This window comes from Phycisphaerales bacterium, from assembly GCA_016716475.1.
Lineage (GTDB): Bacteria > Planctomycetota > Phycisphaerae > UBA1845 > Fen-1342 > JADJWG01.
This window is the reverse complement of the sequence record JADJWG010000004.1, coordinates 230,687-288,357: the sequence shown is the minus strand read 5'-3', so window position 1 is coordinate 288,357 and position 57,671 is coordinate 230,687. Positions and strand designations below refer to the sequence as shown.

The 57,671-nt window shown below is 65.4% G+C and carries 49 protein-coding genes (1 of these 49 cut by a window edge); 25 read left to right on the top strand and 24 right to left on the bottom strand.

Annotated elements, in window-relative coordinates:
* The first annotated feature begins 163 nt into the window (after positions 1-163).
* From IPM18_15250 to IPM18_15235, 4 genes are all read left to right on the top strand, one after another.
* Entirely contained in the window at positions 164-895 is a 732-nt protein-coding gene (locus IPM18_15250) for a UMP kinase (protein MBK9120936.1), read from the top strand.
* Entirely contained in the window at positions 892-1,482 is a 591-nt protein-coding gene (locus IPM18_15245; GenBank protein MBK9120935.1) for a dual specificity protein phosphatase family protein, read from the top strand. The genes IPM18_15250 and IPM18_15245 overlap by 4 nt, the downstream gene beginning before the upstream one ends.
* A gap of 88 nt (positions 1,483-1,570) precedes the next feature.
* Positions 1,571-2,203: a cyclase family protein gene (locus tag IPM18_15240; protein ID MBK9120934.1), complete on the top strand. Its 633-nt coding sequence runs from the start codon at positions 1,571-1,573 to the stop codon at positions 2,201-2,203.
* 323 nt (positions 2,204-2,526) lie between these two features.
* Positions 2,527-2,910, top strand: coding sequence for a hypothetical protein (locus tag IPM18_15235; protein MBK9120933.1), 384 nt, complete (start codon positions 2,527-2,529; stop codon positions 2,908-2,910).
* Positions 2,911-2,965: 55 nt separating this feature from the next.
* Here the strand turns inward: IPM18_15235 and IPM18_15230 are convergent, their stop codons facing one another.
* The 3 genes from IPM18_15230 to IPM18_15220 form a co-directional block, all read right to left on the bottom strand.
* Complete coding sequence (locus IPM18_15230; GenBank protein MBK9120932.1) at positions 2,966-4,276, bottom strand: GGDEF domain-containing protein; 1,311 nt, start codon at positions 4,274-4,276, stop codon at positions 2,966-2,968.
* Between the two features lie 173 nt (positions 4,277-4,449).
* Positions 4,450-6,138: a ribulokinase gene (locus tag IPM18_15225; protein ID MBK9120931.1), complete on the bottom strand. Its 1,689-nt coding sequence runs from the start codon at positions 6,136-6,138 to the stop codon at positions 4,450-4,452.
* A gap of 60 nt (positions 6,139-6,198) precedes the next feature.
* Positions 6,199-6,597: a bifunctional nuclease family protein gene (locus IPM18_15220; protein ID MBK9120930.1), complete on the bottom strand. Its 399-nt coding sequence runs from the start codon at positions 6,595-6,597 to the stop codon at positions 6,199-6,201.
* A gap of 128 nt (positions 6,598-6,725) precedes the next feature.
* Between IPM18_15220 and IPM18_15215 the strand changes: the two genes are divergently transcribed.
* On the top strand, positions 6,726-8,441 hold the full coding sequence (locus tag IPM18_15215; protein ID MBK9120929.1) for a peptide ABC transporter substrate-binding protein: 1,716 nt from the start codon (positions 6,726-6,728) through the stop codon (positions 8,439-8,441).
* Positions 8,442-8,459: 18 nt separating this feature from the next.
* On the opposite strand, the gene queC is transcribed toward IPM18_15215, so the two are convergent.
* Together queC and IPM18_15205 are read right to left on the bottom strand one after the other, a co-directional pair.
* Positions 8,460-9,149: a 7-cyano-7-deazaguanine synthase QueC gene (gene queC / locus IPM18_15210; protein MBK9120928.1), complete on the bottom strand. Its 690-nt coding sequence runs from the start codon at positions 9,147-9,149 to the stop codon at positions 8,460-8,462.
* A gap of 144 nt (positions 9,150-9,293) precedes the next feature.
* Entirely contained in the window at positions 9,294-10,409 is a 1,116-nt protein-coding gene (locus tag IPM18_15205; protein ID MBK9120927.1) for an SDR family oxidoreductase, read from the bottom strand.
* Positions 10,410-10,790: 381 nt separating this feature from the next.
* On the opposite strand from IPM18_15205, the gene IPM18_15200 reads away from it, so the two are divergent.
* Positions 10,791-14,135 carry a hypothetical protein gene (locus tag IPM18_15200; GenBank protein ID MBK9120926.1) on the top strand — a complete coding sequence of 1,115 codons (3,345 nt, stop codon included), beginning with the start codon at positions 10,791-10,793 and terminating at the stop codon, positions 14,133-14,135.
* A gap of 93 nt (positions 14,136-14,228) precedes the next feature.
* Here IPM18_15200 and IPM18_15195 read toward each other — a convergent pair whose 3' ends face one another.
* The gene (locus IPM18_15195; protein ID MBK9120925.1) at positions 14,229-14,963 is read right to left on the bottom strand and encodes a CPBP family intramembrane metalloprotease; all 735 of its coding nucleotides are present in this window, start codon (positions 14,961-14,963) and stop codon (positions 14,229-14,231) included.
* A gap of 262 nt (positions 14,964-15,225) precedes the next feature.
* Between IPM18_15195 and IPM18_15190 the strand changes: the two genes are divergently transcribed.
* The 3 genes from IPM18_15190 to sdhB all read left to right on the top strand — a co-directional run bounded on the left by IPM18_15190 (position 15,226) and on the right by sdhB (position 18,840).
* Positions 15,226-15,972 (top strand): succinate dehydrogenase cytochrome b558 subunit, encoded by a 747-nt coding sequence (locus IPM18_15190; GenBank protein MBK9120924.1) that lies wholly within the window; start codon positions 15,226-15,228, stop codon positions 15,970-15,972.
* 87 nt (positions 15,973-16,059) lie between these two features.
* Entirely contained in the window at positions 16,060-18,060 is a 2,001-nt protein-coding gene (gene sdhA, locus IPM18_15185; GenBank protein ID MBK9120923.1) for a succinate dehydrogenase flavoprotein subunit, read from the top strand.
* 24 nt (positions 18,061-18,084) lie between these two features.
* Positions 18,085-18,840 carry a succinate dehydrogenase iron-sulfur subunit gene (gene sdhB, locus IPM18_15180; protein MBK9120922.1) on the top strand — a complete coding sequence of 252 codons (756 nt, stop codon included), beginning with the start codon at positions 18,085-18,087 and terminating at the stop codon, positions 18,838-18,840.
* Positions 18,841-18,955: 115 nt separating this feature from the next.
* On the opposite strand, the gene IPM18_15175 is transcribed toward sdhB, so the two are convergent.
* The 4 genes from IPM18_15175 to IPM18_15160 all read right to left on the bottom strand — a co-directional run bounded on the left by IPM18_15175 (position 18,956) and on the right by IPM18_15160 (position 24,678).
* Positions 18,956-19,753 carry a class I SAM-dependent methyltransferase gene (locus IPM18_15175; GenBank protein MBK9120921.1) on the bottom strand — a complete coding sequence of 266 codons (798 nt, stop codon included), beginning with the start codon at positions 19,751-19,753 and terminating at the stop codon, positions 18,956-18,958.
* 104 nt (positions 19,754-19,857) lie between these two features.
* Positions 19,858-21,612: an RNA polymerase sigma factor RpoD gene (gene rpoD / locus IPM18_15170; GenBank protein MBK9120920.1), complete on the bottom strand. Its 1,755-nt coding sequence runs from the start codon at positions 21,610-21,612 to the stop codon at positions 19,858-19,860.
* A 190-nt stretch (positions 21,613-21,802) separates the two neighbouring features.
* Positions 21,803-23,680 carry a DNA primase gene (locus IPM18_15165; protein MBK9120919.1) on the bottom strand — a complete coding sequence of 626 codons (1,878 nt, stop codon included), beginning with the start codon at positions 23,678-23,680 and terminating at the stop codon, positions 21,803-21,805.
* Positions 23,681-23,937: 257 nt separating this feature from the next.
* Positions 23,938-24,678 carry an NAD-dependent deacylase gene (locus tag IPM18_15160; GenBank protein ID MBK9120918.1) on the bottom strand — a complete coding sequence of 247 codons (741 nt, stop codon included), beginning with the start codon at positions 24,676-24,678 and terminating at the stop codon, positions 23,938-23,940.
* Positions 24,679-24,780: 102 nt separating this feature from the next.
* Between IPM18_15160 and IPM18_15155 the strand changes: the two genes are divergently transcribed.
* On the top strand, positions 24,781-25,509 hold the full coding sequence (locus IPM18_15155) for a phytanoyl-CoA dioxygenase family protein (protein MBK9120917.1): 729 nt from the start codon (positions 24,781-24,783) through the stop codon (positions 25,507-25,509).
* A 116-nt stretch (positions 25,510-25,625) separates the two neighbouring features.
* On the opposite strand, the gene IPM18_15150 is transcribed toward IPM18_15155, so the two are convergent.
* Positions 25,626-25,940 (bottom strand): Fe(2+)-trafficking protein, encoded by a 315-nt coding sequence (locus tag IPM18_15150; protein ID MBK9120916.1) that lies wholly within the window; start codon positions 25,938-25,940, stop codon positions 25,626-25,628.
* Positions 25,941-26,319: 379 nt separating this feature from the next.
* Here IPM18_15150 and IPM18_15145 point away from each other — a divergent pair, with 379 nt between their 5' ends.
* The 3 genes from IPM18_15145 to IPM18_15135 all read left to right on the top strand — a co-directional run bounded on the left by IPM18_15145 (position 26,320) and on the right by IPM18_15135 (position 29,112).
* Complete coding sequence (locus tag IPM18_15145; protein MBK9120915.1) at positions 26,320-26,805, top strand: glutathione peroxidase; 486 nt, start codon at positions 26,320-26,322, stop codon at positions 26,803-26,805.
* Positions 26,806-26,986: 181 nt separating this feature from the next.
* Entirely contained in the window at positions 26,987-27,883 is an 897-nt protein-coding gene (locus IPM18_15140) for an MTAP family purine nucleoside phosphorylase (protein ID MBK9120914.1), read from the top strand.
* Positions 27,880-29,112 (top strand): amidohydrolase family protein, encoded by a 1,233-nt coding sequence (locus IPM18_15135; GenBank protein ID MBK9120913.1) that lies wholly within the window; start codon positions 27,880-27,882, stop codon positions 29,110-29,112. The genes IPM18_15140 and IPM18_15135 overlap by 4 nt, the downstream gene beginning before the upstream one ends.
* 623 nt (positions 29,113-29,735) lie before the next feature.
* Here IPM18_15135 and IPM18_15130 read toward each other — a convergent pair.
* Positions 29,736-30,458, bottom strand: a complete 723-nt coding sequence (locus IPM18_15130; protein MBK9120912.1) for a transposase — start codon at positions 30,456-30,458, stop codon at positions 29,736-29,738.
* Between the two features lie 53 nt (positions 30,459-30,511).
* Positions 30,512-30,736: a transposase gene (locus IPM18_15125; GenBank protein ID MBK9120911.1), complete on the bottom strand. Its 225-nt coding sequence runs from the start codon at positions 30,734-30,736 to the stop codon at positions 30,512-30,514.
* Between the two features lie 1,178 nt (positions 30,737-31,914).
* Between IPM18_15125 and IPM18_15120 the strand changes: the two genes are divergently transcribed.
* Complete coding sequence (locus IPM18_15120; GenBank protein ID MBK9120910.1) at positions 31,915-32,181, top strand: hypothetical protein; 267 nt, start codon at positions 31,915-31,917, stop codon at positions 32,179-32,181.
* Positions 32,182-32,571: 390 nt separating this feature from the next.
* Here the strand turns inward: IPM18_15120 and IPM18_15115 are convergent, their stop codons facing one another.
* Entirely contained in the window at positions 32,572-32,997 is a 426-nt protein-coding gene (locus IPM18_15115; GenBank protein ID MBK9120909.1) for a ferritin-like domain-containing protein, read from the bottom strand.
* Positions 32,994-33,548: a metal-dependent transcriptional regulator gene (locus IPM18_15110; GenBank protein ID MBK9120908.1), complete on the bottom strand. Its 555-nt coding sequence runs from the start codon at positions 33,546-33,548 to the stop codon at positions 32,994-32,996. The genes IPM18_15115 and IPM18_15110 overlap by 4 nt, the downstream gene beginning before the upstream one ends.
* Positions 33,549-33,729: 181 nt before the next feature.
* Here IPM18_15110 and IPM18_15105 point away from each other — a divergent pair, with 181 nt between their 5' ends.
* The 9 genes from IPM18_15105 to IPM18_15065 all read left to right on the top strand — a co-directional run bounded on the left by IPM18_15105 (position 33,730) and on the right by IPM18_15065 (position 45,674).
* The gene (locus IPM18_15105) at positions 33,730-34,851 is read left to right on the top strand and encodes a site-specific DNA-methyltransferase (GenBank protein ID MBK9120907.1); all 1,122 of its coding nucleotides are present in this window, start codon (positions 33,730-33,732) and stop codon (positions 34,849-34,851) included.
* Between the two features lie 65 nt (positions 34,852-34,916).
* The gene (locus tag IPM18_15100) at positions 34,917-36,026 is read left to right on the top strand and encodes a tetratricopeptide repeat protein (protein MBK9120906.1); all 1,110 of its coding nucleotides are present in this window, start codon (positions 34,917-34,919) and stop codon (positions 36,024-36,026) included.
* Between the two features lie 271 nt (positions 36,027-36,297).
* Positions 36,298-37,326, top strand: coding sequence for an NAD-dependent epimerase/dehydratase family protein (locus IPM18_15095; GenBank protein ID MBK9120905.1), 1,029 nt, complete (start codon positions 36,298-36,300; stop codon positions 37,324-37,326).
* A 272-nt stretch (positions 37,327-37,598) separates the two neighbouring features.
* Entirely contained in the window at positions 37,599-38,684 is a 1,086-nt protein-coding gene (locus IPM18_15090) for a hypothetical protein (protein ID MBK9120904.1), read from the top strand.
* A 167-nt stretch (positions 38,685-38,851) separates the two neighbouring features.
* Positions 38,852-39,382 (top strand): hypothetical protein, encoded by a 531-nt coding sequence (locus tag IPM18_15085; GenBank protein ID MBK9120903.1) that lies wholly within the window; start codon positions 38,852-38,854, stop codon positions 39,380-39,382.
* A gap of 354 nt (positions 39,383-39,736) precedes the next feature.
* A complete protein-coding gene (waaF, locus tag IPM18_15080) occupies positions 39,737-40,951 on the top strand; it encodes a lipopolysaccharide heptosyltransferase II (GenBank protein ID MBK9120902.1) in 1,215 nt (404 codons plus the stop codon).
* A 207-nt stretch (positions 40,952-41,158) separates the two neighbouring features.
* Positions 41,159-42,703, top strand: a complete 1,545-nt coding sequence (locus IPM18_15075) for a VCBS repeat-containing protein (protein MBK9120901.1) — start codon at positions 41,159-41,161, stop codon at positions 42,701-42,703.
* Positions 42,704-42,834: 131 nt separating this feature from the next.
* Complete coding sequence (locus IPM18_15070; GenBank protein MBK9120900.1) at positions 42,835-44,436, top strand: DUF3466 family protein; 1,602 nt, start codon at positions 42,835-42,837, stop codon at positions 44,434-44,436.
* Between the two features lie 326 nt (positions 44,437-44,762).
* The gene (locus tag IPM18_15065) at positions 44,763-45,674 is read left to right on the top strand and encodes a hypothetical protein (GenBank protein MBK9120899.1); all 912 of its coding nucleotides are present in this window, start codon (positions 44,763-44,765) and stop codon (positions 45,672-45,674) included.
* 57 nt (positions 45,675-45,731) lie between these two features.
* Here IPM18_15065 and IPM18_15060 read toward each other — a convergent pair whose 3' ends face one another.
* From IPM18_15060 to IPM18_15020, 9 genes are all read right to left on the bottom strand, one after another.
* Positions 45,732-46,346, bottom strand: coding sequence for a DUF4230 domain-containing protein (locus tag IPM18_15060; protein MBK9120898.1), 615 nt, complete (start codon positions 46,344-46,346; stop codon positions 45,732-45,734).
* Positions 46,343-46,510: a hypothetical protein gene (locus tag IPM18_15055; protein MBK9120897.1), complete on the bottom strand. Its 168-nt coding sequence runs from the start codon at positions 46,508-46,510 to the stop codon at positions 46,343-46,345. Before IPM18_15055 ends, IPM18_15060 begins: the two co-directional genes overlap by 4 nt.
* Before the next feature lie 130 nt (positions 46,511-46,640).
* Positions 46,641-47,627, bottom strand: a complete 987-nt coding sequence (locus IPM18_15050) for a tetratricopeptide repeat protein (GenBank protein ID MBK9120896.1) — start codon at positions 47,625-47,627, stop codon at positions 46,641-46,643.
* Between the two features lie 226 nt (positions 47,628-47,853).
* The gene (locus IPM18_15045; GenBank protein ID MBK9120895.1) at positions 47,854-48,747 is read right to left on the bottom strand and encodes an ABC transporter permease; all 894 of its coding nucleotides are present in this window, start codon (positions 48,745-48,747) and stop codon (positions 47,854-47,856) included.
* On the bottom strand, positions 48,744-49,733 hold the full coding sequence (locus IPM18_15040; protein ID MBK9120894.1) for an ABC transporter permease: 990 nt from the start codon (positions 49,731-49,733) through the stop codon (positions 48,744-48,746). The genes IPM18_15045 and IPM18_15040 overlap by 4 nt, the downstream gene beginning before the upstream one ends.
* Before the next feature lie 102 nt (positions 49,734-49,835).
* On the bottom strand, positions 49,836-51,920 hold the full coding sequence (locus IPM18_15035) for a (Fe-S)-binding protein (GenBank protein MBK9120893.1): 2,085 nt from the start codon (positions 51,918-51,920) through the stop codon (positions 49,836-49,838).
* Between the two features lie 217 nt (positions 51,921-52,137).
* Positions 52,138-52,479, bottom strand: coding sequence for a PilZ domain-containing protein (locus IPM18_15030; GenBank protein ID MBK9120892.1), 342 nt, complete (start codon positions 52,477-52,479; stop codon positions 52,138-52,140).
* A 305-nt stretch (positions 52,480-52,784) separates the two neighbouring features.
* Positions 52,785-53,576 (bottom strand): 4-hydroxy-tetrahydrodipicolinate reductase, encoded by a 792-nt coding sequence (locus IPM18_15025; protein ID MBK9120891.1) that lies wholly within the window; start codon positions 53,574-53,576, stop codon positions 52,785-52,787.
* A 505-nt stretch (positions 53,577-54,081) separates the two neighbouring features.
* Positions 54,082-54,951 carry a hypothetical protein gene (locus tag IPM18_15020; protein MBK9120890.1) on the bottom strand — a complete coding sequence of 290 codons (870 nt, stop codon included), beginning with the start codon at positions 54,949-54,951 and terminating at the stop codon, positions 54,082-54,084.
* A 242-nt stretch (positions 54,952-55,193) separates the two neighbouring features.
* Here IPM18_15020 and IPM18_15015 point away from each other — a divergent pair, with 242 nt between their 5' ends.
* Both IPM18_15015 and queA read left to right on the top strand, forming a co-directional pair.
* Positions 55,194-56,657 (top strand): fucose isomerase, encoded by a 1,464-nt coding sequence (locus IPM18_15015; protein ID MBK9120889.1) that lies wholly within the window; start codon positions 55,194-55,196, stop codon positions 56,655-56,657.
* 126 nt (positions 56,658-56,783) lie between these two features.
* Positions 56,784-57,671, top strand: the 5' portion of a protein-coding gene (gene queA / locus IPM18_15010; protein MBK9120888.1) for a tRNA preQ1(34) S-adenosylmethionine ribosyltransferase-isomerase QueA. Its footprint extends 186 nt past the window's final position; 888 of the gene's 1,074 nt are visible here — the first part of the coding sequence; it begins with the start codon at positions 56,784-56,786; the stop codon falls past the right edge of the window.

Sequence of the window (57,671 nt, the reverse complement as noted above, 5' to 3'; positions counted from 1 at the left end):
CGTCTTACCCGAAAACGGGCCCGGCCTCCAGCACAGTCGGAGGGCGGACCTGGGAACTACGTTTGAGCAAAGTGCCACGGCGCATGCGGCCGACGATTGCCGAAATCCGGTGCCGCCCCTTATTATGCCGCCCGCCCTACACCCCTAGGAGGTTGGACCCCCGATGAGTACCCCGCAGCCGCAATACCACCGTATTGTTCTCAAGATCAGCGGGGAGGGGTTTTGCCCGCCCGGGGGCTTCGGTCTCCACCGCGAGCCGCTCGACCGGGTGGCCGCCGAAATCGCCGACGTCGCAAAACTCGGCGTGCAGGTCGGCGTCGTCTGCGGCGGCGGTAATTTCCTCCGCGGCGCCCGCTTCGCCGACGAGCTCGGCATCGACCGCGCCACGGCTGATTACATGGGCATGCTCGGAACCGTCTTGAATGCGCTCGCGCTGCAGGAGGCCCTGGAACGCTTCGGCCAGCCCGCGCGTGTTCAGAGCGCCCTTGCGATCGCGCGTGTCGGCGAGCCGTTTGACCGGCAACGGTGCCTCCGTCACCTGGAATCCGGGCGTGTCGTACTGCTCGCCGCGGGGACCGGCAATCCGCACGTGACGACGGATTCCTGTGCGGCGATGCGGGCCATCGAGCTGCGGGCGGATATCCTGCTGAAAGGGACCAAAGTGGACGGTGTGTACACGGCCGACCCACACCGTGACGCAAATGCTAAACTATACGAATACGTAACTTATGATGAAGTGATCCATGGACGCCTCCGCGTGATGGACATCAGCGCCACCGACCTCTGCGAGCAATACAACCTCCCCGCCATCGTCTTCAACCTGTTCGACCACGGGGCACTGCGGCGGGTCGTGCTCGGCGAGACGCTCGGCACGCGCATGGGGCCCCCGCGATGACGGCCGCAGCCGCCCGCCGGTCGGGACTGCGCGACCCGCACCAGTGGTATCTCTGGCTGACGGGGTTGATCGGGAGCCGTTACGACGGCCTGCGGAACTTCCATGTGGTGACCCCTGGCGTGCTGCTGCGCGCCGGCCAGCCGCACGTACGTGATCTGGACCAAATACGTGCCGAGCATGGGCTGCGTACGATCGTGTGCGCGCGGGGTGGAACGCGGCACCCTCTGCGGGGGCGCTGGTTTGGCAAGGAACGGGCGTGGTGCGCGCGGCATGGGGTCCGGTTCGAGCACATGCCGTTTTCCGACGCGGATGTCCCACCGGCGGTCGTTTTCGATCAGTTTCTTGACCTACTCGCCCAACCGGAATCCCGCCCGGTGCTCGTGCACTGTGAGCAGGGGTTCCATCGGACCGGCATCCTCTGCGCGGCGCACCGGATTCGGAATGAGGGTTGGGAGCTCGATCGGGCGCTGGCGGAGCTACAATTCCTTGGTTTCGAAATTGAACGCCCCAAGCGCAGACTGTTGCTGGATGCGCTTCTGAAGTGGGCTGGTGGTGGAGAAGGCAGCCATGTCCGTCGACCGTTGTGATTCCGAAAGCGGAGAACTCCGGGGTAGATGCCCCTGTTCCGGAAACCCGGACCACTGTTTCTCGCGCGGAATGGATTATGCCCGACGACTGGGTCGCTATTACGACATCTCACCACCAATCAGTTCGGACCTCGCCACCTGGCCGGGAGACGTACCGTTCCACAGCGACGTGCAGCGGCAAGACACCGCCGGGGTACAGATAACGACCTCGACGCTGCATCTGACGGCGCACCTCGGGGCGCACGCGGACGCGCCGAGCCACTACGATGCCGAGGGGCTGGACATCGACGAGTGCGATCTCGATGCCTATCTCGGTCCGTGCCAGGTGATTCACGTCGAAGTGCCGCGCGGGGCCTTGGTGACTCCTGCGATGATCCTCGAGCCCGTGCTCGTGCCGCGCGTGCTCATCGGCACCGCCACGCATCCGACGACGGAGCGTTTCAACGAGGATTTCGCGGGCTTGTCGGTCGAATTGATCGACGGTCTACGCGCAGCCGGGGTAACGCTGATCGGGGTGGACACGCCGAGTGTGGATCGCTTCCAGGACGCGGATTTACCCGCGCATCGGCGCATTGCGGCGCAGGACATGCGGATACTCGAAGGCCTGGTACTGAGCGCGGTCCCCGCCGGCGTATACGAGCTGATCGCGTTGCCGCTGAAGCTGGTGGGATGCGACGGCAGCCCGGTACGGGCGATCCTGCGAACGATCGAACTGGAGTGACCGCGCAGGTACGCCCGGCATACCCGCCCCGGAAGACATCGACACCTCACCGACACCCCTATGTCTCTCTGCAGGCCTGGCGCTGTCGGAAGTACCACAAGTCTCACGGCATCTAACTACCCCTCCAGCCGACCAAGCCGTTGTTTTGATTGAAAGGGGTGCAGGAAAACCACCGGCGGGGGCTCGCGATCGCGGGGGATGCCCTTGCAACCCTTCCCGGTTAGAGTGCTTGCAATCGTGCGGCGTGCATTGAACAGCAGCGGGCTACGTGTCGCGAGACGCAAGCGGTGTGCGCCGACGAGAACATCTCATCGGAGAATCCCATGCGGACTTACTTCGCTACTGCCGTGCTCCTGCTCATCTGGATAGGTACCGGCTGCGCCAGCAACTCGATCGTCGGTCATGCCGGCCAGCACAAGGGGCGTTTTAACGGGGACGTGGGCATCAGCGGCAACGGGAACACCGTCATCATCGAAAAAGGTTCCAACGTACCGAAGCTCTCCGTCGTCGGCGACGCAAGCACCGTGTTCGTCGAAGATGGCGCCGTGGTGTGGAAGATTGAGTTCTTCGGCAACGGGAACACCGTCTCGATCGTCGAGGATCTCGACGTGTCCGTGGCCGCCCTGGGGACCAACAAGGTGGTCCGTCGTCCACCGGGAGTAGCCGCGCCGACTCCACCGCTCGGCCCGGACGGCACACCCGAGTAGCGGCCCCTCTACCACGAAGAGGAACGTACAGTCGCGCCGGTCCGCGCCACCCCGCTTAGGTTCGCTGCACCTGCGCCGCCCGCACCTCGGACGCCGTGGCCACCGCCGTGCCATGCTTCTTCGCGAAGTACATGGCCACATCGGCCAGCTTCAGCAGGTCCGACCACTCGGCCGCCTTGTCCTGCTGCCGCTCGGCGACCCCCAGAGAAAGTGCGGCCGCGGGCTGCGGGCCGCGCAGCGCCCGCACGTGCTGCGCGAACAGGGCCGCCAACCGGCGGGCCAAGTCAGCCGCCACGGGTGCGGCCGTATCCGGCAGCAGCGCCACGAACTCGTCCCCACCATATCGAAACGTGCGACATGGCACGGTGTGGAGCGTCGCGCGGATCAGATTGCCCAGGAAAGTCAGCAGGCGATCTCCGGCAACATGGCCGAGCGCATCGTTGTGCTGCTTGAAATGGTCCACGTCGATGAGAATCAGCGCCAGGCGCCGATCCGCGATCCGGGCTTGCTCAAACAACGGCGGCACTTCTCGCTCGAATGCGGCCCGGCTCTCAACCCCTGTCAGCACGTCCGTACCAGCATCGCGCTCCGCTTTCTGCTGCGCACGCTGCGCGGCACGCGTCCGCGCTGCGACCTGGCCATCCACGGTCTCACGCAATTCATCGGCCTCACGCCGGAACTGCCGTACTTCGCGCTGCAACTGGCTCACCGTTTGAACCACGCCGGTCAGCTCTTCTGGCGTAGATGCTCCCAGCGCGCGCAGGTCCGCCGTCAGCCCGCCGGCCTGCCGGGAGAGCACCTGCAACGGACGTTCTATCGCCCAGCGGAGCCACGCGAACGCCAAAACCAGACCCAGGACGCCAATTCCCGCGGCGACCGCCTGGAGGAGGCGCCTTGGATCGGAGCCGGAAGCGCGCGATGCGCCCGCCGCTTGCCCGTGATCGACGACGAGTGCGAGGACGGTACCCGCGGGCTGTGGCCAGGTGCAGAGTTCAAAGCGTTGTGAGGCCATGCCATCGAGGCGCAGGGCTCTGCGGGTTGGGACCGTAGCGGTGCGATCAATTTGCCCGTGGAGCACCGCTGTAGGCACCGCGAGTCGACGCCGAAACTCGTAGCCCTGGCCATCCGGTCCAAGTACGGCCGCCCAGCGCAAGGTGTCTGCTTGGGCCAGGACGGGGCTGAGCCAGTCTTCGGTAAGCGTTTCGGCGGGGGCTGTTCCCAGTCGCTCGGCGAGCAACGTGACCAGCGCGGCCGTGGCAATCGAATCCTGCGCGGGTGGTGAGGGCGAACCGCGCGCCAGCAGCCATACGGGTAAGCCCACGGCCACGCCAACGAGCACGATCAGAATGAGGCCGCGTGCCCCCATGCTGCGCGGTGGTCGCCAACGGAATGTACGCTCGGCCCTGGGCACATCGGGGGTATCGGTTACCGGGGTGGTAGGCGTGAACCCACAGAGTTACGGCCGATAAAGGACGGACGCGGTGCGGTGGTATAGCGGACATCCTGACTGGTGAAAGCCCGGGACCGGTCGGGGCAACGTCAAACACGCTGTCGTACGCAGTCGCGAATGACGAGTAGCTCCTTCATCAGGTCACCCACCGGCTGTGCGTGGTCTGTATTGCCGAAAGCGTCGTAGAGTCGGCGGTACAGGCCATACAGCTCGTTGTAGACGGTGTGGGCACGGCGTTCGGGCCGGTAGACCGTCGGTCGCGTCCCAGTGAGCTTCTTCTGGGCCTGCGCAAAGGAAGCGAAGCCACCGCGGCGTTTACCCGCTGCCACCGCCCCGCAGATGGCCGCCCCCAGCGCGCAGGCCTGGGAAGAGCGCGCGATCTTCATCGGCCGGCCAGTCACATCCGCATAGATTTGCATGATCAGCGGATTTTTGTCGGCAATGCCGCCGCAATTCACGACCTCACGGACTTGCACGCCGTATTCCTCTAAGCGTTCCATGATCGCGCGCGCACCAAAGGCCGTGGCCTCGATCAGCGCGCGATAGGTCTCCGCAGGCGTCGTGTGCAGGGTTTGACCGACCAGCAGACCTGTCAGACGCACATCAACGAGCGTGCAGCGATTACCGTTATTCCAGTCCAGCGCGAGCAGGCCGGACTCCCCGGGGCGAAGCGTGGCCGCCTCTCTGGAGAGGGCTGCGTGACCGTCGCGCCGACGATCAAAATGGTGCACGAACCAGTGAAACAAGTCCCCGACGGCCGACTGCCCGGCCTCGATCCCCCAGTAGGCCGGCACGATCGAACCATCCGCGTAGCCGCACAGGCCCGGGATTTCAGGCGTACGTCCGCCTTGCTCGGTGATCATCATGTCGCACGAACTGGTGCCGATAATCTTCACGAGTGTGCCGGGGCGAATGCCTGCCCCGACGGCGCCGAGATGTGCGTCGATGGCTCCCACTGCGATCGGAATCCCCGCCGGTAACCCGAGTCGGCGGGCCCAGTCGGGCGCGAGGGTGCCGGCAACCTGGTCAGCGGTGAACGCCTGGTTGTAAAGCCGTGTGCGGAGGTCTGCCAGACGCGGATCAAGCCGCCCCAGGAGCTCCGCCGGCGGCAGGCCGAGCTTAGGGTGGAACATGGCCTTATGACCGGCGGCACAGATGCTGCGGGGCAACTTGCGCACATCGTCGCAACCCGTCAGCAGGGCGGGGATGTAGTCACACTGTTCGAGCCACGATGCGGCCGCGGCGAAGACCCGCGGGGCCGTGCGCAGGCAGTGCAGAATCTTGGACCAGAACCACTCGCTGCTGTATGCGCCGCCGCAGAGCAACAGGTATTCCGGCGCTTCGAGCCGCAGCAGCTCGGTAATCTCCTCGGCTTCAGCGTGGCTGGTGTGGTCCTTCCACAGCCACGCCGCGGCGTGCAGGTTCTTCGCGAATTCCGGCCGCAGGGCCAGCGCCCGACTGGTCGCATCCACCGGCAGCGGAGTGCTCCCCGTCGTGTCGATGCCGATGCCGATGATGCCCTCCGGCCGAAATGCCTTGTGCCGGTTGCCCATGCGGACGGCGGCCCGCACGGCGCGGGTGAGCGCCGCCGCCCAGTCGGCGGGACTCTGGCGTGCGAGCAGCGGATCGCGGGGGTCGAGCAGGACGCCCTGCGTGCCGCTTGGGTAGGGTGCTACCGCGGAGGCGACTTCCTCCCCGGAGCGCAAATCCACAAGCAGCGCGCGGGCGGAATTGGTTCCGAAATCGAGCCCGAGCGAGAACGTGGGCGTCGCGGGCATTGGGGGGGCTCCTCCGCAGCGCCACGCCGGCGGACCCGCCGCGGCGCTTCACCGGTCGCGCTACTGGGTCGCGGCTTCGTTCAACACGTGGTCTTCGACGTACAGCGGAACTTCGTCGGCAACGCCCAGCGCGATCGCATCCGACGGCCGGGCGTCCACTTCGACCAGCTCGCCGTGATGACGAATGACGAGCTTGGCGTAGAAAGTATGCTGCTGCAGGTCGTTGATGACGATTTTCTCGATTTCGCCGGAGAGCAACTCGATCGTGTTCGCGAGCAGGTCGTGGGTCATCGGTCGCTGCAACTGCACCCCGTTCACGCGCCGATCGATCGCGAGCGCTTCCGACAGACCGATGACGATCTGGAGCAGGCGGTTGCCATTCCGTTCCCGCAGCACGATCACCTGGTGATCATGCGACTCCGAGATACGGATCTGCGCGAGATCCATGCGAACTTCCATGACCATCGTCTCCGTGGCGCCCGGGCGAAGCTAGTCGGCGCTGTACGGGGTGTCAAGCTGGGGGCGCTTGGCGGTATTGTACGCATAGCGTGGGAATAACTGCGCGGCCACAGAACCGGAGCGTTCTGATGATCCCCAAGCTCGCACTCCTGATCCTCGTACCGACAACGGCGGTCCTCGTCACCCTCGCTCTGGGTGAACGCAGCCAGCGCGCCGATTTCGTGGTGGTCACGCTTGAACCGCGCACCCTCGACCCGCAGCGCCTCAGTTGGCTGCACGAAATCCAACTCGCCGCCGCCCTCTTCGAAGGACTCACCCGCTTGAATGCGGCAACGTTCGTGCCCGAGGCGGCCGTTGCCGAACAGTGGGAAGTCAGCCCCGACCGCCGTGAATTTACATTCCACCTGCGGCCCACCGCCCGCTGGTCCAACGGCGAACCCGTCACGGCCGAACATTTCCGCTTCGCCTGGTTGCGCGCCCTCGATCCGAAAGCCGAGGCAGCGTATGCCAATCTTTTCTTCGTGATCGACGGCGCGGAGGCCTATTACCGTTCACGCCTCGAGGATGCCACGACTTCCGCTCTCCCGGCCGAGACCGTCGGCATCGCGGTACTCGGCCCCCACACCCTGCGGATCACGCTGACGGCGCCGTGCGCGTACTTCCTTGACCTGACCTCCTTTATCGCCTTCGTACCGCTGCATCCGCCAACGCTCGAACGTTGGGCCTATCGTGACGGTCAGGTATTGCGCGGAACGCAACATCTCTGGCTGCGGCCGGAAAACATCGTCTGCAACGGGGCATTCGTGCTGCACGATTGGGCCTTCAAGGAGCGTGTCTGGCTGGAACGTAATCCGCACTACTGGGATACGGACACGATCGCCGTCGATACGATCGAAGGGACGATCATGGGAGACATGAATGCGGCCCTGATCGCCTACCGCACCGGCCGGGTAGATTTCGTGCGCGGTGTTGAACGGACAGTGGCACAAGCGCTGCTGGCGGAGCAGGCGGCCGGGCGTCGCAGCGACTTTCGCACCGGTGAACGTTTTGCGAGTTTCTTCTTTCGGGTAAACACAAAACGGCCACCATTCGACAATGTGGAACTGCGAAAGGCGTTGTCGCTGGCACTGGACCGCGACGCGATCTGCGCACACGTCATGGGCTTGGGGGAGCAGCCGGCGTACTCATTCGTACCGCGGGCGGCGATTCCGCTGATGGAGCGGAGTGGACCCGACGGTGGCGTGATCCACTACACCCCGCCGGAAGGTCTCGGGGCGGGCCTGACGCAGGCCGAGCGGGAAGTTCTGGCACGCGAGCACCTGGCCCGCAGCGGCTTGGGGATGGCGGTGGCGCGCCGGCCGATCGAACTGGCCTTCGCCGGCGGTGACGCGGAGCAGCGCCTGATCGCCGAGGCGGTGCAGTCCATGTGGGAGCGCGTGCTGGGGGTGCGCGTGAGTCTGCTGCAGATGGAAGGCAAGGTACTGACCACGAAGCTCCGTAACCTCGACTACGACGTCGCCCGGGCCACCTGGTTCGGGGACTACATGGACCCGAGTACGTTTCTCGAGCTCTTCACGACCCACAACGGTACAAATCTCACGGGGTGGAGTTTCGTCGCGTACGACGAACTGATCGCCGCGGCGGCCGTCGAGGGCGACAATCTGGAGCGGTTCCGGCTGCTGGCCGCAGCGGAGCGCATCCTCGTCGAAGACGCCCTGCCGATCCTGCCGCTGTTCTTTCGACAGGGAAACTATTTGCTTCAGCCACGGTTTGAGGGGGTCAACGACAACGTGCGGGATCTGCTGCAGATCCATCGCGTGCGCCCGGTCACACGGGAAGATTGAACCGCCGTGTGCAGGCCGTCAATCGTCCATGTATGGCGCCGGATCCTCTCGGCCCAACTCCGCGAACGCCGCGCGCCGCAGTCGGCAACTGTCGCAATGGCCACAGCCGCGGCCGGCCGCGTCCGGGTCATAGCAACTCCGCGTGAGGCCGTAATCGACGCTCAACGCGAGTCCGCACCGGATGATGTCACTCTTGCGCAGCGCGATCAGCGGGGTGTGGATGCGAACGTGTTGCCCCTCGACCCCGGCACGCGTAGCGAGATTGGCCATGTGCTCGAACGCTGTGATGTATTCCGGCCGACAGTCCGGGTAACCGCTGTAGTCGACGGCGTTCACACCGATGAAGATGTCGACCGCCTGGCGCACTTCGGCGAGTGCCAGGGCATAGGCGAGGAAGATCGTGTTGCGCGCCGGTACGTACGTGATGGGAATGTCTGTAGCGGCGAGGTCGCGGTCTTTCGGGACTGCGATCGGCGCCGTGAGAGCTGAACCGCCGAAGACGCGCAGGTCCATCTCCACGACCAGATGCTCCGTGTTGCCCTGAGCCACGGCCACCGCGCGGGCCGCAGCGATCTCGCCGGCGTGGCGCTGCCCGTAGCGGAAGCTCAGCGCGAGCGGTGTGAAGCCCTCCTGACGCGCCATCGCGAGCGTAGTAGCACTGTCGAGGCCACCGGAGAGAAGCACGATCGCGGGACGGCTTGAGGACATGCTTGCAGGAGAACTGCCGGGCGGTTCCACGGAAAGGGATCATGCGGCTCAAGGAATCGTGTGGCAGACCAAGCTCTCCCCCAGCGCACACCGCCCGAACTACAGGCACCACTCTGTAAACAGCGGACTCTGTTGCGCTGCCAACTACGCCCGGTTCGCGAGTCGCATCATCCGCGCCGTCGCGGGATCATCCGACATCAGCCGCAGCAACTCAAACAGGTACGACGTGAGCGGCGGCAGCGCGGGGAAACGCTCGCCGAGTTCCGCCCGCAGCCGGCTGTTATCGTACGCCACGTTCATATTCAGGAACGGCAGGTAGTTCCGCAGCGAGGCGAACAGCCGGCGGCGTTTTGGAGTACCGACATACTGCCGGTGGAGTTCGCGATTCCATTGCTTCGGCGAGATCAGTCGCAACGGCTGGGGCCGCTGGTAGAAACGATCCAGCACGCGGGCCATCTCCGCGTAGTTGGATGTCCCGACGTTGCCGGCCGAAATGTGGTAACAGTCATACTTCCGCGCACGCAACTGCAGCAGCCGGACAATACTGTCCACCACGTACTGCACGGGCACGGCATCCGGCCGCGCCACCGGGTCGATCGGCACGGCTTCGAATTCGGCCAGCAGCGGTACGAACTGGAGAATCGCGCGCGCGAAGCCCGAATCCGGCACACCCGCGCTGAGGACAACCGACGGCCGCACCGTCAGAACCGGCAGGCCGCTTGTGTTGAACAGCTCCTCCGCCACTGCCTTGGAGCGGGTGTACTCGTTGTGATGGTCGCTCGCCGACGCCTCTTCTTCCGAGAGGCAGGCATCGGCGACCACGCCGCTGACGTACGCCGTGCTGATGCAGACCAGCAGTGGTTCACGCTGGCACGTGCGCGTGAAATCGATAATGTTCCGCGCACCAGCGATGTTCGTCTTGCGGCAGGCCGCAGCGCGAATGAAGGACGTCTCGGCCGCGCTGTGGATGATGATGTCCGCTTCGCGGCAGATCTCCTCATAAGCACTGTCGGAGAGGCCCAACCGTTCGATCGTAATATCCCCTGCCACCGCCCGTACGCCCAGATTAGCCGCGGCTGCCGGGTCGACACCCGACCGCCGCAGACGCTCACCCAGGCGCAGAGCTGGCCCGGCCTCCGGCGTCGGGCGCGCGAGCGCCCACACCTTCCCCACCGGTTGTGTGATCAACGTCCGCACCAGTTCACCGCCGATGAGACCGGTGGCGCCGGTGATGAGGACGTTCGACCCAGCTTCAAGCACTCGCGACTCCTACTGGAACATTCCGCTCCGACCGCGCCAAGCCCTTATAACGCGAATGGGACCAAGACCGCAAGAGAGGGCCCGGCCAGCACCCCCCGGGCCGCCCAAATTCTAACGGCTCTGGGACTTTTTGACGCCCCCTCGCCGCAGGAAATTGGGTTGTTTCGATCACGCAGCGCCAAGCTACGATCTTAAACACCCCCGATTAAGCTCCATTGTATCACGGCGAGGTGTGACAGTCTAGGTCGCTACCAGCAGGGCTCTCACGACCCCACCGCCACATGCTACACTGCTCGACCGCCGGCGTCAGAATGCGCCGGGCATGGGCGGGCGAGGATTCAGCGGCGCCATCGAATACTCCCACCACTCTCGGGATTCCTCATGCAGCGACGAATATGCGATCTGACCGGACAGGGCTGGCGACTCTGGCTCGATCCCACTGCCCCATGGCAAGACGACAAGCTCTACCTGCCCCCCGTAGACGTGTGTGTCCTCCCGGCCCGACCACCCACAGGGGGTTGGCATGTGCTCGAGAGCGGCCGATCCATAAGTGTTCCGGGAACGGTTGAGGAACATGTGTGGGACGAGCTGGTTGGGGATTATTGCGGGGTTTCGTGGTGGGTGCGCGACTTTGAAATACCTACGGACTGGGTCCATCATCACCTCCACCTTTGCTTCGAAGCGGTGCGGATGCGGGCCGAAGTTTTTCTGAATGAGAAGCTGGTCGGCTACGACCTTGTCGGACAGACTCCGTTCGAAGTCGATATCACGGATCGGGTTCGCCCGGGCATCAATCGACTCGCAGTTCGCGTAACCGATCCCGGAGGAAATTTCTCCTGGGAAGATTTCGATACGTTCGCTTGGGGTGGATACCGGGTCCCTGCCAGCCACGGATTTGGTGGCGTCACCGGGGGTGTGCAGCTACTCGCATTGCCAGCCATTCATGTTGCCGACGTATTCGTTCGTAACACCGCCGCAGTAACAACCGTTACACTCGCGATCACACTTCGAAATACCTCCGCGGAGGCCGCCCTGGTCCGACCGATCGTGAGAATCACTCCCGTGGCCGGGGGGGACCCCGTAACGGTGGCGGAACTGACCGCCATTGCTGTGCCGCCCGGTGAGCATGGGATTATTCATTCCTTGAGTGTTCCGGCTGCCCGCCCCTGGTCGCCGGCCGATCCGGCACTTTACCACTGCGACGTTACCCTGCACTCCGGCTCTACCGCCGCGACACCGCCCGTCGACACCCATCGCACACGCTTTGGTTTCCGATGGTTTACGCCTGAAGGCATCGGAAAACATGCCACGTTGCGTCTTAACGGTCGTAGAATCGTGCTCCGCAGCGCGATCAGTTGGAGCTTCTGGCCGCGCACCGGCAGTGTTCCCACGCCCCAGCATATCGAGCGTCACCTGTGCGCCGCCCGCACGCTCGGGCTCAACATGTTGAACTTCCACCGTGCCATCGGTGACCCGCGGATTCTCGACCGCGCCGACGAGCTGGGCCTCCTGTACTACGCCGAACCGGGTGGCTACTGGTGCCGCGGGGGGGACGCGTTCAGCTTCCGCTGGGCCCGGGAGCAACTCCTCCGCATGATCCGGCGGGATCGCAACCATCCCGCACTGGTGATCTACAACCTGATCAACGAACAGGAATGGGCGCCGCACGAGCGGCACGATTTCGACCTGACACTGGCGCAGGCCGCCGACCCCACACGCATCATCACCTACACTTCCGGCTGGAACACTCCGGGGGATGATCCGAAGAAGCTCCATGTGCGTCCCGGCGATCCACGGCCCTACCTTTACGGCTGGACCGACGAGCACCATGCCGCCGGCCCCGGCGTGCAGTGTGATGAGTTCTACCGCGCTCCCGACGACTACCGGTTGCGCACGACGAACGCCGGGGAAATTGTGTTCTGGGGCGAAGATGGAGCGATCGCGACACCGCCCCAACTCGAGCGGATCCGGGCGGAGCTCGAGCACGGCACCAACGGGTGGGACGGCGCCGCATACCGCGCGTGGCACGCGGGTTGGGCTGCCGCTTTCGCCGAACAGCGCTGGGACGAAGCATTCCCCACGCTCGACGACCTCGCCCGCGCCTGCGGTAACGTCGCGTATCACTACCAGGGCCGCACCATCGAGAACGTACGCCTCGGAAACCTGACAGACGGTTACGTCGTGAACGGCTGGGAGTCGCAGCCGCGCGAGAACCACTCCGGTATTGTCGATGAATTCCGCCACTTCAAGGGCGATCCCGCCATCCTGGCCCATTACAACCAGCCGCTCTATCTCGCCGTGAAACTGCGTCAGCGTGTCGGACATGCTCCGCTCAGTGCAATTGTGGACGTACACCTCATCAACGAGATCGATCTGCGCGGCCCGGCGCGGTTACGTGTTGTCATCACAGATTCCCACGGCCGGACCACGTCGGTACTCACTCGCGAGGTCACCGTACGCGGCGGCGACACCTTCGGCGAACCGCTCGCACTGGGAATCGCACTCCCCCCCGCGACGGTACCCGGTACACATCGGGTAGAGGCCTGGCTCGCACAAGATGGTCAGGACCGTGCCACCGGATTCGACGAATTGTTTGTGGTCGATTGGCGCAGCCAGCCGATCTCACGTCGCGGCGCAGTCTTGGGCACAGGGCTCACGATTACCACCTTCCTCCAGCAGGCCCGGCAAGTCGAACTGCCTCTGCTGGCGCAGGCGGCCTCTGCGCAGGACGGATTGGATTACCTGGTCATCGAGGGCTGCGACCCGTTGCCGCGCGCCGTCGTGCCGACGCTGTGCCTGCACCCCCGCAGCGGAGCACGTACCGGCCTGACCGGCGAGTACTTCCGCGGCCGCAACTTCGACACGCCGATTTTTCGCCGCGTCGACCCGACGATCGACTTTCTCTGGCCCCAGGGACCCGATCCGGCCATCGGACCCGTCGATTTCAGCATCTGTTGGCAGGGTCGGCTGCGGGCCCCGACGACCGGGACTTACATCCTGCACCTCTCACACGACGACGGTGCGCGGCTCTGGCTCGATGGCGAATTGTTGATCGACGAATGGACGCCTTACGAAACCTGGTCCGTGCCGCGCAAGCTGACGAGTTCAACCCGGGCGCTCGAACTGGTGGCCGGTCGGGACTACGAACTACAGATCGACTTCTACCAGCAACCACTGCCGTGGCGCGCCCTGATCAAGCTGGAGTGGACGACCCCAGACCTCGTCGCCGGCGCCGCTCCGGCAGTCCGCGAGGTGCTGCGGCGCGTACACGATGAGGGTGTGACAGCCCTGATCTTCAGCCACGCCCCCGAGTGGGCCCAGGTGCTCGCATCGGCGGGTGCGCTCGTCTATGAGGACTGGCTCCAGGGCGGCCTGTATTGGCTCGGCAGTAACTTCGTCGTTCGGGATCATCCCGTGCTGGCGGGCCTGCCGGTGAATACAGCGATGAACTGGGAGTACCAGGAATTCGCCCGTTACGAATCGCAGCGGACCGGCCTGGTGGTGCATCCCAAAGGTAACAAGGAGAACATGACCACGCTGGTCGGCATGGTGACAGGACACCAGCCCACGCTAGCCGGAGCGCTCACGGTCGTTCGGCACGGTGCGGGGTGCTTCGTGTTGTCGACGCTCGATTTCGCGCGGTGCCTGCTGGAGGATCGCGGACCCGCTGAGGTCCCGCGGAAGCTGCTGTGCAATCTGCTGACGTGGGCGACACGGCAAATGTAGCGGCATTCACCGCGCAGCGTGCCGGACACCGTCCGGAGTCGCCCACCACACTTCGGGGGAACGGGGGGGAACGGAATAGATCGGTCGTCGATCTTACCAGTGACCCCAGTCTCCGACGCGCGCCACGATGAAGTACAAGACCAGATTCGTCATGCCGTGCATCAGAACAAGGCAGAGCAGACTGCGCGTCCAGTAGAAGAACAGGTTGAACGCCATCCAGCACAGGATGCTCACGGCCCAGTTGTCGGGATGCTGCAGAGTCGACAGCAGCGCAGTGCCCAGGAACGAGAACCAGGTGAACTTCCCAAACGGGATTTTCTCAAACCCGTTCCAGTCCACCAGTGCCCGCAGCAGGAAGCCGCGCCAGAAGATCTCCTCCACCACCGGTACGGTGATCACCGCCACCAGCAGTCGCAGCGCCCACGTCGTATTGAAGAACTTGTCCGCCCCCAGAACCAGCCGCGGGTCCACGATCTCCTTCTCGCCCGGCATCAAGGGCAGCCGCCCTCCGAGCCCCAGGTCATCAAACAGCGTCTGTCCGGCCACCCACCCCCACGCCAACACCGCCCCACCCACAATCGCGATCGGCCAATGCGGGCGACCCCAGGGCGGCAGGAACGCTCGCAGCCGCCAAACCAGCACCAGCGGTAAAACTCCTCGCAGGGCGATCACCCACGGCACCCACTCCCGCGGGACCATCGGCACCAGCCCGAGGAGCAGGATATAAAGCATCAGTGGGGCGATCAGGACGAGGTCCGGCCGTCCGGCCGCCAAGGCATCGAACCGTGCGTCCCAACCTCCCGCCGTCTTCACCGCCGGTCCGGCCATCGTGATCTCCGTCCCAAACTTCGGGCTTCCGACGGGGCACTATAACCGCGACTGCGGGGGCGCGGCACGGGCCGTCGCAACGACACCGACCGACCCACGCGGGTGGCGGCGGGCATGGTGTGAAAACCGTGAAACGCGGTCAGCCCGCCCGGCGGGCTCGATACTTGGGTGAGGCCTGTGGAGCCCGCCCGGTGGCTTGCTGGCCGCCCGGGCTTCGCGTAGATTCGCAACGCATATGGGGGGGCGATCGAAAGGACCACACGTGCCAGAGGACAGTGCGGGATTCCTGCGACAGCACCATTTTCTACTGCGGCGGCTGCACTCACTGACCGGTCTCGTCCCGGTCGGCATCTTCCTGATCAACCACCTGCTCACGAATTCCACCGCCTTCTTGGGCGCGCAGCATTTTGACGAGCACGTCGCGTGGATTCACGCGATGCCGTGGCTGCTGGCCATCGAGATCTTTGGAATCTTTCTCCCGCTCGCGTTCCACGCGGGCTACGGCGTGGTCATCGCGCTGCAAGGCCGGCCGAACACGCGACAGTATCCCTACATGGACAACTGGCGCTACACGTTGCAGCGGCTGACCGCCTGGATCACGCTGGTCTTCATCATCGTGCATCTCGTGCATTTCCGGTTCGCCCACTGGTTCGGCGCGGCGGACTACAAGGATGCGATCCCACATTTCTTTACGCACACCCAGGCGGGCTTCCTCGACCTGTGGTTGCCGCTGTGGGCCTGGATCGTGATTTACGTGATCGGCCTCGTGGCAGCCGTCTTTCACTTCTGCAATGGACTCGTCACGCTCTGCATTACGTGGGGCATCACGGTCGGCGATGCCGCCCGCAGGAAAGTCGGCGTCGGCGCAGCCGGACTGGGTGTGCTGCTGATCGTGTGGGGCGTCCTCGCGCTCATCGCGCTGGCCCGGCCGGCGGTAGCGCCGCAGGGTTCGGGCGGGGAGAGTCCGGCCCCGGTGGCGACGGCCGCACCGGCACCGGACGGAGCATGAGGGCCGCGCTGAAAGACCCGGAAACGGCCACCGTGGTGGTTGTTTTCCTAGGATGAGACAGAATCCACTCGAACAGGGACAGGTGCGATGGCTCGGCAACGCGTCGTAATCATCGGTGGCGGTCTAGCGGGTCTGGCGGCCGCAATGCAGCTCGCCGAAGACGATGTGCAGGTGGACCTCATCAGCATGGTGCCGGTGAAGCGCAGTCACAGTGTTTGTGCGCAGGGGGGCATCAACTGCGTGAACAAGTTCACGCGCGCCCAGGGCGACACGGAGTGGAATCATTTCGACGACTCCGTGTACGGCGGCGAGTTCCTGAACAATCAACCGCCCGTCAAGGAGATGTGCGACTGGGCGCCGCGCATCGTCGATCTCTCTGACCGCCTCGGTGTGCCTTTCAACCGCTCCGGCGAGGGCAATCTGGCCGTCCGCCGATTCGGCGGCACGCTCTTCAAGCGCACCGTTTACGCGGGCGCATCCACGGGCCAGCAATTGCTGTACGCCCTCGATGAGCAGGTGCGCCGCTGGGAGGTCGAGGGTCGCATTCAGAAATACGAATTCTGGGAGTTCCTGGGTCCGATCCTAGATGACCAGGGGGTCTGCCGCGGCTGCGTGGCGCAGGACATGTTTTCGTTGGAGGTGCGCGCTTTTCCGGGTGACGCGCTGATTCTTGCGACCGGTGGATGCGGATTGGTCTACGGCAAGTCCACGATGTCGATGGTCTGCACCGGCGGCGCGAACGCCCGGGCCTACAAGGCCGGTGTGAGCTATGCCAATGGTGAGTTCGTGCAGGTGCATCCGACGGCGATTCCGGGCGCCGACAAGCTGCGTCTCATCAGCGAAGCGGCCCGGGGTGAGTCCGGTCGCGTCTGGGTGCCGCGGAACAAGGGTGACCACCGTCCGCCCAACCAGATTGCCGAGCACGAGCGTTACTATTTCCTCGAAGAGCGCTATCCCACCTACGGCAACCTTGTGCCGCGGGACATCGCAACGCGCGAGATTTTCGCGATCTGCAAGGAAGGGTACAGCGTCAACCCAAGTACGTTCGCGGTCTACCTCGACCTGACGGAGCGGGCGACGGGCATCAAGGCCCACGTCCTCCGCAAGAAGCTCGGCAACATCCTGGAGATCTACGAGAAGTTCCGCGGGGTCGATCCGCTCATGGAGCCGATGCAGATTTTCCCCGCGGTGCACTACAGCATGGGCGGCCTCTGGGTCGATTTCGAGAAGCATTCCCAGACGGGCGGGCTCCGGTTGGAGTCACCGCGGAACCAGCAGACCAACGTGCCCGGTCTGTTTGCCATCGGCGAGGCGGATTATCAGTATCACGGCGCCAACCGGCTGGGGGCCAACTCGCTGCTGAGTTGCGTATTCGCTGGCCTGATCATGGGACCGGCTCTGCGGTCCTTCCTGGGTAATTTGCCGGGTGGCAGCGTGGACCAGGTGCCGGGCCGGCTGTTCGAGCAGGAGACGGCGCGACACAAGCAGGAGTTCGAAGGGTTGCTCAAGAAGGACGGCCCGGAGAACGCCTACGAGATACATCGCGAGCTGGGCGAACTGATGACGCGCAACGTCACGGTCGTGCGGCGGAATGATGAACTGCGTCAGACGCTCGACGAGCTCGCCAAACTCCGTGAGCGCTTCGGGCGCTGTGGCTTATCCGATCACGGCACGTGGACCAATCAGACGCTTAGCTTCACGCGTGCTCTCGGCGACATGCTGTTGCTGGCCCGGGTCATCACGACCGGTGCGCTGCTGCGGGACGAGTGTCGCGGTGCCCACTACAAGCCCGAGTGCGCCATCCCGGCGCCGACGGCCGAGTCCTCCGACGAGTTGCGGAAGCAGGCCCGCACCTGGTGCGAGAAGTACCAGCGCCAGAACCAGGAATGGCTCAAAACCACCCTGGCGCGCTACACGCCGGGTAGCGACGACCCGCAAATCACGTACGAACCTGTGGACACCACCCTGATTCCCCCGCGGCCGCGGACGTATGGACTGAAAGGCGCCGGCATTATCGACCAGGTGTGGAAGGAATCGTTCACCACGCCGGCCGGCCAGCCGGCGTCTCCCGGGGCGGCGGCTTCATAGCGCGGCGGCGCTGAGGATGTACACATGCGTGAGCAGTTTTCGGTTCGAATCCAGCGGCAGGATGGCCCGGAAGGCCGGCCTTACAGCCAGACATTCCAGGTGCAGCGCCAGCCGGATATGAACGTCATCTCAGTGCTGCAGGCGATCGCGGCGCAGCCGGTCACCCAGAGTGGCGAGCGTACGACACCGGTGGCCTGGGACTGTAGTTGCCTCGAAGAAGTCTGCGGGGCGTGCTCCATGCTCGTCAACGGGCGTGTGCGCCAGGCGTGCAGTGCGCTGGTCGAGGAATTGTTGCGCGAAAGCAGCACAATCGATCTGCGACCGATGAGCAAGTTCCCCGTCGTCCGCGACCTGTTCGTGAACCGCACGCGGATGTTTGAAGCGCTGAAGAAAGTTCGGGCGTGGATACCGGTCGACACGTACGGGAACCTCGGGGAAGGGCCGACCGTCTCACCCGAGGAGCAGGAGGTCATGTACCCGATCTCGCGGTGCATGACGTGCGGCTGCTGCCTGGAAGTCTGCCCGCAGGTGAACGACGCCAGCGAGTTCGCCGGTCCGCAGGCCATCGCACAGGCCGTGCTGTTCAACATGCACCCCACCGGTAAGATGACCGCGGGAGAGCGGCTGCAGGCCCTCATGGAGCCGGGCGGCGTCGCCGACTGCGGCAACGCGCAGAACTGCGTGAAAGTCTGTCCCAAGGAAGTCCCCCTCACTTGGGCGATCGGCAAGGCCGGCCGCGACACGACCGTACATGCCGTCAAGAAGTGGCTGCTGAAGTAGACGGAGTGCCGGTCACCGTGCCCCCCGACATGCGGTGTTTTGCCCGGAGATTCTGACGTTCGCACGCGTAGCGCTGCGCCGCGTGGCACTGTGCCTATCGGGTTGCCACTTCCGCCTATTCTCCGTCCGGCTTTCGGTAGACCGCGAGTTGCGTGCCGCGTACATGCCGCAGCGGCAGGTGCCCGGCCAGCTCATGCAGATAGCGTACAACACCCGCGCAACCCGGCCGATAGTCATGCCAGAAGACCGCCCCTCCCGGCCGCACCAGCGGTAGAATCCGCTCGGTGTCAGCCCGTACCTGATCGTAACTGTGGCCACCGTCGATGTAGGCGAGGTCGAGCGCGTCGAAATGGTCGGTGTAGTTCACGCGCGCCGAATCCGCGATAACCTGTACGATACGGTCCGCCCACGGTGTACCGCGGTACAACCGCCCGATCCGGTCACGGGGCTTCTGGGTGAGACGCACGTCGGAGCCGGCCGGTGGCGCAAGTGCCGCCGAAACCTCCTCCGGGTCGATATCCACCGTCACGATGCGCCCGTCCGTCGGCAGATTGGCCGCGAGCTGCACGGTCATCGCGCCCTCGAACGTGCCGATCTCGACAACCCGGCGCGCATTCAGTGCGCGCGCCGCACCGCACAGGATGGGGGTTTCGATGCTCCAGGCGATCCCCACGGTCACCCAGGCGAGCGAGCGCAGCTCCGGAAACACAGCGTGAATGCTCTCTGTCGGCAGTCGCCGACCCGCGCCGCGGAAGAAATCCTGTTCCAGCACAGCGGCGAAGAAACGTCGGGTCGCACGGCGATCTGTCCACGGCAGCAGCAGGTGATAGCGGCACTGCGCAGCGACATAACGCCCTACCAGGGCCAGCAGATGCCCTGCGCGCCCCCAGCGGTTATCGAAGCGACCCGGCATGCGGGTATGGTATCATGAGGCCGAACGCGCGGTAGCCCCCCCGTAAACTCACCCGGCGCTCGGCCACACCCACGCCCCCCCGCCCTATCAGAGCCCGAGCGCGCTCAATCCAGGTCGTCAACGATCGCGGTCAGGGGGTCGACATCCCCTTCGGCATCGTCCAGCTTCGGACGCCCGGACAACTCGTCCTCCAGCTTGCCGCCCTGTTTCGATCCGTCGAGGAAGCCCTCCAGCTTTCGCGCCCGGACCGGGTGTTGCAGCTTGCGAATCGCCTTCGCCTCCACCTGCCGCACGCGCTCGCGCGTGACCTTGAAGATCTTGCCGACCTCCTCGAGCGTGTACGTGTACCCGTCCCCGATACCGTACCGCAACTTGACGATCTCACGCTCGCGGTACGTCAGTGTCTTCAACACCGCCTCGATGCGATCCTTCAGCATGTCGCTGCTGGCGCTGCTGACCGGCGACTCGGCTTTCTCGTCCTCGATGAAATCGCCGAAATACGAATCCTCGCTTTCGCCCACCGGCCGATCGAGCGAAATCGGGTGGCGGCTGATCTTCATCACACGGCGGGCCTCGGCCACCGGCATCTTCGCGTCGCGGGCGATTTCTTCGATGGTCGGCTCGCGCTTCAGGTCCTGGAGCAGCTTCTTGCTGATGTTTCGCAGCTTGCTCATGGTTTCGATCATGTGGACGGGGATGCGAATGGTGCGGGCGTGGTCGGCAATGGCACGCGTGATGGCCTGGCGAATCCACCATGTCGCGTACGTGCTGAACTTGTACCCGCGCCGGTATTCGTACTTGTCCACAGCGCGCATCAACCCGGTGTTGCCCTCTTGAATGATGTCGAGAAAGCTCAACCCGCGGTTGCGGTATTTCTTCGCGATCGACACGACCAGCCGGAGGTTTCCGCCCGCCAGCTTACGCTTCGCTTCTTCGTATTCGGCAAACACCTTCTGACCGTTATCCACCCGGCTGCGCAGATCCTCCTGGCCCTCCATCAGCAGGTCGATCAGGCCGCCCAACTCCTCCTTCATCGCCTCGACTTCGTCGGCCGGGAGAGTCTTCCCATGCTCCTTCAGCTCCCGCTGCAACTCTTCGATCTTCCCGCACATGGCCGCCATCTTTTTCATCAGCGGCGTGATCCGGCTCGTGCGCAGGGAGAGCTCCTCCAGCAGCGTCACCGCCCGCCGGCGCCGCTGGTTGATGCGATCCTGCGCCGCCTTGCGCAACGCAGCCGCAGTACGGTTGTCACGCACCAGCGCCCAGTCCCCGCGATTCAGTTCGAGCAGCTTTTGCACCGTGGCGAGGTTTGCCGGTAGCCGCTTGATGATCGTGCCCTTGGCCATGCTCTCCGTGGTGGAGATCTTCATCGTGCGGTCGAACGGCATGCGGCCATCGGCCACGGCCTGCATGATCTCAACCGCCTGCTGCATACAGAAGTCGTTCTCCAGCACGCGGCGCCGAAACACCATGCGGGTCAGTTCGATCTTCTTGGCGAGCGAGATTTCCTGATCACGCGTCAGCAGCGGAATCTCACCCATCTGGGTGAGGTACATGCGGACCGGGTCGTCAACCCGGCGGGCGTTGGTATCGGTCAGGTCGACCTCCGTCACCTCGTCGAGACTGTCACCGCCTTCGAGCGCGCTGACCCGCTTCCGCTCCGCATCCCGCAGCCGATCGGCCTCGATCTCGTCGATCATCGTGATGCCGCTCTGTTCGATCCGGTTGAGCACGCTCTCGAGCTTCTCCGGCGAGATGGCCTCGTCCGGCAACTGCTCGTTCAGCTCCTCCCAGGTCAGATACTTGCGGCGCTTCCCCCGCTCGATCAGTTCGTTGACGCACTGCTCGATCGGATCGATGTCCGGTTGTACGATTGCTGCCATCGGCGAACTCCCATCACCCGGGTGGCCGGCGTCCTCGAACCGACCTCTCCGGCATCCATGCTGGTGCCTGACTCTTACGCCCCCCGCCCGCGAGAACCGCGCGCTACCGTGACTAGGCACCGGGGTGCGAACAACTCCGTGATTCTTGCCGGCCCAAGCCGGATTTCTACGCGACCCTCTCACTTTCACTGCCGGCGGAGCCACTCCGCTCCGACCCAGTAGTCCGCGAACGCTCTCCATCTACGCGCACCGCCTGACGCTGCCGACCCACCGAAAGTGTGCCGGAGTGCCCGCGCGTGGCTTCCCGCAGCCGTCGAAAGGCCACCGCGTCGTCTCCGCCCGCCGCGCGCAGGGCATCCTGCAACGTGCCGGCTTCCTCGACCGCCAGTTCATGCGCCAATCGCGCTACCGCAGTGACGAACTCCTCTTCCAGCGATGTGTAGCCGGCGGTGCGGCTGGTCGCCGCGCCGACCAATTCGCAAAGCGCTGTTTCCTCGCAGCGGACGAGCACGTCGCCCACAGAGTATTCGCCGACCTCTTCGCGGACATCAAGCAGACGGTGATAAAGTCCGTCCCAAGTCACCGAAATCCCCATCGCACGGCCAACGGTATCATCCACATGTCGCCAGCAACCCGGGGCACGCAGCAGCAGTCCGAGAACTGTTTCCGCGGCCGTAACCAGTCCGCCGGACAAGCCGCGCACGGCCGTCTCATACTCGGACTCAAGGGGCGCCGACGGATCGCCGCCCGCAGATGTCTCTGGCCTATAACGGCTGCGTCGAAACTGGTTGAGCCGCTCGAACACTTCCTCGGAGGGAATACCCAGCAGCTCGCTGACTCGCCCGATGAGAAGATCTTGTTGCAGCGGATCGACACGTCCACCTGAACTGGCCCCCGCTAGAAAACTCAGGAAGCTTTCCACGGCGCGCCGGCGACCGCGGGCATCACCGTCATCAAACGACCTAAGTGTTTGCCGCCACTTGAATTCTAGCGCACCGAGGGCGTCGGACAACTGGGCACGGAAACCGTCGGCGCCGTGGGCAAGCAGAGCGTCGGCGGGATCTTTGCCGTCCGATAACACGACAACGCGCACGTCGGCCTGCGCCGACAACATCACCTCGATCCCACGTTCCGCAGCCCGTACGCCAGCCGCATCGCTGTCAAAACAAAGGTAGATCGAGGTCGCATGGCGACAAAGCAATTGTCCGTGGGTGTCGGTCAACGCCGTTCCGAGCGTGGCGACCACGTTGTCGAAGCCGTACTGGGCGAGCATGACCGTGTCCATGTACCCTTCGACGACGATCGCGGAGCGCGTGGTCTCGATCGGCCGACGAGCGAGATCCAAGCCGTACAGGATACGAGACTTGGAAAACAAAACCGTTTCAGGCGAATTCAAATATTTGGCGCGGTCATCCCCCAACGCCCGCCCACCAAACGCCACCACGCGTCCCAGTGCATCATGAATTGGAAAAATGAGTCGATTGCGGAAGCGATCATATAACCGACCGTTCTCGGACGTTCCTACCAGGCCGGCCTGCTGCAGCACCTCCGCCGACAACCCGGCACGCCGTCCCGCGCCCACCAAGTCGTCATGGCTATCAGCCGCCAGTCCCAGCCCGAACCGCTCGATCGACTGGTCCGTCAAGCCGCGCTGCAGGGCGTATTGTTTGGCACGCTCCCCGCCGGGTGTCGTCTGCAAATTGCGAATGAAATGCTCGCGTGCCCACCGAACGGCCGCGAGAATCTGCTCCCGCAGTTGCGCCGCGCGCGCGTCTGCCACAGTATTCGCCGTCAGCGGAATGCCCGCACGTTGCGCGAGCAACTGCAGAACTTCGCGAAACCCGAGGTTGTCCAGGCGACGGAGAAACGTAATCGCATCGCCACCGGCACCGCACGACCAGCACCGGAAAATCTGTTTGGACGGGCTCACGCTCATCGATGGGTTGTGATCCGCATGAAACGGGCACAAACCGACGAACTCGCGCCCCTTGCGGGTCAGTTGGACACGCTCACCGACCACCGCGACGATATCGGTGGCGGCCAAGACCTGGTCTTTGAGTGAAGAATCCATTGATACCAAGTAGGTGAGCCGCGGTTCTGCGCGGGGTGCATGCGCACCTCCAGCGCCGCGTAGGCCTGCACTCGCTCAGGCCGAGATCGGCAATCTCGTAATTATAACCCAACTTTCATGAAACGGCAAAAAACGCGGTGTTTCCCGGCATTTCACAACCTCACATGCCGCCCCGCGCACAGCGCGGTTTCTTGCGCACTCGCTGTGCGGAATCGCGCACGAGCACGCCGCTACTGCCCATATCGCAGCCAAAGCTCATCGATCGCCACCAGTGCAGCGCGTGAACCCGCGCGTATCTGCACATCCGCCAAGAGCGAGACCTCGCTCGGATTCGGGTTAATTTCGATGATCGTCGCACCGCGCGACTTCGCCACATCCGCCAGCGACGCCGCCGGCTGCACGACACCGCTCGTACCAATCACCACAAAGACATCGCAGGCCGCGGCCGCCTCGAATCCGGCCTCCAACACCCCTTGGGGCAGCAGTTCGCCAAACCAGACCACTCCGGGTCGGAGCTGCGCCCCGCACTCCGGACAGCGTGGGTCAGCTCCCAAGTCGTCCAGTGTCCGCGTTTCGTAGTTGCAACGCGTGCATCGGACCTCGTCAAGCCGGCCATGCAGTTCGAGCACGTTCCGCGACCCGGCCCGATGGTGCAGACCGTCGATGTTCTGCGTGACGATCGTGCAGGCCGCTACCCGATCCTCCCAGGCCGCCAGCACCCGGTGGCCAGCATGAGGAGCAACCGTCGCCAATTTCTGCCGCCGCCAGCGGTACCACGCCCAAACTTTCAGGGGATCGCGCTCGAAGGCCTCGGGAGTGGCCATTTCCTCGATGCGCACCTTGGACCACAGGCCGTCCTCACCGCGGAAGGTGTCGAGTCCGGACTCGACCGACATGCCTGCGCCGGTGGAGATACAAAGCCGCTCGGCGGTCAGCAGACACTGGGCAGCGGCGGTGAGGGCCTCAGGCATAGGAGCAGTGTAGCGGCTGGGGGTTCGCTTTCAGCAGGGGGCGCGGTATCATCTCGGGTCGGGCCCTATGTACCGTTTCAACCTGGCAGGAATCATACTGCGATGAGCATGACTGACCCACTGCGCCTGTCCCAGCAGCAGGTCGCCCAGTATCACCGCGACGGCTACCTTGCTCTGGACCGCATTACCGACACCGAGGACCTCCAGTTCCTGGAGGGCCTGCTCATGGGCCTGTTTGCACGGCATAGTGAGTTGCCGCCGGAACTCGCATATGAACTCGGCGCCGATAAGGCCACGAAAAACGCCAACGTCATTCCCCAGGTCATCAGCCCCCACAAGGTCGAACCGCGCCTGCTTGAGTCACGCTACTTCCGGAACGCTCGGATGATGGCCCAGCAACTACTCGGCGAGGACTGCAATTTCCTTGGCGACCACACCATCTACAAGCCGCCTCACAACAACAAGGAAACCCCCTGGCACCAGGACCAGGCCTACTGGGCCAAGGGCACCACTGCCTTCACCGTCAATTTCTGGATGCCGCTCCGGAATGCCCCCGTCGAGACCGGCTGCATGTGGTTCGTGCCCCGCAGCCACCTCGGTGACCTGTTGCCGCATCATCCGGCTGGCAATAACCCCAACATGCATACACTCGAAACCGACCAGGTCGATCCGAGCAAGGCAATCGCATGCCCGCTACCAGCCGGCGGAGCTACACTGCACGCGCTGAAGACGCTGCACTACACCGGCCCGAATATCTCCGACCATCCGCGACTGGCATACATCCTCACGTTCGGCTACGAGTGGCTGCCTGAAGGGTATCAGAAGCCCTGACCGCAAAATAACGTCAGTACCGCGCGTAGCGCATGGACACCCCCGCCCTGGACGACGCGTGTCGGGTTACGGTGACGCGGCGGAATCAGGCCCTCATCCGAACCGAGCGGCGCAGGTCAGCCCTGCTCCGGCGGAACGTATCCGCCCACGTGCCCGCCACCGCCAAACAGGAATTGAACTAGAGCGTTCGCCAGTACCGCATTCGCTTCGTCCGAAGTCGCGTCGAGGCGATATTCGTTGATGACCATGCGCATATGCTCACGCCACGCCGCCCACGCTTCGGCCGAGACGTGCTCCTGCACCTGCTTCTTCAGGTCCGCCCCCCCCAACAGCAGAGCCATCCGCAGGGCCTGTGAACCCTCCGGCGTGGTGGGATCGAGTCCGGGAAGCTCTTTGCCGAGGCGAGCGCATTTCACGGTCGGTGCGGCCATGGTCACTCCTTCATCACTGACCTTGTTGCAGGAAGGATAGGCGCTCGGCGGCCGGCTGTCCCGCGCCCCGACCGGCGCTATGATCCCGTCCACGGAGGACGCTCCGGCAGGCGGTTTCCGGCCGGGTACCGGGTCGGCGTCCACCCGTCGTGCAAACCCCGTACGCTGTCCCCAACCGCGAGGAGCGCTACGTATGAAGCGATGGAAGCAACGTTGGGTCTGGATCACACTGGGGGTCGGACTGCCGTGGTGGGCTGCCTGTCGTCAACCTGTGGCTACCAACGAATCCCAACCGCCCGCGGCCGATCCGACCGCGGTACAGAACACGAAGGACGTCGAGATGAGCGCCGCCACTGCCACCAGTCCGCTGGACTTCACGATGCTCGATATCGAGGGCCTGCCGGTCTCCCTGTCGCAGTACAAGGGGCAGGTTGTGATGTTCGTGAACGTGGCGTCGAAGTGCGGCCTCACACCGCAATACGAGCAGCTCCAGGCGCTGCACACGCGTTACGAACCACAGGGTCTGCGCATCCTCGGCTTCCCGGCCAACAATTTCATGGGCCAGGAGCCCGGTACGAACGAGCAGATCCTCGAGTTCTGCTCGACGCGCTTCGGCGTCACCTTCCCGATGTTCGCGAAGATCTCGGTCAAGGGGCGTGATCAGCACGAGCTCTACAAGTGGCTGACCTCCGAGACGACGAACCCCGGCTTCGCTGGGGAGATCGACTGGAACTTCGCGAAGTTTCTGGTCGGTCGCGATGGTCGAGTCATCGCCCGGTTTACAGCGCGGACCAAGCCGGACGATGCGAAGGTCATTGCCGCGATCGAGGAAGCCCTGAAAGCCCCCGCCCCACAACGCTCCTAAGCGTGTGCAGGCGACCTGCGGGCGCCACGGCCTGGCTCCCCGTTCCCCCGGTAGTGCCCGCGCGTTTATACTGCGGACGCAGCCGCCAGCCGGACCGCGGGTGCGCTACAACTTACGGGGCAGCGCCAGACGCCTCGAGCGCCGCCGCACACGCCCGGGCGTCGCGGCGCGGGAGCCCAGCATGTCGATCACACTCGCTTGTATCGGTGGTCGCTCCGCGTACGACCTGATCGAGGCCGGAGCCCTGCTCGCGGAGCGCATCGGTCCCCAATCCACCCCGTTCGGCGCCTCGCAGCCGATCTACCGCTGTCATTCACGGCACGGAGACTTCTACTTCCTCTCACGGCACGGCGAGAGTGGCTACGAGCGCACGGCGAGTTTCATCAACTACCGCGCCAACATCTACGCGCTCAAGGATCTCGGCACGCGCGCCATCGTTTCCTGGAGCGAAGCCCGGGCGATCAGTCACAATTTCAAGATCGGGCAGTACGCGGTGATCGACGACCTCGTCGATGAAACCCGAACGCGCACGCAGACCTTCTTCGAGGAGCAGGGCTTCGGTCATCTGCGGCAGTGGCCTGTTTTCTGCCCCAGTTTGCGGCAGGCGCTGCTCGACACGCTCGCGGCCGAGAACTGTGAGTACGCTGCGCGCGGCGTCTATGTCTGCGTGGAAGGGCCGCGGCACGAAACACCGGCCGAGTCGCGCAAGTACGCGATCTACGGCGGCGAACTGCTGGGGCAGGCCCTGGTGCCGGAGGTGTTCCTCGCAAAAGAGCTGCAGATGTGCTATGCAAACCTGTGCTATGTCGGGCGATTCGCCGAGGACGGCACGAACTATCGCCCGTTCGAAGACGGCCGCGTGCTGGGCGAGAATGTCGAACAGAATCGCGCCCGGGCGGCGGTGGAGCGCATGCCGCGCCTGCTGGAACGTTTCTGCGCGCTGCTTTCGCAGACACCCTCCATCTGCAGTTGTGAATCCGCGATGACGCCCTACATGACCAGCGGCCAACTCGGCCTCGACTGGCGCACGTGGCTCTCCCCGCGACACCGCCCGCCCAACGGTACGGAGTCGCGATGATTCTGCGCGCCGCCTGGGTCGCTCCGGTCGCCGCCCCCCCCCTGCCCGACGGCGCTATACGGGTGCTGGATGGGACCATCGCCGCCGTCGGTCCGGCCCAGGCACTCACGCCGGCTCCGGGCGAAGTCGTTCGCGAGCTCGGCGATGTGCTGCTCACTCCCGGTCTCGTGAATCCCCACACGCACCTGGAACTGACCTGCTACGCCGGCCAACTGGCGCCGGCAGCCCTGTGGGACTGGCTGCCGGCCCTCGTGCAACTGCGCCGGGCACCGGGTCAATTGGAGCGTGAGCGCGCGGCCGTGCGAATCGGAGCGCTCCAGTCACTGGCCGCCGGCGTCACGTGCGTCGGTGACATCTCGCGGTGCGGCTGGCACGCCGAGGTGCTGCGACCCCTGCCGATCCGCAAGGTCTGTTATTTCGAATTGCTGGCGCTGGCCGACCATCCGCCGCGGACGGTTGCCGAGTTGCGCGCGGGGGTGGCCGGTGTGCCGCAGGATGAGCGGCTGCGCGTGGGGGTATCGCCGCACGCGCCGTATACCGTCTCGGCGGGCGACATCCGGCGCGCCCTGGAGTTGGCGGCCGAGTTCGGCCTGCCGTGGTGTATGCACTGGGCCGAGACAACCGAGGAGGTGGCCTTCGTGGCGGGCGCGCCGGACGCACTGCCGCCGTGGCTCGCCGACCTGGTGCGGAAGCAGGGGTGGTCGAGTCCGCGGCGGCCGGGGTGTGATTTACTGGAGGAGGTGGCGACAGGTTTGCCGGCGGGGCTGCTGGCACACTGCAACTACGCGACGACGCAGGATGCGGAACGGATCGCGACCACAGGTCACACCGTGGTGTACTGCCCGCGGGCGCACCGGTTCTTTGGGCACCCGCGGTATCCCCTGCGCGAGCTGCGGGCGGCGGGTGTGCGGGTGGCGCTGGGGACGGACAGTGCGGCGAGCAACGACGATCTCGATCTGCGGGCGGAGGGACGATTGGTGCTGGAGCAGTTCCCCGAGCTTTCGCCGGGGGAAGTGCTGGCGATGATGACGCGCGACGCGGCGGTGGCGCTGGGGTTGGGTGCGGAGCTTGGGACGCTGGAGGCGGGGAAGTGGGCGGACCTGGCGGCGTTTCCGGTGGAGGTGGGCACGCACGGCACGGGGGAAGAGGTGTTGGTGGCGTTGTTCAAGGACCTGCGCCGTCCGACGGGGGTGTGGGTGGCGGGGGAGGTGGTGCGCGTCGAGGGGTAAGGAGCGCAACCGCGCGCGAGTTGATTGGAAGCGGAATGGAGGGAGTGGGGGAGGTTGGCGAAGCGGGTTGTTGGTGCCCTTCACTCGAACGATTGCAACAAGTAGAGGTTGTCCGCGTCCTGCGCAATCTGCATGTTGCCTATGAGCAACAAGATGCAACATGATAGGTTTGGGCGACGGTCGTACCGTTTCATGTTCGCGGATGAATGCGTTCATGGTGGAGAGTTGTGGTGAGTGGCCGGACCTGAGGGATGAAGAGCGAAGGTGCAGAGGTTGGGATTACCATGCGGGCTTCCGATATTTGTCTTGACAGATGCACGGGGGGGGTAGACTGTGGTAACTGCCCGTAGCGACGGGCGGCGCGGGGCAAGCCGCGGGGACTTGCAACACTTCTGGAATCGAAGGGGAATTCGACGATGTGTGCGCGACTGATTGTAGTTTGTGTGCTCGTGCTCGTGTTGGGTCTGGGGACGCCGATGCTGGCCAGTGAGATTGCGGTTCCGATCGGGTGCGGGGAGCTCGACGCACCACACACGTGCTCGGGATTCCCGGTTGGAAACACCGCAACCTGCAAGTGTGTGGGCGACGTGTGGGGCCGTACCTGCCAGGGAAGGGGCTGGCATTCAACGGTGTACGCGCCATCCTCTTTCACCGCCACGTCGCCCGGAAAACTCATCTACAGCAATCCTCAGCCGTGCGGCTATCGCTGGCTGTGTGCTACGAATGACAAAGGAAAGGAAGGCGAGCCGTGTCTCGTCGAGCCGGGATGCCAATTTTGGCATGGATTCGGGATCATCGAATCGAGTTTCCTGCATCCCAACCTCTTCACCGACGATGAGCCATGAGGCTATCTCAAAACCTCTGAAAGCAAGAGAAGCGTACAGGTCATATGCAAGAAGCCGCTGAACAGGCAGCTCGACTTCTCCCAACGGATGCAGAGCCGGCGGTAGTTCTGGATCCAGGAGATCGTCCGCTCCACCGTCCAGCGCCGCTTGGCGCTGCAGCGGCCGGCGGTCCTGTGTCACATTCTCCGGCTTGCGGTTGCCGCGATGCGGCGCGATCATTTCCATGCCGCGCTGTGCGAGCTCTTCGTCGAGCTTGTCGCTGTCGTACGCCTTGTCGCCGATCACGCGCGGCGGCGTCTCGCGCGTCAGCACGAAGTCGAACAGCGCCTGCACGCAGCGGCTCTCGTGGGCGTCCGCCGGCGCGGTATCGATCGCCACCGGCAACCCGCGAGCATCGACCAGAACCATGATTTTCACGCCTTTTCCGAGGTGGCCGCGCCCGATCCCATCACCGCCGCCCCGGGCCTTGGCGAAGGTGCCGTCGATGAAGCATTCGTACACGCGGTACGCGCCGCGCCCGTTCGACCAGGCGTCCGGCGGCCCGCATGGCCTGCTCAAAGAGCCCTTCGCGCGTCCAGCGCTGGAACCAACGGTGCACCGTGGCCCGCGCCGAACTCGCGCGGCAGGTCCTTCCACTTCGCGCCGTTGTCCAGCATCCAGAAGATGCCGCGCAGCGTCCGCCGCTTGTCCGCGACGGGCCGGCCGCCCTTCGGACTCTTCGGCCGATCCGGAATCCTGTCCGCCAGCCAATCCAATTGCTCATTCGTGAGTGTCAACATGCATCATTGTACAAAGTCAACAGGTGTCCCGGTTTTGAGATAGCCTCATGTCTCTGGTGTGTTGTCGGCTGTTGCTTACGTGGTCGAATTGTAATGGACATTGAGTGCCGTCACCAGTAGCAGTGTGTGCGCTGCTCGGGTCAGTCGTGAGGCACGCACTCGACAATAGGAGCAGTGATTCATGTCAGCCAGCATGAGGCGAAACACGATTATCATGCGGGTCATGCGCATCACGGCGTGCGTGGGTCTCGCGAGTGGAGTAGTTGGTCAGACCCGGGCTCAAGGAGTTGAAGCCGAGTGGGGAGAGGGTCGGCCGGAGGCCCTGCGGCGCTTCGAAGAAGCCCGGGCGATGATTGCGGCAGAACTGCGGGTCCGAAGGTACATGCCGGAATGGGGTATCTTTCAGACGCGGTCGACGGTCAACGGGGACTACGTTGCTTTTCACCTCGACGGTACAGAAGATGGAGTCACTGGAACAAACACAGAGGGGGAGCCAGTTCGATTTCCTGTGTCGCGGCTGCGCACATCCGACGGCTATTGGGAAAAACACCGCCGCGCACTCTCCGCCCGGGCAGAGCTCGCGGAACGGGCCTACGAAGGTAGGGTTCTTGATTATCGATCGCTGGGCATGGTAGCACGACCCGCTGCGCTCATGATGTCGCCGACAACCACCATTGCCGGCAATCTGCAGAGGTCGGGTTCCGGCAGTGCAATCGAGTATCGTGAAAGTGTGGACGAGAACGGGCTGCACATCGTCGAGGCACGCATTCGGGACGACGAGCGAACCTTCAAGTGGCAGCTCGATCCGGCGCTGAACTGGAACGCGGTCGAGGTCGAGGAACGGCTGGGTGAGCAGGTCGCGATGCGCGTCGTGCTGGACTACGAGTGGATCAACGGGGTCTGCGTGCCGGTCAAGGCGGTGTATGCCGACGGACGTGACAATGTCCTCGGCAGCACCGAGGTCGAGTACCTGAAGGTCAATACGCCCGACATTCCGGACGTGCTGACACCCGCGGACATCGGCATCTGGTCGGGCATGCCCGTGAGGTTGGAAGGCGCACCGGAGCAGATGATGTGGTCCGAGCACGGACTGGTCACGTTCACGCAGTGGCGGGAACTGCGGCAGCAGGGCCTGGTCACGCGCGATCCGCGCGTGGAGGCGATGTTCCGGGCGGCGGATGAGCGTGCGGCGCGGGCCGCGGCCGGCGAGGCCGCGGAGTCCGATGGTGCCCCCACCACGCAGCCGGCGGCGGGTGACCATGAGGCGTATGCCAAGCGCACGGCGCGGCTGTACGCCGAGGTCGACGCGGTGCTGGTCTCGAAGTGGGACGACTGGGACCAGTACGTGCTCGAGTTCATCCGGCGCTACGAGCTCGATCCCGGCCAGGTGGAACAGTGCAAGCGCATCCTCGCGGAGGCCAAGGAGCGACGCGACGGATATCTGAAGCGCCGGGCCGACGACCTCCGCCGCGTGAAGGAGTCCCAGCCGAAGACCGCGGGCGACATGCGGCTGGCCGAGGAACGCCTGAACCTGCTGCTGCGGCCGGTGAACCAGACGTTCGAGCGGCTGAAGGCGCGGCTGGAGACGATCCCCACGAGGAAGCAGCGCGAGGAAGCCCGCGCGGCGGAAAAGCGGAAGCGCGCCGAGACCGAGAAGGCGGGCGAGCCGAAGGGAGCGACGGGCTGATAGCGACGGGAGCTGACCGGTAGGGCCACCGAGTGACCGGTGGGTGGACGGTGGAGGGGGCACGCTGCGTGACCTCCCTGGGGTCCTCCCTGTGAGGGGGACGGTCGGCGCACGGAGGCGAGGAGTGCTCGCGCTGCGTCCGCGTGACTCAATCAACCAGCAGTTGCTTCAACTCGGCGACGTGCTCGGACTCCACCGCGATCTGCTCACGGATGAAGCGGTCGAGCGCGACCTGCCCTTCCACGCGCCGCAGCGTGTCCTGGTAGGCCTCCAGTGCCGCCTCCTCAAAGGTCAGTGCCATCTCCAGCGCCTGCTTCGCACCGATCGATTCCGGCGGCAGCGAAATGCTCACCTCCAGCTTCGGCACCGCTCCGAGCGAGCGGATTTTCCGCGCGATCACCTCGGCATGGTCCACCGTCTCCTGGAAGGCCGCCTTGAGCACCGGTCCCACCAGCAGCTTGTCGATGCCGCGCACCGCGTATGAAAGGTGCAAGTAGCGCAGCGCGGCCTCCACCTCTTCGGCGAACAGCCGGTTCAGCTCCTGCACGGCGTCTTCGGATGTAAGGTGGCTCAAGAATCGCTCCTCGGTACGGCTTGCTCGGAGACCGCGGCGGCCAGGCACTCATCGGCACAGGTGGGACAGCCCTCCGGATCCTGCCGGCAGGCAGCGGACGCCCCCGCCCACGCCCGTACGAAACTGCTGGTGCGGGCCGCATCCGAATCGAAAAACTTCAGAAAGGCGAGCACATGTTGCGCCGTCTCGTTGCTGACGAGGTGCTCCAGCTTGCAGGCGTCGATCTCCGCCTGCTCCGGCTGCACCCCCAGCACCTCCGCCAACAGGCGACGCAGCAGCAGCCGTTTCGCCTTGACCGCCCCGACCAGTTGCTGACCGGTGTCCGACAGCCGCAAGTGGCGGTTCTCATCCTGTTCCACCAGCCCCGCCCGTTTCAACGGCTGCAGGGAGATCGAGACACTGCCGCGCGTGATGTTGAGCTGTCGAGCGACATCGGAGACGCGGGCATACCCCAAGCGCTCGATCAGGTCGTGAATCGCCATGAGGTGATGCGCGGCGCTATGGGTGATGACGTTTTCGTCGAACTTCTTCCAGGTATCGCCGGTTTCCAATGCGGGCTCCCTCAGCAGTGGCTTCGGTACCGAATTGTACGGGCGGTGGCTGGAACCGACAGCCCGGCCCCGGCGAATTCCCCCGGCCTTACGGCGCGTCGCAACCGGAATGGTTCCCGAGAAGATCCAACTTGAATTCGACGGCACGCGACGGCATGATGGGGTCGTGAGGAGACACAAAATGTCTATGTTCGAACTTACCCCAGATACAATATATTGTGGCGACTCGATCGAACTGCTGAACGCCGCGCCGGCCGGCAGCGTGGACCTCGTGTTCGCAGACCCCCCCTTCAACATCGGTTACGTTTACGACCGCTACAACGACGACCGCCCCGACGCCGAGTACGTGCTCTGGACGCGCGATTGGATGGCGGCCTGTGTGCGCATCCTCAAATCCACCGGGTCGTTCTACATCGCCATCGGTGACGAGTTCGCGGCCGACATCCGGGTGCTCGGTCGCGAGCTGGGCCTGCACCTGCGTAACTGGATCATCTGGCACTACACGTTTGGACAGAGTGCCAAGACCAAGTTTGCCCGCGGTCACACCCACATCTTTTACTTCACGAAGGACCGGACGGAGTTCACTTTCAACGATCACCTGTTGCGCTTCCCGAGTGCCCGCCACACCGAGTATCAGGACTTGCGGGCGAATCCCCTCGGGCGCTTGCCGGATGACGTGTGGACCGAGTTTCCCCGGGTGTGCGGCACCTTCAAGGAACGTGCTGGGTTCCACGGCTGCCAGATGCCCGAAGCACTGCTGATGCGGATCGTCTCCGCCAGTAGCAATCCCGGCGAAGTCGTACTCGACCCCTTCATCGGCAGCGGCACCACGGCGGCGGCGGCCAAGCGTCTCGGGCGCCGGTACGTCGGAATCGACCTGTCGCCCGAGTACGCGGCACACGTGCGGGCGCGGCTCGAGCCGCTGCGCAACGAACTAGGCGCCCGGCCGGTGGACGGTGTCTGGCCTGCGCTGCACGAGGAGATGCTGCTGCAACTGTACCGTGAAACCGGGGTGGCGCTGCACAACCTGCTGCCGAATCTGGTGGCGCTGAAGGTGATCGCAACGTCGTTGAGTGCGCGGGCGGGGACCACCTACACGGCCGAGGCAGTCCGCGAGCGACTGGAGGCGCTCGGCAAGACCAAGGTCATGCCCAAGCTGCCGAACGACCTGCCCTTTGTCGCGCGCCGCCACGCGAAGCAGGAAGGGAAGCGGTACGAGCGCCGGATTCTGCGGCAGACCACGCGCCGCCGGAGTCAGGCCGGGGACGCGCCGCCCGGCGAATCCCGGCAGAGGGCGATCTGACCCCGGGTGCTGGCTTTTCGTGGCACGGGCCCGAATAATGAGGCGCGTGACATGGAGGAGCTGCGATGCCGGAGTACGATGACCCATCCACCGCGGACGGCCTCGATCAGGGACGATTGGCGGCCGTCGCTCTGACGGTCCTGGGGAGTCTGAGTGCCCTCGTAGCGCTGGTGTGGGCACTCGGCCACTTCTGGGATCTCAGCCATCGGGAGCCGGAGCCCGCGCGCCTCACCGAGTATCTCCAGGTGGTGGCGCTGCTGTTGGCCAGTTGGGGCTTCGCGGCACTGCTGTGGGGCACCGCCGAGATCCTGCGTCAACTGATCGACGCCCGGGACCAGGCCGCCATGGGCGGAAATACCCCGCGACCGGCGAACACGGACCCGCGCGGTGACAAGACCATGCACCTGCTGTCGGAACTGGTGCACCTGACGCGCGAGGTGCGCGACATCAATCTGCTGAGCGACGACGAGCGTGCGGCGCGGTTGAGAAATGAGTCGGCGGACCTCGTGCAGCAGCTCGAACTGATGGTTCCGACCTTACTGCGTGAGCACAATCTCGCCGAAGCGCACCAGCGGTTGCAGCGGGCGCGCGAGCGATTCCCCGGCCTGCCGGTCTGGGATCAACTCGCCGGCCAGGTCGAGCAGGCCCGGCAGAAGTTTGAGACACACGACGTCGACGCGGCGACACGCGAAGTGGACGAACTGGCGTCACTGGGGGCCTGGGATCGGGCGTTGGATACGGTGCGAACGCTGCGGCAGCGACACCCGAACTCTGAGAAGGTCGAGACGCTGGCCCGGCGCGTCGCGGCCGCGCGCGACCAGGCGACCTCGGAGGAGCGCTCCAAGCTGATGTCGCAGGCCCAGGAAGCCACGAATCGGCGGGACTGGGAGGCGGCGCTGCGGATCGTCGAGAGCTTCATCGTGCGGTTCCAGAACTCGCCGGAGACGCTCGAATTGCGGCAGCAGTTGCCGACGCTGCGGGCGAACGCGGAGATCATCCGGCGGCAGCGGATGGAAGGGGACATCAAGGAGCTGATTCGCAAGCACCAGTTCGCGGAGGCGCTGGAGATTGCGAACGAGCTGGTGGCCCGCTACCCGGACTCGCCCCAGGCCGTGGCGCTGCGCGAGCAATTGCCCCGGTTGCAGCAGAAGGCGACCGAGGCAGCGGCGAGCTGAACACGCCGGGGTACCTCTGTTCGCCCCCAGGTGTGCGTGATGGCGACGCGCTGGTCGGTGGCAGACCCCCGGCGGGTATTCGCTCGGGTGGGACCGTATCGCTGGGCTGCGGGACTGCCCTGCCGTTGCCTGCGACCTGCCGACCCCCTTCCCCTGGCCGGCCCAAACCAATATCCTACCTCTTTGTCCGGAACGGCCCCCGGGGCCGCGGCGACACGGGTCGCTGCCCCCCTGCGGCCAGCGCCACCCCTTGGACCTCGGAGTCGGACGCATGCGGAAGCCCGTTACCCTGATCACCGGCGCCAATGGCGAGATCGGCCACGGCCTCATCGAGTACCTGCGACACCAGGACAGCCACGACATCGTCGCGCTCGATCTCAAGCCCGTCGACGAGCACCTCCAACCGTACTGCCTCGCCTCCATCACCGGCGACATACTCGACGATTTCCTGATGGGCCGCCTGGTCAGCGAGTACGAGATTCACGCGATCTTTCACCTGGCCGCCCTCCTCAGCACCCGCTCCGAGTACACCCCCGAAACCGCCCACAGTGTCAACGTCGAGGGCACGCTCAAGCTGATTCGCCTCGCCCACGAACAGGCCCGCTGGCACGGCCATCGTGTGAAGTTCCTCTTCCCCAGTTCCATCGCCGCGTACGGCCTGCCCAACCTCGAGGCCAAGCAGCGCGCCGGCAAGGTGCGCGAAGTCGACTGGAACTTCCCCACCACTATGTACGGCTGCAACAAGCTCTACTGCGAACACCTCGGCCGCTACTACACCTTTCACTATCGCCAACTCGCGGCCGAGTGGACCGCCAGCGGCGTTGACTTCCGCGCGATCCGCTTTCCGGGCCTGATCAGTGCCCTGACCATGCCCACCGGCGGCACCAGCGATTTCGCCCCCGAAATGCTGCACGCGGCGGCCCAAGGCAAGCCCTACGCCTGCTTCGTAGGACCGGAGGCCCGCATCCCTTTCATGGCCATGCCCGATGCCATCAAGGCCCTCATCGCGCTCGCCGCCGCCCCGCAGGAACAGCTCGGCCAGTGCGTCTACAACGTCGGCGCGTTCAGCCCTTCAGCGGCCGAGGTCCGGGCCCTCACGCTCGAGGCCTTTCCCAGCGCCGAGATCCGCTTCGAGCCCGACCGCGCCCGCGAGCAGATCGTCAACACCTGGCCCGCGGATGTGGACGATACGCCCGCCCGGCGCGACTGGGGGTGGCAGCCGGACTATGACCTCCAGCGGGCGTTCCACGAGTACCTCATCCCGAGCATCTCCCGCTTCTACGCCGAATCGCACCCCTGACAAACCGCGATCCGCTCTGCCCCGCTTGCCGGCGTCCCCGCTCGCGCCATGACGCAACGGCCCGTTCCGGGCTGGCCCGGCCCCGGGCCAGCCCCACGTTTCCAGCGGCACAATTCTTCTTGGGAAAGGACGCCCGATGTGATATTCTGGGGCGTCGCGTGGTGGGGGCGGCTGGCCTTCGGCCGCTGCCATGCGCGGTCTGACGTCGAACGGGCGACGTTGGACCATCGGGTATTCTGTGATTCGCCTGGGTTCATTTCTGGAGGAACGTGATGAAGCACCTATCATGGGCCACGATGGCCGTTCTCGGACTGTTCGCAATCCACGCAACCGCTGATCAACTTCTCGTCGTCGACGGCTTCGGCGGCGTAGGTCGCGTGATGCTCTTCGACGCCAGTGATGGCACCCTGGTCGAGGAGAATTGGATTACCGACGTCGGGCTGCCATTCACCTTCTTCACGCCGAAGGAAGCCGCACACGTCGGCCAGGAGATCTGGATTTCCGACCAGGTGCGCGATGCGATCTTCCGTTTCGACCTCGATAGCAACTATCTCGGTTCGATCACGACGTTCCTCGGCGACTTGCCGCTGGACAATCTGCGCGGGATGGGGGTCTCCGGTGACCGCGTCTACCTCGCCCATTGGCCGACCACCAGCGCCAACCGCGGCATCGCGGTGTACGACTTCGCCGGAACGCCGGTCGATTTCCTGCCGCTCAATCTCAGTCTTTTTGACGCCGAGCCGTACCAGGGCGGCCTGCTGATGTCGAACTCGACCAACAACAGCGTGCGCCTGTACTCACTCACCGGCGTCGAGCAGAGCATCTTCGCGGCGGGCTTTAGCACGCCGCAGCAGGTGGTGATCCTCGACGACAACTCCGTGCTGGTGGCGGGTTCGCTCGGCGGAACCGAGATTCGTGGCATCTACCATTTCGAGAGCGACGCCACCTTGCGGGCGTTCATCCCCGCGACACTCTTCGGCAACGCTTCGACGCGCGGCGCCTACCTGCTGGGAGATGGGGCCTACTTTGTTGCCACCGCCAGCGGGCTGTTCAAGGTGCGGGCGGTTCCCGGGGGCGGCTGGGATGCCATCAACGTGTACCCCGCGGCCAACGGCCAGTATGTCACGCTGCTGCGCGCCCCGGGCCCGGTGCTCTGCGCCGGCGATCTGAACTGCGACGGCGTGGTGAATTTCGCCGACATCTCTCCGTTCATCGCCGCCATCAAGGCCGGCAGCCCCGACAACTGGCCCGTCGATTGCCCCTGGCTCAACGGCGACCTGAACGGCGACGGCACGGTGAACTTCGCCGACATCAGCGGGTTCATCGCGCAGATCAAGACTGGGCACGTGTGCCCGTAAGCCAGCCGGAAGGTGAGACCGTGTGAACGGCACGGTGTGGACGCAATCGCTGGTGCGAGAGTGCCATCTCGCACCAGCGCCCTCTCAACGAAGACCGCGACCATGAAGGGCAATGCGGCGATCCGCTTTTCAATGGACCCTCCGGCGACGCGGATTCCGGCGTCGGGGTGACCGGCCAGACGCCGGTGATGACGGAGCAGCGGCGCTACCTGGCGGGGATGGGCATTCTCGCGGACCAGACGGTCGACCAGAACGCCTTCGTGCGCTTCTTCCACCGCGACCTGATCGGCTCGACGACACAGACTTCCGACGAGACCGGCGCCCTGGGAGCGGTCACAGCCGTATACACGACCTTTGGCGAGCCGGTCCGTGTGAACAGCCAGGGTGGCGACACCATCAACGGCTCGCCGCCGGGCGAGCCGGACCTCCCGCCCGCCCCTTGCGCTGGATGGGGAAGGAGGGTGCGCCCGAGGGGGAACCTTGGGGCCTCATGGTTCCCCCTCGACGATCGCCGGCAAATCCTCCTTATCGCCGAAGGGACAAGTGTCTCACTTGCCGTGAAGGAATACACACTCGACGTACACGGGCGCATCGAGCACAGCGGCATGGGAACATGCCTTGTTGACAGCGTGAACGATCACGTAGCTTGCAGCGACTGTGGGTGGGGCCACTTAGCGTTCTTCTTGGCTACGGGTTGATATGGGGCTATGTGATGCAGTGACGCCGTGTGGCGGCACCGGATCGCAGGAGGCGAGTTTGCGACATTCCCTGCGACCCCGCCGGTGCACTGCGAAAGTCCAGAATGGCGCTCGGCCTCGCGTTGTATCGAAGAGGGTAAGTGTCCGGTGATTCTCCGCTTCAACTCGGTGGCGCACCGAGGCAACATGCCACCCGAGAAGTGGCGCGGCGTATCGCGAAGATTTCCGCGCGGCACTTGCGGAAGGAAGCGACGTGGCAGGAATACCCGTATCGGCTTCTGACCGGCTCCCCAAGGGCTGTTCTGCGAGATATCAGAGTCGCTGAACCCGTCTCCGGCCGTATACTGTGCCACCATGCGTGTCGTGCCCGGCGACTTCTCCGATGAGCGTTCCCCACGCTTGCTGGCGCCGCGCGCGCGGCGGATCCTGCTGATCAAGCCGAGCTCGCTGGGCGACATCGTCCATGCCCTGCCCGTGCTCGCCGCACTGCGGGCGGCCTATCCCCACGCCCACATCGCGTGGCTCGTCGCCAACGCCTTCGCGCCGCTCCTCGACAAGCACCCGCTGCTCGATGAAGTCATTCGCTTCGACCGGCGGCACTACGGGCGCATGCTGCGCGACCCGGCCGCGGCCGCAGCGTTCGCGCGGTTCGTCCGCGACCTCCGCACGCGGCGCTTCGATCTCGTCGTCGATCTGCAGGGACTGGTGCGCAGCGGCTTCCTGGCGTGGGCCAGCGGGGCCACCTGGCGCATCGGCTTCGGAAACGCGCGCGAGTTCGGTTGGCTCTTCTATACCCATGCCGTACGGCCAGGCGCGCGGGAACGCCACGCCATTGACCGCAACCGGGCGGTGGCCCAGCGGCTGGGGCTGCCGCGGCCCCGGAAGGAATTTCCGTTGGGGCTGCGGGCGGCGGAGCTGGCTGCGGTCGGAGAGCTGCTGGCACGCGCGGGGGCTGGGGCGCCAGAGCACGACCACGACCCTGGAGGAGCGCTGCCGCGCGCCGGGCGGACACCGGCCGCACGGAAGCAGCCATTCCTGGCGGTCGTGCCCGGTGCGCGGTGGGAGTCCAAGCGGTGGCGGCCGGACCGGTTGGCGGAGGTGATCACGCGGGCGCACGAGGAGTTGGGGGCGCCGGCCGTGTTGCTCGGCGCGCCGGATGATCGGACTTACACGGACGAAATCCGCGCAGCCCTGCGAGTGCCGGTGGTGGATCTCGTCGGGCGCACGACGCTGCGCGAACTGGTGGCCGTGCTCGCCCTAGCCGAGGTCGTGCTGTGTCACGATTCCGGCCCGATGCATGTGTCCGCCGCATTGGGGCGGCGGGTGGTGGCGGTATTCGGACCCACCGATGTGACGCGGACAGGCCCCTACACCGAAAGCGGGCGCGTGGTGCAACGAGTGCTGCCATGCGTGCCGTGCCGGCGGCGAAGGTGTCCGCTGGGACATCACGCGTGCATGCAGGAGTTGGGGGCGGAGGGGGTTTATCGGGCGGTCCGGGAAAGCTGGCTGGCGCAGGCGGTGCCGCCGCTCCCGGTGCTTGGCAGCGCGGCTTCCGCAACACAGATTTGAGTTCCCTCCCAACTTGCCCGAATTGCACACTTTGACAGTACGGATCGCGTGCGCCGCGCGGCGCGCCGGCCTCCCCCGCAGCGCCGCGGGATTCAGTCGCGGAGGGGCTGCGAAAGTCAAGCGCACCCCCCATTGAGCCGACCCGATAAGCGAAGGATGTGGTTCGCGGGTCGCGCTCTCCAGCGGCGACCGTGAGGAGTTCTTGCCATGCCGAATCGCCGTAACACCGTGGCCTGCGCGCTGGCAGGCCTGGGGGCCCTCACCCTGCTGAGTACCGGCTGCGCGCCGGACTACCGCTGGTGCCTGATCGATGGCAACTGTGGCGGCGGGGACAGCCGCGTCGCCGGCAGTGTGTTTGCGCGCAATCGCGACGGGACCTTCAGCGAGGTACTGATCCAGTCGCGGACGTTCACGCAGGGGCGGGTGGTTTCGACGACCACGTACCGACCCGCGGACATGCAGCGCACGCCGGTGCTGGTGGACTTCAACGGCGACGGCAAGGTCGATCCGGTGGTCGCCTACAACAATGACAAATCCGGCGTGATCCAGATCTTGCTGAGCTATGGCCCGCCGGGGACGGTGCAGTTCCAAAGTCTGACACTGGACGGTGGCGGGAACTCGTGGGCGAACCTCCAGGACATCGCCGTTGGTGACATCGACGGCGACGGAAACCTCGACATCGTTGCAGCAACCCGCGACGGCATCGTCTATCTCCGCCACCCCTCACTCTCAGACCGCACGCACGTGCTGAGTGAGTGGGGTGCGGCCACACCAGAACTCGAACTGCTCGACAACACCACGGAGATGATCTCCGAGGACGAGCTGCAAGTGCTGATCAAGCAGGCGATCGGACCGGCGGCGGATGTGAACAACTACCTTGTGACCGTCGAACAGGGCTACACAAGCGTGGTGATCGGCGATTTCAGCAACAACGGCAACAACGACATCGCCGCATCGCGCCGGCTGCGCGTGAGTCTGGAACCGCGGCCCGACCTGAACCTGGAACCCGTCGAAATTGTGGCCGGCTCGATCCAGGTGCTGCTGAACCCGGGGCGGGCGGTGGACGGCCGGGGCTGGGCCTCGATCGTCGTTGGACAGCACGAGCGCCATAACGTGCTCGATCGCGAAGGGGCGCGGCACCTTTACGCCTACGACGTGGACGGTGACGGCGACCTCGATCTGGTTTCGACGGCCGTGGACGACCGCAACGTGCAGGTGGCCTGGTTCGAGAACCCGGGTCGTCCGGGACCGATCGATGTCGGGTTGCCGTGGACGCAGCGCCGCATCGGCAGTGTGCGCGGGGCCTTCACGATCGACGTGCTGGATATCACCGGTGATGGCCGCGTGGACGTGGTGGCGACCAGCCCGGACCAGATGCAGCTCGTGCTCTTTGTGCAGCCCGAATCGGTCCTCGACCGTGGCTATGACTGGTTCACGGTTCCGATCGTGAATTTTCAGAGCTTCGAGCCGCGCACCGTGAAGGGCATCGACGTGGACAACGACGGACAACGCGAGCTGGTGGTCGGCGGCACGAATGGCGCCTTGCGCTATTTCAAGCCGGGTCCAACCCCACTGCACGAGTGGACCGGCTACGTGATCATGGATTTCCAACCCGCGGGTGACGTCGGTTTCCTCGGCTACGGCGATCTCGATGGCGACGGCGACGTCGATCTCGTCGTGGTAATCGACGCTCCGGCGGCGAATGCGAACCGCGTGTCCTGGGTGCGCAACGAGCTGATTTCGACGCCGTAGGGGCGCGGGGTGTGGAGCAGGCGTCCGTTACGGCGGGCGCGCCGCGGTCGTGCCGGCTCGGCCGGTCGCGGTCCGCGAGAACGCGACCCCTGTGGGGGTCCGGAGACGAAGCGATGTATAAGCAGAATTTGATGCGCAAAGCGAACCTGGTGGTGGCAGCGTTCCTGGCCGGCACGTGCGTCGGCAGCGGCTGGGCACAGAACGGCGTCCTGGTGGAACGTTTCCAACTGATCGAACTGCCCGCTAAGGATGGCGGCGAGAGCCGCGCCTATGCGGTCAACGATATCGGGCAGGTGATCGGCTGGATGGCGGTCGGACAGACGCGGCATTCCGCGCATTGGCACAACCGGGTCACGACTGACCTGCACGGACTGGTGCATTTCGAGTTGAAGCACCCGATCTTCGACCAGGACCGCAGCGAGGGTTATGCGATCTCGAACGGTGGCCAGATCGTCGGTACGGCTTGGACCATGGTGGACTGCGACCCGAGTGACGTGCTCGCGACGCACGCGTTCGTCGCGCGGCCGGCCGTGCTGACGGACCTGGCGACGCCCTATCCCGGTGATGCGCTGACGAACCTGCTGACGCTCGGACATCCCTGCATCGCGCACGACAGCGTGGCCACCGGGATCAGCAACAAGAACCACATCGTGGGTTGGGCGGACCGGACGGACGGCGTCATCCATGCATTCCTCGTACGGCCCCAGGGCGGGCGCTTCAGCATCGATGCGAACCAGGACTTCGTGAACGACCTCATGATTGACCTCGGGATCATGTCTTCGGCCGCGGACCCCGTGAGCAGCGCGCACGCAGTGAACGATCTCGGTTACGTGACCGGCTACGCCTACGTGACCAAGGCCGACGGCACGGTGGCGTACCACGCCTACCTGCTGATGCCGCTGGATACGGACAACGACGGCGTGGGCGACACCTGGTTCATGGATGCGAATGGGAACACGTCGTTCGAACAGTCGATCGCGAACGGCGGCAACGGCGTCAATGTGCTGATGCTCGACCTGGGCACCCTGGGCGGAACGAACAGTTGGGGCCGCGACGTCAATAACAACGGCCTGGTCGTGGGAGAGTCGGATTTCCGGTCCGCCAGCGGGGAGCGGGTCACGCGGGCCTTTCGCTGGTCAGCCGGCACGATGATGGACCTCGGCACGCTGCGTACCGACCCCAATCGCGGATCGAGCTCAGCGTCGGGTGTCAACGACAGCGGCGACATCGTGGGCTGGGCCGAGAACGATCGCAGCGAACGGCGCGCATTCGTGTACCGCAATGGCCAGATGCAGGATCTCAATACGCTGTTGTACCTGTTGGATGAGAATGGCAATTCCGTCACGCCGACCATCACCTTGACGGAGGCGCGCGATATCAACGCCGACGGCGTCATCGTGGGATGGGGTGCGATCAAGGGCTCGAACGGCGTGGCGACGCGAGCGTTCCTGCTGAGCCCGGTGCTGGTCGATCCCAGCGTGTTCGACCCCAATCAGAATGTCCCCGACGGCGAGTCGCCACGGCCGGTGACACCCGGCGGCGCCACGGCCCCCCTGTTCTCGAGCCAGACGGATTTCGGGCCGCCGACGACAGGTGGCACGGGTGGGACTGGAGACGGCGGCGGGGGACCGGTCGCACCGGCGTTCGGGTTGTGCGGCGCTGGTGCGCTGACGTTCCTGCCGGTGATGCTGGTCGGACTGGGTTGGATGCGGTTGGGAAATCGGAAACGGTAGGCACGCGACATAGCCGGAGCACCGCACCGGCCTGTGACGAAGTGCAGCGGGGGGGTGTTGATAGGTGCGTCCGGTACCCCATCTGACAGTCGGGGTGCAGTGCACCAGCCCAACGCCGCGGCGCCCGCGGGGGCGTTCTGTGTGGGGAGGCCGCCGGTGCCTCCACCGGCTGGGCCTAGGGTCGGAAGTGGGGACAAAGAGACGGGTTTGACCGTTTTGCCTTGCGGGTGACCGCGCGGCGGCGTTACCCTGCCGATGTGGGGTTGCGGCAGCGGCGCCGTGTACCGCCATGTCGGTAGGCCAGCAGTTTACGGGAGGATCACGTAATGTTCATTCCGGACCCGGCCCTGCGGCTGGAGGATGCCGCACGTCTGCGGCTCGACGAGCATGGGATGCTGGCAGAGGATCTGCCCTGCCGGAAGTGCTCCTACAACCTCCGCGGTCTCTCGCCGGAGGGCCGCTGCCCCGAGTGTGGCACGGCCGTGGGCTTGTCGACCCTCGGGGATCTGCTGAGATATGCCGACCCGAATTGGATCCGCACGGTCGCCCGGGGAATCACGATCATCCTATGGATGATCCTGGCGTCAGTACTGCTCGGCTGCCTGGGCGGGACGCTGCTGGCTACTGAGGGCTTGCAGCAAGCCCTCTCGATCGGTTTGGGGCTCGTCAGTTTCTACGGTGTTTGGCTCATGACGGAGCCGGACCCCAGCGGCCTCGGAGAGGATCCAACGATAACGGCGCGCAAGGTGATCCGCTTCGCATTGCTGGTCGGAATCGGTGCACAGGTGCTCACGCTCGCCACCGAGCAGCTTTCCCCGCCGGGTGCGGTCTTGATCGTGTTCGCCGTGCTCGGCGTCATCGCGACTCTCATCGGCCTGGTGGGTGAATTCGCGAAGTTCACTTACTACGAGTATTTGCTGCGACGCGTGCCGGATCCGAAGCTGGCCGGCCGGGCACGGTTCCTGAAATGGGGCTTCGTGGTCTGCCTGGGGATCATGTTGCTCGGCGGCATCCTCACCGTCGTCAACTTGGCACTGAGCGGCGCAACCGGGGCCGGCCCGGGCCTCGGACCCGTGACGGGTGTGATGTTCCTGATAATACCGGCTGGAATCGGCATGCTCGTGTTCGGCATCCTGACCCTGCTGTTGCTGCTCCGGCTACGCTGGGCGCTGCTGACCGCGGCAGAGTCGTCCGAGGCGGTGTGGAGCGCGGCTGGTGGGATCCCGGCCGTGCACTGAGGCCGACGCGTCGGTGGACGCCCATGGGGGCAGAGGAAGCAGGCCGTTGAAACCGACCTACGGCCGCCACTCAATGGTGACGTTCCAGCCGAGTTGCCCGTAGAAGGCGGTGAGGACCGCTTCGGCCTGTTGTTGTGCGCGACTGACCAGATCCGGATCGTCGAGCAGCGCGCTGATCTGGGCCTGGGCGGCCCGCATGGCGTCATGGAGCAGGTCGACGCGGGGGTCTGCGAACGGATTCAAACTCGCGAGCCCCGTCTTGCGCAACTCGAAGATCCGAGTCGCATCGTGGTCGACACGTGGGCGGTCCGGCCGCGGACGCGGCAGGCGGAGCGTCGCAGTGCGCGCAGCGGTGTCGACGGCTTCGATCGCGATCGAGTCCATGTCCACGGAAATGTCGCCGTCCCCTTTCACAATCACCGCGGCCCGGCCGCCGCGCGTGGTGCCCTCGATCACATCCGCGACGCGAATCCGCAGCACAGCCAGCCGCGCCAGCGCCCGGACATCCTCGATGCGGGGCGCGGCGGAGACACTGGCAAAGGCGGAGCGCGGCGCGTGCGCGGCGCCGTACTGGTAGGTCATCCACAGGATCGTGCCAAGACCGGCCAGGATCAGCGGCCAGGCAATGAGTCCTGGGACGCGCAGCGCAGGTGTCGCGGGAGCGGAGGTCATGGGAAGTCATCCGTGACGGTGGGATGGCCGACGGAGCGCCACTCGGGCAATCCGCCGGTGCAGGCACAGGCATGCACCCAGCCCGCGAGGGCCAGGGCGGCGACCGCGAGGAGCAGCCAAAGCACACGGGGCAGCGCGCGTGTGGCATCCCGCCACCGGAACATGATACGCCCATCCGTGGGTCGAGGTTGCAGCAACCCTTACAGCATAACAGACCAAGCGGAGCGCGAAACGTCAGGCGCTGCCGCCGGGCGGCCCTTCGGCGCGTCGCCCGCGCAGAACGGCCCGGGACACTCAATTCTCGAACTGGAGCGGTGGGCGCTCGGCTTTGGGGCGGTACTTCTCGACAAGTTCGCGCAGCTTGGGCTGGTTCGGATCGAGCTCCAGACTGCGGTGCCAGGACTCCACCGCTTCATCACGCAGGGAGACGTTGGACGGATCGTCGAGGTACTGCGTCATCAGGACCACGCCGTAGCCGGCGCGGGCGGCGGAGTTACGCGGATCGAGCTGAATGGCGCGACGGTAGCTCGCGGCGGCGGACAGGAGATCCTGCATGCGCCAGAGCGTGTAGCCCATGCGCTCGTGTGCCGGGGAAAGGTCAGGGTGGCGCTCGATCGCGGCTTCGAGCGTGCGCCGGGCCGTATCCCACCGCTCCTGATTGAGATACACGGTCGCGAGGTTGACGAGGACAATGGGTTGCGCCTCATCGGCCTCCAGCGATTGCTTGTAGGCGCGAATGGCTTCGTAGTCGCGGCCAAGCGCGGCCAGGGCGGCTCCAAGGTTGCTGTAGACAAAGGCGTCCTGCGGGCGCAGACCGAGAGCCCGCTCGTACTCCGCGATGGCCTGTTCGAAATCGCCGGACTGGTGGTAGGCGGAGGCCAGTCGGAAGCGGTAGTCAAAGTTGCGCGGCTCCAGCTCACACGCCATGACGTAAGCGCGGATGGCCTGCGCGGAGCGCTGCAGCAGGCGCAGCACTTCACCGAACTCGAACAGCGGTGCGGCGTTATTCGGGTCGAGACGCACGGCCTCCTGTAATGCGGAGGCGGCCTCTTCCAGGTTGCCGGACTCCTTCTGCGCGAGCCCGAGTTTATAATGGCCCTCGGCAAAGGTGGGATCGAGGCGGACCGCTTCCCGAAACTCGGCAACGGCAAGCGCGTAGTTGCGGCTTGCCAGTGCGGCGTCGCCCTCGCGCAGGCGTTCGTTCGCGATCGGGCGTGTGAAGACACAGCCGGCGCACAGCAGGGCGCCAAGGCAACAGGCGAGTGCAAAGCAGCGAGGCATCTGGGGCGCTCCGTCTGGTCTACGAGTGATCTGCGGGCGGCGGACCTCGGCCACGCGGTGGGTAGCGCCGCTCGACACGGGTGGTACCGCACACCCACGGCACCGTCAATCCACATCGGCAGCTTCCAACGCGCGGCTGGAATGTTATTGGACGTCGCAGCGTGGCACGTGGATGAACTGTGGCCGCAGGGCACCGCGCTTCGGGCACGGCGCCGGACGATCGACCTCAGCGATTCCGACCCGCCCGCACATCGAAGGCGTCGCGCAGACCGTCGCCCAGGAAGTTGAGGGCCAGGAGCGTCAGTGAAAGAGCGCCGCAGGGAAACACGATCAGCCACCAATCAAACCGCACCGGGTTCAGCAGGCGCACCCCATCGGCCGCAAGCGAACCCCAGGTTGCCTGCGGGGGCTGCACACCCACGCCGAGAAAGCTCAAAAACGACTCCTGCAGAATCGCCTGCGGCACCGTGAGTGTGGCGAATACCACGATCGGACCAACGAGGTTCGGCAGGATGTGACGCAGGATGATCCGCGGCAGCGGCAGGCCCAGCGCGCGGGCCGCCTCGATGTACGGCTGCTCGCGCAGCGAGAGCACCTGTCCGCGGATCACGCGCGCCATGGTCAACCAGCTTACGCCGCCGATCGCGAGGATCAGCACCACGAAGCGCGTCATCTCGGAGTCCAACCACCCGGTGTGCTCGATCCACGCGCCGACCGAAACGGTAAAGAGCATCACCAACAGCAGTGTCGGCAGCGCGTAGAGCACATCCACCAGCCGCATCATCAGCTCGTCGAGTCGCCCTCCGACGTATCCCGCCACTGCGCCGTAGAGCGTGCCGATGAACACCGCAATGGCCGCCGACAGCAGCCCAAGCGCGAGCGAGATTGCCCCACCGTAAAGTGTGCGCCAGAGCAGACTCCGGCCCACGTCGTCAGTTCCGAGCAGGTATACGGCCGAGGGCGGGACGCGCGTCGCGGCGAGATCCTGCACCCGCATGCCGCTCAGCGACCACGGCAGCAACCCAAAGCAGACCGCCACCAGCGCGGCCAGCAGCAGCAGACTCAGCACCGCGGGGCGGTGCCGGCGAAAGCGGAACCAGACGGCGCTCGTGGGGGTCATGCGGCGCGTGCTCCGACCCGGATGCGGGGATCAACCAACCCGTAAAGCAGGTCCACAAGCAGGTTGAAACTCGCAAGCAGGAGGGCGTAGATCATCACGGTCGCGAGGATCAGACTCTGGTCGCGGTTGTTGATGGACTCCACCACGTGCGTGCCCATGCCCGGCACACTGAAGATTTTTTCCACGACAAACGAGCCGGTGTAGATCGCCGCGGCGGCTGGTCCGAGATAGCTCAGTACGGGCAGGAGGGCGTTGCGCAGGGCATGTTCGAACAGGACGGTGTGCGGCGCGAGCCCCTTCGCCTGGGCCGTACGGATGTAGTCCTCCGAATACGCGTCGAGCAGCGCCGCGCGTGTCAGGCGGGCGATGTAGGCCGCGTAGGGCAGGGCGAGCGTAACCGCGGGCAGGATGGCTTGAGCGGGTGAGCCCCAGCCGCCAACCGGCAGGGCGCCGAGCCAAACACCGACAACGATGAGGAGTACGGCGCCGATCACGAAGGTCGGCAGCGAGATTCCGACCAGCGCCAGCCCCACGGAGACGTGCTCGAGCCAGTGGCCGCGGCAGCCGACGGCAACGAGTCCACCGGCCAGCCCGAGCGCAACGGCGAGCCCCAGCGCCAGGGTGCCGAGTTGCAGCGAGACCGGCAGCGCAAGCCGCAGGATCTCGACAACCGTCCAGTCCTCGTACTGGTGAGCCGGGAGATCCTGATCCCAGAAGAGCCGTTTCGGCCAGAGCCAGAAATAGCGTTCGTACCAGGGAACAGGGGTAATGACCGCCGTCACGCTACCGTCGGCAGCGGCCACCGTGATAAGGCGGTCGTAGTTGAAGGCGATGCGTTTCTGCTGCAGAACCTCGGGGGGCAGCTCGCGCTCTCCACCCTCGAGGCCCTCGCCGGGGGTGGCCATGATGAGAAATACGGCGCAAGCATAGATAGCGAGTAGAAGCAGTGGAAAGGCGAGGAGCCGCTGGAGCGCGAAGCGGAGCATGGGGAGATTATGGCGGGAATGACTCGGCGTGGGAACGAGGTCACACGCCGGCCTTGCGATCCGACTTGGAGAAATGGCCGACTGCGGCCGGCCGTTACAACCTTACTCTTTCAGCGCCTCCCACAGAACCTCGGCCACGTCGAGTTGGCGCACGTTGTCCCGGGCGGTATCGGCCAGCCCGTCCGTGAGCATAGTCTTGCAGAAGGGGCAGGCCGAGGCCACCGCCTGTTCGACCGTGCGGGCCTGCGGCAGTGCCGTGACGAGCTGCTCGACACGGGCGTGATTCACCCGTTGCGCACCGCTTTCCTCTTCCTTCCACATCTGCGCGCCGCCCGCACCGCAACACATCCCGCGGTCGCGCCGTGCGACCGGCTCATGCAACGCAACCCCGGGGATCGCGGCCAGCACGGCGCGCGGTGCGTCGTACACGCCGTTGTGCCGACCAAGGTAGCAGGCGTCGTGGTACACCAACTCGAGCGGTACGGGGCGCACCGGTTTCAGGCGCCCGCTGCGCAGCAGTTCCGCCAGCAGTTCGGTGTGATGGACCACCTCGAACTTACCACCAAAATCGGGGTACTCGTGGCTGAGCGTGTTGTAGCAGTGCGGGCAGGTCGTCACGATCTTCCGTACCTGGTAGCCCTGGAGCGTGGCGACGTTCTGCTGAGCGAGCATCTGGAAGAGAAACTCGTTGCCCGCCCGCCGGGCCGGATCACCATTGCAGGTTTCCTCCGGGCCAAGAATCGCGAAATCCACGTCGGCCGCCTGGAGCAGTCGCGCGAATGCCTGTGCGATGCGACGCGAGCGGTCATCGAAGGACGGCCCGCAGCCCACCCAGTACAAGTACTCCGCGTCCGGCTTCTCGCTACGCAGCGGCACATTCAGCCCGGCGGCCCATTCGGCGCGGCGGTCGTTGGGGAAGCTGTACGGATTGCCGGCGTTCTCGAGCGCTTGGAACATCTGCTGCAACTGCGACGGCACCAGCCCCTGCTCCATCGCGAGGTTCTGTCGCAGGCCGACAATCTTGTCGATGTAGGTGATCAGGACCGGACACTCCTCCTCGCACGCTCCGCACGTTGTACAGCCCCACAGCACCTCGGGGTCAATCCAGGCCGGCACCAGGGCTTCATGGGCGCGCACCGCATCTGCCGGAGCCGTGCCCGACGTGTATCCGCGGACACCGTGCGGCCGGCCCGGGGCTTCGATGTCGGGCCCGCCTGCGGCGGTGGAGCCGTTCGTAGCCGGAGCGACCAGCGCCCGTTCGCGCAGGTAGGCATGATCCCGCAGCCCGATCAGCAGGTGCTTCGGCGACAGGAGCTTGCCGGTGCGCGTGGCCGGACACTGGTCGGAGCAGCGGCCGCACTCGGTGCAGGTGTACAGATCGAGCATGTCCTTCCACGAGAAATCCCGTAGCGTCTTCACGCCGAGTGTTTCCTCGCGCTCCACGCGGCCCTCGAGGTCGGCCACCGGTGCCAGGCGGCCGCGTGGCCCGAGCTGGCGCGCAAAGATGTTCGGCACGACGGTGAGGATGTGGAAGTGCTTCCCGTAGGGCAGCAGGTTCAGGAACAGCAGGACCAGCCCGGCGTGCAGCCAAAAGCCGAGGTGCCAGAGGACAGCATTGTCGCCCACCATATATGCTACCAGCGACGCGAAGGGCATCACGGCGACGAACGGCCCGCCAAGATGCCGGTGAATCTCGACACCTTCGTAGACGAGATCGGCGGCCATCATGGCAAAAATGATGCCCAGAATGAGCAGTCCCTCGCTGCTGAGCGTCAGGCGTGTGAGGCGCAGCACAACCCGATTCCACACGAAGACAACAACACCGAGGATCACCAGCACGGTGAATACATCGCGAAGCAGGGCATATGCGGCCCCGAGCGGCTGGTCCACGCCGAAGATCCACAGGTCGTATACGGGGCTGCCGGGCGGCACGAAACCACGCACCCACAACAGGATTGAATTCAGCAGCAGCACCACGAAACCGGCGAACACGAGCACGTGCGCCCAGCCCGCGGCCGCGTAGCGCGGCATGCGGTACTGCCCGAGCACGTAGCGCAAGACGCCCCCCACGCGTTCCCCCAGTCGGTCGCAACGCGACTCCGGACGTCGCGCCACCCGCAGCAGCCGCCAGCGACGCCACGCCGTGTAGCTGAAGCCCGCGAACGCCACCAGCAGCAGCAAGGTCATCGGGAGTGGCCCCATCCTGGTTCTCCGATCGTGTACCGACGCGGCGCGTGTCAGGCCGCGGCCGCAGACTCCGACGTGTTCGACCTGCGGACGCGATTGTACCGGAGGATGGGCTGCCGGGAATGCGCAGACGATGACTGCTGCGTTGGCCGCTTTTCAGATGGAGATGGGTGTCGGGTCGGCCTCCGGCTTGCAGCGGAAGCATACGCGGACAGGGTTACTGCTCATCCGCACTGCATGCACCCGCCTCCCTGCCGGGTTGCTCCAACCGCTCGAACTCGAGGCCGACACGATAGCTGCCGTCGGCTTCGGGGCGCTTGCAGACCACCTTGGCATGGGTGGCCACGCGCCAGACGGAGCCAGAGGCAAGCGGGATGTCGAGCGAGAGTCGCGCACCCACATGGGCGGATTTCACCGCGGACACGCGCAAGCCCGCCCCACCGGGGGAAATGTCGAGCAGTTCCCCGAAGCCGGTGTAGGGGCCCGAGGTCCACCGGGCCGGACCCTCCGCGGGAACCCGGATAAATCGCCGCCGATCCCAGTAACGCGTCAGCGTCAAGGCGCAACTCCTCTGCCCTCCGACCGCGGCACGCACTTCCCGCTTGGCAATCGCAGTAGACCGCTGGTCCGCTTCGGCGCAACTGGCAGTCAGCATGGTCTGCGGCTTGCTGAGGGGTTCGTCGGCCTGATTCGCCAGTCTGTTGATCAACGCTTGCCCAGGGCGTGCGTTGGCCGTAGACGGCGCGGGTTTCCCATAACTGGCGGGGCGAAATGGGTTGCAGGGAGGGGTTCCCGGCCGTGTACCGAAACCGCAGGCCGACACCCCCGGAAGCATCGGGGGGCTGTCAGATAAAAGACCCCGGTCTATGAGAGCAGCACGGCACGCATCGAATACAACCCGGGCGGACGTCCACCGATCCAGCGCGCGGCGCGGAGCGCCCCACGCGCGAATGCTGCACGCGAGAGGGCCTGGTGGCTGAGGGTGACAACTTCCTCTTCGCTGGCGAAGTGCACGTCGTGCGCTCCCACGATGGAACCCAGCCGGACCGCATGCACGCCAACCTCGCCCGCGGGGCGTGGCCCCACATGACCCCGTCGGCCGAAGACGGAGATCTCGGCGGCATCACGCTGCCGACCGGCCGCGACGGCGCGGAGCAGTGCATCGGCAGTTCCGCTCGGGGCGTCCACCTTGCGGCGGTGGTGGGCTTCGATGATCTCGACATCCCACGCATCACCGAGCCGGGCCGCAACATCTTCGACCAGCGCCAGCAACAGATTGACTCCCACGCTCATATTGGGCGCCCAGACAATCGGAATGCGTCGAGCGGCCTCCGCGAGTGTGGCTTGCTCCGCCGGTCCGAGTCCCGTCGTGCCACTGACGAGCGCGATGCCGCGCGTGGCACATGCCGCGACCCAGTGCATGCAGCCGGCCGGCAGGGTGAACTCGATCGCGACATCGACCTCGGACAATTCCGTGGAGATCGCTACTCCGACCGCTCCCACACCGGCACGGAGACCCGCGTCGGCTCCCAGGTGCGGGTCGCCGGGCATCGTCACCGCGCTGGCCAGGCGCAGCTCCTTCTCCTCCGCAAGCAAGCGGATCAGCGTCTGGCCCATTTGACCGGTGCAACCCACGATACCTACACGTACGCTCATCCGAGGGACTCCAGCAGTTCCGCCATCTCCGCCGCGGCATGGCGATCACCAACACGCTGCGCGGCCGCGATCCCCGCACGCAGGGTTTCCGCCGCCGCGGGGCGGGCCCCATTTTGATCTCGGTGCGGGCGCGCAGGTGGTAAGCGGCAACATAGTTGGGATCCCGCTCGAGCGCCGCGGTGAAGGCCGCACAGGCCTCCTCGAACCGCTCTAGCCCCAGGAGCTCAAGTCCGACACCGTAGTGTGCGAACGGATCGTTCGGATCGACCGCAACGAGTTTCTGTAGTTGTTCAAGGCGTGTGGGCATGGCGAATCTTCAGCCCTTGGGCGGTTGCTACTCAACGGAAAACATGAGTAAGCGGCAGCTCCCCGACCACCGTTTACGAGGAGTAATCCTAATGCCCCGCTCCCCAGAGGGGAGAAACCGGAAGCGGGGCGCATGACTTCGAATTCTCAACCCTGACCCCAACTCCATCCTGCCAGGAAGTTGGGGCTGGGAGAGCCGCTAATAACGTCGCGGGGCGGCCCCATCAAAGGAGTAGCCGCCGCCGGCACGGAAGTACTCGCGCCCGAGGGTCTTGATGCGATCAACCAGCGTCCGGGCCTGCGCCTCGGTCGTGAAGGCCTGGGTCGCCACAAGCTGCCAGTCGCCGGCACCTTCGAGCACCGCAGCCGGTACGCCATTCTCCGTGAGGTAGGCCGCGGCCCGGTCGGCATCGCCCCGCGCTGCACGGCGGAAGTACTGCACTAGCACATGGAACGAGCCGCGCTGCGGCGTGAAGGACGCCGGCGTCTCCAGGACGGGCGTTGGCCGCTGGGACTCCTGGGCCGTCGCCGTCGGCGTGTTCGTGCCGGAAATCATCGGCGTATAGGGCGTCGCAACAACACCCTCATTACCCCGCCCTTGTCCGGGTCGCAGGTCGCCGCCGCGTGACCCTTCGGTGGGTGTCGGCAGGGCATCAGGTGGAGCCGCACGCTGAACCGGTGTCGCGCTGAGTGCATCCGCGAGGGCCGCACTGCCCTGCTGCACATTCTCCCGGGGCGGAGCGACGGAGCTGCGCCCGGCCTGGAAAGAAGCGACGATAAGACACAACAGAGCGGCACCCAGCACCACAAGGTGCGGCCAGCCCAGCGCGAGATAGACGCGACCGGCGGCATAGCGCACACCACTCCACGACGTCTCGTCGAGGCCATCGAATGCTGCCATCCCGGCGGGGAGATCAACCGCTTCCGGCACGACGGCCGGTGCCGCCGGCGGCGTGGCCGAGGGTGGTGCCGGCGGTTGCGGGGTCCGGGGGATGAAGCTGCGCCCCTTGCCGCGGAGCGTCCGCGCATGCACCTCATAGAGGACCGGGCGATTCTTCCGTGGCGACATGGTGAGGCCTCCGTTCTGCGGCGCGGGCCCATCCGTGGGCGCACTCCACCCGCCTGCCGCAGTGCATTGTAGACGGAGGGCGGCCGGGCACAACTCGGAGCCGCGCGGAGAACGTCGTTCCCGCCACCCACAGCTCCCCGGCCGACCTTGCGAAACCGCGTCCCGCCCCCCCTAATACCGTTTCGGCACGCGGCCCCGGCCGCAGGCATCGCTAACCACTACCCCTCGCCGCGGAGAGCGCCATGAAAATCGGCATCGTTACCTTCACCGACGGACGAGCTCGCGTCGCCAAGGCCACCGAGAAAGACTGCCGCATGTTCCAGGAGCGGCTGGCCGATTACTTCCGCCGGAAGAAGCACGATGTCGTGATCGCGCGCAAAATTGTCTGGAACTATGAGACGGCGCGGGCGGAAGCGCGGCGTATCGCGCTGGCCTATCCCGACGTAGTCGTATTCAATTTCTGCGTCTGGTCGTTTCCGGATCTCACCGCGCAAGTCGCGAATCTGATGCCCGAAGTCCCGATCCTGCAGGTCGGCAACATACTGCCATCACACCCCGGCTGGGTCGCGTTCTTCGCATCGGCGGGCACGCTGGACGAAGTCGGCCGCCCCTTCGGCCGCGTGCTGGGCGACATCCGCAGGGCTGACGTTCAGCAGGAGGTGGACCGCTTCCTCGCCCGGCACGATCCCGATGAGCGGGCCCGCGGCGAGCGCGCCGCCGCGCTGCTCCACGGCCAGCGTTACGGGGAATTCGACGGCCCCTCGATGGGGATGTACACGGGTCACATCGACCCCTCGCAGTGGATGGACCAGTTCGGCATTCACGTCTACCACCGCGGGCAACTGCACCTCTGGCAGATGGCACAGCGGATCGCGCCGGAGCGCGTCGAAGCGGGTTTGAAGTGGCTCGAGAAGCACGCCGCGCAGATCCACTACGACGACAAGGTGCTGACGCCCGGGCTCGATGGCACGCTGGCCCGCCAGGTTCGCATGTATCTGGCGATGAAAGACTTCTGCAAGCAGGAGGGTATCGACTTCTGCGGTCTGACCGGGCAACTCGACATGACCGAGTGGCCGGACCTGTGCATCGCCGACGTGCAGGAAGCGCTGCTCAATGACATCAGCGACTGGGAGGATGCCGAGAAGAAACCGCTCATCTGTGCGACGGAGTGCGACAGCAACGGCGCGCTCACGATGCAGCTCATGCACCACCTGAGCGGCACTCCCGTGCTCTTCGCCGACTTGCGGCACTATCACGAGAAACTCGAGCTCTACGACCTCGTGAACAGCGGCCAGCACGCACCGTGGTTCGCCAAGCGCTCGAACCACGCTCGTTCCAACTGGAAAGAGTGCCACATCCGGCCAGCGTCCCCGTTCTACTTCCGGGGCGGCGGTGGCAGTGTGCAGTTCTACGCGGCTCCGGCGAAGGAGGTCACCTTCGGGCGGATTGTGCGGCGCCGCGGCCACTATCTCATGCACATCTTTACGGGTAGCTTCGCAAAACTGACCCGTTCGATGGAAGAGAAACTCGCCAAGCAGACGACATACGAATGGCCGCACGCATTCGCGAAGTTCGACATCACCCTCAAGACGCTGCGGCAGAACTACAGCAGCAACCATATCCACGCGATCATCGGAAACCACGTGGCGGCGCTGTCGGCGGCGTGTGAACTGCTGGGAATCGAGCCGGTCGTACTGCAGGAGTAGAATTGCCGGTCATGGCGGTGGAAATTGCCACTGCCCTGTGAGGTCCGGCGCCGGCGGGGCGGGGCCGCCGACGCCGACGCCGGCGCGCAGCCCGCCCCCTGCTTATGTCAAACGCAAAGGCCGCGCATGCGCCGCGACGAACTGCACTACGAACTACCGCCCGAACTCATTGCCCAGCAACCTATTACACCGCGCGATGCGGCCCGACTGCTGGTGCTGCACCGGGACACCGGCCGGATCGAACACCGCACTTTCCGTGATCTTGGTGCCTATCTCGATCCCGGCGACTGCCTCGTCACCAATGACACCCGCGTGATACCGGCCCGCTTTGATCTGGAGCGCGCGACGGGCGGACGCATCGAGGCCCTTTTTCTGCGCGTCGATTCCACGCCTGCGCCCGCACCTGGCGCGGCCGAGTGGATCTGCCTGCTGAAGTCGGCCGGCCGCCTGCGCCCCGGCGAAACGCTGGCATGCCGCGGGCATCCCACCCACCTGCAAGCCGTGGCGCGGCTCGAGCGGGGTGCCTGGCGGCTGCGACCGGACCCGCACATCGACCCCCTGACACTCTTGAGTGCGATCGGCGCACCCCCGCTGCCACCCTACATCCGGCGCGGCGTGAAAACGGAACCCACGGTGCGGGCGCGCGACCACGAGCGCTACCAGACGGTCTACGCCACACACCCGGGCGCTGTGGCGGCGCCCACGGCTGGGCTGCATTTCACCCCGGAACTGCTGACGGAACTAGGTGCGCGGGGCGTGGAGCGCGTACCGGTGACCCTGCATGTCGGGCTGGGTACGTTCGCACCGATCGAGGTGGAGGATCTGCAAGACCACCCGATGCACGCGGAATGGTACGAGGTGCGTTCGGATGCACTGACAGCACTGCGGGCGTGTCGGGCGCGCGGTGGGCGCATCGTGGCGGTGGGCACGACGGCGGTCCGCGTGCTGGAGTCGCTGCCGGAGGGGGTGTGGGCGGATGCAGCAGCGGCGTTCAGCGGCTGGACACGACTTTTT

Bases quoted from the DNA above. Each gene is read 5' to 3' on its own strand.
- IPM18_15120 (MBK9120910.1), top strand. From the start codon at position 31,915: ATGAGCGTGCGGCGCGGGCCGCGGCCGGCGAGGCCGCGGAGTCCGATG.
- IPM18_15145 (MBK9120915.1), top strand. From the start codon at position 26,320: ATGCTCGATATCGAGGGCCTGCCGGTCTCCCTGTCGCAGTACAAGGGG.
- IPM18_15040 (MBK9120894.1), bottom strand. From the start codon at position 49,733: ATGCTCCGCTTCGCGCTCCAGCGGCTCCTCGCCTTTCCACTGCTTCTA.
- IPM18_15135 (MBK9120913.1), top strand. From the start codon at position 27,880: ATGATTCTGCGCGCCGCCTGGGTCGCTCCGGTCGCCGCCCCCCCCCTG.
- IPM18_15175 (MBK9120921.1), bottom strand. From the start codon at position 19,753: ATGCCGGGTCGCTTCGATAACCGCTGGGGGCGCGCAGGGCATCTGCTG.
- IPM18_15095 (MBK9120905.1), top strand. From the start codon at position 36,298: ATGCGGAAGCCCGTTACCCTGATCACCGGCGCCAATGGCGAGATCGGC.
- IPM18_15090 (MBK9120904.1), top strand. From the start codon at position 37,599: ATGAAGCACCTATCATGGGCCACGATGGCCGTTCTCGGACTGTTCGCA.
- IPM18_15070 (MBK9120900.1), top strand. From the start codon at position 42,835: ATGCGCAAAGCGAACCTGGTGGTGGCAGCGTTCCTGGCCGGCACGTGC.
- IPM18_15200 (MBK9120926.1), top strand. From the start codon at position 10,791: ATGCAGCGACGAATATGCGATCTGACCGGACAGGGCTGGCGACTCTGG.
- waaF (MBK9120902.1), top strand. From the start codon at position 39,737: ATGCGTGTCGTGCCCGGCGACTTCTCCGATGAGCGTTCCCCACGCTTG.
- IPM18_15215 (MBK9120929.1), top strand. From the start codon at position 6,726: ATGATCCCCAAGCTCGCACTCCTGATCCTCGTACCGACAACGGCGGTC.
- IPM18_15245 (MBK9120935.1), top strand. From the start codon at position 892: ATGACGGCCGCAGCCGCCCGCCGGTCGGGACTGCGCGACCCGCACCAG.
- IPM18_15035 (MBK9120893.1), bottom strand. From the start codon at position 51,920: ATGACCTTGCTGCTGCTGGTGGCGTTCGCGGGCTTCAGCTACACGGCG.
- IPM18_15150 (MBK9120916.1), bottom strand. From the start codon at position 25,940: ATGGCCGCACCGACCGTGAAATGCGCTCGCCTCGGCAAAGAGCTTCCC.
- IPM18_15125 (MBK9120911.1), bottom strand. From the start codon at position 30,736: ATGTTGACACTCACGAATGAGCAATTGGATTGGCTGGCGGACAGGATT.
- IPM18_15105 (MBK9120907.1), top strand. From the start codon at position 33,730: ATGTCTATGTTCGAACTTACCCCAGATACAATATATTGTGGCGACTCG.
- IPM18_15160 (MBK9120918.1), bottom strand. From the start codon at position 24,678: ATGCCTGAGGCCCTCACCGCCGCTGCCCAGTGTCTGCTGACCGCCGAG.
- sdhA (MBK9120923.1), top strand. From the start codon at position 16,060: ATGGCTCGGCAACGCGTCGTAATCATCGGTGGCGGTCTAGCGGGTCTG.
- IPM18_15195 (MBK9120925.1), bottom strand. From the start codon at position 14,963: ATGGCCGGACCGGCGGTGAAGACGGCGGGAGGTTGGGACGCACGGTTC.
- IPM18_15250 (MBK9120936.1), top strand. From the start codon at position 164: ATGAGTACCCCGCAGCCGCAATACCACCGTATTGTTCTCAAGATCAGC.
- IPM18_15055 (MBK9120897.1), bottom strand. From the start codon at position 46,510: ATGTTCCGGTGGCGGGATGCCACACGCGCGCTGCCCCGTGTGCTTTGG.
- queC (MBK9120928.1), bottom strand. From the start codon at position 9,149: ATGTCCTCAAGCCGTCCCGCGATCGTGCTTCTCTCCGGTGGCCTCGAC.
- IPM18_15025 (MBK9120891.1), bottom strand. From the start codon at position 53,576: ATGAGCGTACGTGTAGGTATCGTGGGTTGCACCGGTCAAATGGGCCAG.
- IPM18_15075 (MBK9120901.1), top strand. From the start codon at position 41,159: ATGCCGAATCGCCGTAACACCGTGGCCTGCGCGCTGGCAGGCCTGGGG.
- IPM18_15155 (MBK9120917.1), top strand. From the start codon at position 24,781: ATGAGCATGACTGACCCACTGCGCCTGTCCCAGCAGCAGGTCGCCCAG.
- IPM18_15220 (MBK9120930.1), bottom strand. From the start codon at position 6,597: ATGGAAGTTCGCATGGATCTCGCGCAGATCCGTATCTCGGAGTCGCAT.
- IPM18_15225 (MBK9120931.1), bottom strand. From the start codon at position 6,138: ATGCCCGCGACGCCCACGTTCTCGCTCGGGCTCGATTTCGGAACCAAT.
- IPM18_15230 (MBK9120932.1), bottom strand. From the start codon at position 4,276: ATGGGGGCACGCGGCCTCATTCTGATCGTGCTCGTTGGCGTGGCCGTG.
- IPM18_15065 (MBK9120899.1), top strand. From the start codon at position 44,763: ATGTTCATTCCGGACCCGGCCCTGCGGCTGGAGGATGCCGCACGTCTG.
- IPM18_15235 (MBK9120933.1), top strand. From the start codon at position 2,527: ATGCGGACTTACTTCGCTACTGCCGTGCTCCTGCTCATCTGGATAGGT.
- IPM18_15020 (MBK9120890.1), bottom strand. From the start codon at position 54,951: ATGTCGCCACGGAAGAATCGCCCGGTCCTCTATGAGGTGCATGCGCGG.
- IPM18_15060 (MBK9120898.1), bottom strand. From the start codon at position 46,346: ATGACCTCCGCTCCCGCGACACCTGCGCTGCGCGTCCCAGGACTCATT.
- IPM18_15045 (MBK9120895.1), bottom strand. From the start codon at position 48,747: ATGACCCCCACGAGCGCCGTCTGGTTCCGCTTTCGCCGGCACCGCCCC.
- sdhB (MBK9120922.1), top strand. From the start codon at position 18,085: ATGCGTGAGCAGTTTTCGGTTCGAATCCAGCGGCAGGATGGCCCGGAA.
- IPM18_15015 (MBK9120889.1), top strand. From the start codon at position 55,194: ATGAAAATCGGCATCGTTACCTTCACCGACGGACGAGCTCGCGTCGCC.
- IPM18_15140 (MBK9120914.1), top strand. From the start codon at position 26,987: ATGTCGATCACACTCGCTTGTATCGGTGGTCGCTCCGCGTACGACCTG.
- IPM18_15100 (MBK9120906.1), top strand. From the start codon at position 34,917: ATGCCGGAGTACGATGACCCATCCACCGCGGACGGCCTCGATCAGGGA.
- IPM18_15050 (MBK9120896.1), bottom strand. From the start codon at position 47,627: ATGCCTCGCTGCTTTGCACTCGCCTGTTGCCTTGGCGCCCTGCTGTGC.